The organism is Streptomyces sp. NPDC006393 (assembly GCF_040628575.1).
GTDB lineage: Bacteria > Actinomycetota > Actinomycetes > Streptomycetales > Streptomycetaceae > Streptomyces.
Genome location: NZ_JBEXZD010000066.1, coordinates 1 through 44,669 on the forward strand (window position 1 = coordinate 1; position 44,669 = coordinate 44,669).

At 69.8% G+C, this 44,669-nt stretch carries 43 protein-coding genes; 20 read left to right on the top strand and 23 right to left on the bottom strand.

The features are described from left to right. The 9 genes from ABZ484_RS24560 to ABZ484_RS24600 form a co-directional block, all read right to left on the bottom strand. On the bottom strand, nt 1–457 hold a 457-nt coding region (locus tag ABZ484_RS24560), incomplete at its 3' end, for a bifunctional DNA primase/polymerase (RefSeq protein WP_358868072.1). Then, the gene (locus ABZ484_RS24565; protein WP_358868073.1) at nt 454–1,143 is read right to left on the bottom strand and encodes an SAM-dependent methyltransferase; all 690 of its coding nucleotides are present in this window, start codon (nt 1,141–1,143) and stop codon (nt 454–456) included. The genes ABZ484_RS24565 and ABZ484_RS24560, both read right to left, overlap by 4 nt. A gap of 89 nt (nt 1,144–1,232) precedes the next feature. After that, complete coding sequence (locus ABZ484_RS24570; RefSeq protein WP_358868074.1) at nt 1,233–1,556, bottom strand: hypothetical protein; 324 nt, start codon at nt 1,554–1,556, stop codon at nt 1,233–1,235. A 14-nt stretch (nt 1,557–1,570) separates the two neighbouring features. Beyond that, nucleotides 1,571–2,035 (bottom strand): hypothetical protein, encoded by a 465-nt coding sequence (locus tag ABZ484_RS24575; RefSeq protein WP_358868075.1) that lies wholly within the window; start codon nt 2,033–2,035, stop codon nt 1,571–1,573. Between the two features lie 204 nt (nt 2,036–2,239). After that, complete coding sequence (locus tag ABZ484_RS24580; protein WP_358868076.1) at nt 2,240–4,354, bottom strand: ATP-binding protein; 2,115 nt, start codon at nt 4,352–4,354, stop codon at nt 2,240–2,242. A 141-nt stretch (nt 4,355–4,495) separates the two neighbouring features. After that, a complete protein-coding gene (locus tag ABZ484_RS24585; RefSeq protein ID WP_358868077.1) occupies nt 4,496–4,813 on the bottom strand; it encodes a hypothetical protein in 318 nt (105 codons plus the stop codon). A 2-nt stretch (nt 4,814–4,815) separates the two neighbouring features. Beyond that, entirely contained in the window at nt 4,816–5,178 is a 363-nt protein-coding gene (locus tag ABZ484_RS24590) for an RRQRL motif-containing zinc-binding protein (protein WP_358868078.1), read from the bottom strand. After that, nucleotides 5,178–6,038, bottom strand: coding sequence for a protein spdB (locus ABZ484_RS24595; protein WP_358868079.1), 861 nt, complete (start codon nt 6,036–6,038; stop codon nt 5,178–5,180). The genes ABZ484_RS24590 and ABZ484_RS24595 overlap by 1 nt, the downstream gene beginning before the upstream one ends. Beyond that, nucleotides 6,035–6,307, bottom strand: a complete 273-nt coding sequence (locus ABZ484_RS24600; RefSeq protein WP_358868080.1) for a DUF6284 family protein — start codon at nt 6,305–6,307, stop codon at nt 6,035–6,037. The genes ABZ484_RS24595 and ABZ484_RS24600 overlap by 4 nt, the downstream gene beginning before the upstream one ends. A 455-nt stretch (nt 6,308–6,762) precedes the next feature. On the opposite strand from ABZ484_RS24600, the gene ABZ484_RS24605 reads away from it, so the two are divergent. Next, the gene (locus ABZ484_RS24605) at nt 6,763–7,530 is read left to right on the top strand and encodes a GntR family transcriptional regulator (RefSeq protein ID WP_358868081.1); all 768 of its coding nucleotides are present in this window, start codon (nt 6,763–6,765) and stop codon (nt 7,528–7,530) included. Then, the gene (locus ABZ484_RS24610; protein ID WP_358868082.1) at nt 7,499–8,119 is read left to right on the top strand and encodes a GNAT family N-acetyltransferase; all 621 of its coding nucleotides are present in this window, start codon (nt 7,499–7,501) and stop codon (nt 8,117–8,119) included. The genes ABZ484_RS24605 and ABZ484_RS24610 overlap by 32 nt, the downstream gene beginning before the upstream one ends. 147 nt (nt 8,120–8,266) lie before the next feature. Here the strand turns inward: ABZ484_RS24610 and ABZ484_RS24615 are convergent, their stop codons facing one another. Then, complete coding sequence (locus ABZ484_RS24615; protein ID WP_358868083.1) at nt 8,267–9,292, bottom strand: HNH endonuclease; 1,026 nt, start codon at nt 9,290–9,292, stop codon at nt 8,267–8,269. Between the two features lie 547 nt (nt 9,293–9,839). Here ABZ484_RS24615 and ABZ484_RS24620 point away from each other — a divergent pair. Beyond that, nucleotides 9,840–11,300: a hypothetical protein gene (locus ABZ484_RS24620; protein ID WP_358868084.1), complete on the top strand. Its 1,461-nt coding sequence runs from the start codon at nt 9,840–9,842 to the stop codon at nt 11,298–11,300. Between the two features lie 423 nt (nt 11,301–11,723). Here ABZ484_RS24620 and ABZ484_RS24625 read toward each other — a convergent pair whose 3' ends face one another. The 4 genes from ABZ484_RS24625 to ABZ484_RS24640 form a co-directional block, all read right to left on the bottom strand. Beyond that, nucleotides 11,724–12,089 (bottom strand): hypothetical protein, encoded by a 366-nt coding sequence (locus ABZ484_RS24625; protein ID WP_358868085.1) that lies wholly within the window; start codon nt 12,087–12,089, stop codon nt 11,724–11,726. Further along, the gene (locus tag ABZ484_RS24630; RefSeq protein ID WP_358868086.1) at nt 12,089–14,071 is read right to left on the bottom strand and encodes a hypothetical protein; all 1,983 of its coding nucleotides are present in this window, start codon (nt 14,069–14,071) and stop codon (nt 12,089–12,091) included. The genes ABZ484_RS24625 and ABZ484_RS24630 overlap by 1 nt, the downstream gene beginning before the upstream one ends. Nucleotides 14,072–14,866: 795 nt before the next feature. Beyond that, complete coding sequence (locus ABZ484_RS24635; RefSeq protein ID WP_358868087.1) at nt 14,867–15,541, bottom strand: HNH endonuclease; 675 nt, start codon at nt 15,539–15,541, stop codon at nt 14,867–14,869. 656 nt (nt 15,542–16,197) lie between these two features. Further along, nucleotides 16,198–17,949 (bottom strand): phospholipid carrier-dependent glycosyltransferase, encoded by a 1,752-nt coding sequence (locus ABZ484_RS24640; protein ID WP_358868088.1) that lies wholly within the window; start codon nt 17,947–17,949, stop codon nt 16,198–16,200. 141 nt (nt 17,950–18,090) lie between these two features. On the opposite strand from ABZ484_RS24640, the gene rsmI reads away from it, so the two are divergent. From rsmI to ABZ484_RS24670, 6 genes are all read left to right on the top strand, one after another. Next, complete coding sequence (gene rsmI, locus ABZ484_RS24645) at nt 18,091–18,936, top strand: 16S rRNA (cytidine(1402)-2'-O)-methyltransferase (RefSeq protein WP_358868089.1); 846 nt, start codon at nt 18,091–18,093, stop codon at nt 18,934–18,936. 285 nt (nt 18,937–19,221) lie between these two features. Then, nucleotides 19,222–19,665 (top strand): hypothetical protein, encoded by a 444-nt coding sequence (locus ABZ484_RS24650; RefSeq protein WP_358868090.1) that lies wholly within the window; start codon nt 19,222–19,224, stop codon nt 19,663–19,665. Between the two features lie 388 nt (nt 19,666–20,053). Further along, nucleotides 20,054–20,932 (top strand): TatD family hydrolase, encoded by an 879-nt coding sequence (locus tag ABZ484_RS24655; protein ID WP_358868091.1) that lies wholly within the window; start codon nt 20,054–20,056, stop codon nt 20,930–20,932. A 112-nt stretch (nt 20,933–21,044) separates the two neighbouring features. Next, entirely contained in the window at nt 21,045–22,325 is a 1,281-nt protein-coding gene (locus ABZ484_RS24660; protein ID WP_358868092.1) for a ubiquitin-like domain-containing protein, read from the top strand. Nucleotides 22,326–22,465: 140 nt separating this feature from the next. Then, complete coding sequence (rsmA, locus tag ABZ484_RS24665) at nt 22,466–23,338, top strand: 16S rRNA (adenine(1518)-N(6)/adenine(1519)-N(6))-dimethyltransferase RsmA (RefSeq protein WP_358868093.1); 873 nt, start codon at nt 22,466–22,468, stop codon at nt 23,336–23,338. Next, nucleotides 23,335–24,228, top strand: a complete 894-nt coding sequence (locus tag ABZ484_RS24670; RefSeq protein ID WP_358868094.1) for a 4-(cytidine 5'-diphospho)-2-C-methyl-D-erythritol kinase — start codon at nt 23,335–23,337, stop codon at nt 24,226–24,228. Before rsmA ends, ABZ484_RS24670 begins: the two co-directional genes overlap by 4 nt. 14 nt (nt 24,229–24,242) lie before the next feature. Here the strand turns inward: ABZ484_RS24670 and ABZ484_RS24675 are convergent, their stop codons facing one another. Continuing rightward, a complete protein-coding gene (locus tag ABZ484_RS24675; protein WP_358868095.1) occupies nt 24,243–24,848 on the bottom strand; it encodes a Uma2 family endonuclease in 606 nt (201 codons plus the stop codon). 144 nt (nt 24,849–24,992) lie between these two features. Here ABZ484_RS24675 and ABZ484_RS24680 point away from each other — a divergent pair, with 144 nt between their 5' ends. The 4 genes from ABZ484_RS24680 (at nt 24,993) to ABZ484_RS24695 (ending at nt 32,086) form a co-directional block, all read left to right on the top strand. Continuing rightward, entirely contained in the window at nt 24,993–26,801 is a 1,809-nt protein-coding gene (locus ABZ484_RS24680) for an ABC-F family ATP-binding cassette domain-containing protein (RefSeq protein ID WP_358868096.1), read from the top strand. A gap of 289 nt (nt 26,802–27,090) precedes the next feature. After that, nucleotides 27,091–29,040, top strand: a complete 1,950-nt coding sequence (locus ABZ484_RS24685; protein ID WP_358868097.1) for a PQQ-binding-like beta-propeller repeat protein — start codon at nt 27,091–27,093, stop codon at nt 29,038–29,040. Nucleotides 29,041–29,119: 79 nt separating this feature from the next. After that, a complete protein-coding gene (locus ABZ484_RS24690) occupies nt 29,120–31,078 on the top strand; it encodes a PQQ-binding-like beta-propeller repeat protein (RefSeq protein ID WP_358868098.1) in 1,959 nt (652 codons plus the stop codon). Between the two features lie 336 nt (nt 31,079–31,414). Further along, nucleotides 31,415–32,086, top strand: coding sequence for a response regulator transcription factor (locus ABZ484_RS24695; RefSeq protein WP_358868099.1), 672 nt, complete (start codon nt 31,415–31,417; stop codon nt 32,084–32,086). 87 nt (nt 32,087–32,173) lie between these two features. Here ABZ484_RS24695 and ABZ484_RS24700 read toward each other — a convergent pair whose 3' ends face one another. Continuing rightward, complete coding sequence (locus ABZ484_RS24700; RefSeq protein WP_358868100.1) at nt 32,174–32,512, bottom strand: hypothetical protein; 339 nt, start codon at nt 32,510–32,512, stop codon at nt 32,174–32,176. 21 nt (nt 32,513–32,533) lie between these two features. Then, entirely contained in the window at nt 32,534–34,225 is a 1,692-nt protein-coding gene (locus ABZ484_RS24705) for a sodium:solute symporter family protein (protein WP_358868101.1), read from the bottom strand. 247 nt (nt 34,226–34,472) lie between these two features. Here ABZ484_RS24705 and galT point away from each other — a divergent pair, with 247 nt between their 5' ends. From galT to galK, 3 genes are read left to right on the top strand one after another with little or no spacing between them, the layout of a single operon-like run. Next, the gene (gene galT / locus ABZ484_RS24710; protein WP_358868102.1) at nt 34,473–35,534 is read left to right on the top strand and encodes a galactose-1-phosphate uridylyltransferase; all 1,062 of its coding nucleotides are present in this window, start codon (nt 34,473–34,475) and stop codon (nt 35,532–35,534) included. Beyond that, on the top strand, nt 35,531–36,499 hold the full coding sequence (gene galE / locus ABZ484_RS24715) for a UDP-glucose 4-epimerase GalE (protein WP_358868103.1): 969 nt from the start codon (nt 35,531–35,533) through the stop codon (nt 36,497–36,499). Before galT ends, galE begins: the two co-directional genes overlap by 4 nt. Before the next feature lie 38 nt (nt 36,500–36,537). Next, on the top strand, nt 36,538–37,680 hold the full coding sequence (gene galK, locus ABZ484_RS24720; RefSeq protein WP_358868113.1) for a galactokinase: 1,143 nt from the start codon (nt 36,538–36,540) through the stop codon (nt 37,678–37,680). Nucleotides 37,681–37,946: 266 nt separating this feature from the next. Here galK and ABZ484_RS24725 read toward each other — a convergent pair whose 3' ends face one another. Further along, on the bottom strand, nt 37,947–38,390 hold the full coding sequence (locus tag ABZ484_RS24725; protein WP_358868104.1) for a GNAT family N-acetyltransferase: 444 nt from the start codon (nt 38,388–38,390) through the stop codon (nt 37,947–37,949). 326 nt (nt 38,391–38,716) lie between these two features. Between ABZ484_RS24725 and ABZ484_RS24730 the strand changes: the two genes are divergently transcribed. Further along, nucleotides 38,717–39,499 (top strand): response regulator transcription factor, encoded by a 783-nt coding sequence (locus tag ABZ484_RS24730; protein ID WP_358868105.1) that lies wholly within the window; start codon nt 38,717–38,719, stop codon nt 39,497–39,499. Here the strand turns inward: ABZ484_RS24730 and tamR are convergent. Then, on the bottom strand, nt 39,458–39,955 hold the full coding sequence (gene tamR, locus ABZ484_RS24735; RefSeq protein ID WP_358868106.1) for a MarR family transcriptional regulator TamR: 498 nt from the start codon (nt 39,953–39,955) through the stop codon (nt 39,458–39,460). The genes ABZ484_RS24730 and tamR overlap by 42 nt on opposite strands. 79 nt (nt 39,956–40,034) lie before the next feature. On the opposite strand from tamR, the gene ABZ484_RS24740 reads away from it, so the two are divergent. Both ABZ484_RS24740 and ABZ484_RS24745 read left to right on the top strand, forming a co-directional pair. Further along, entirely contained in the window at nt 40,035–40,913 is an 879-nt protein-coding gene (locus tag ABZ484_RS24740; protein WP_358868107.1) for a trans-aconitate 2-methyltransferase, read from the top strand. A 3-nt stretch (nt 40,914–40,916) separates the two neighbouring features. Then, complete coding sequence (locus ABZ484_RS24745; protein WP_358868108.1) at nt 40,917–41,297, top strand: VOC family protein; 381 nt, start codon at nt 40,917–40,919, stop codon at nt 41,295–41,297. Here ABZ484_RS24745 and ABZ484_RS24750 read toward each other — a convergent pair. From ABZ484_RS24750 to ABZ484_RS24765, 4 genes are all read right to left on the bottom strand, one after another. Beyond that, nucleotides 41,272–41,520: a type II toxin-antitoxin system RelE/ParE family toxin gene (locus ABZ484_RS24750; protein ID WP_358868109.1), complete on the bottom strand. Its 249-nt coding sequence runs from the start codon at nt 41,518–41,520 to the stop codon at nt 41,272–41,274. The genes ABZ484_RS24745 and ABZ484_RS24750 overlap by 26 nt on opposite strands. Continuing rightward, nucleotides 41,517–41,768: a type II toxin-antitoxin system Phd/YefM family antitoxin gene (locus ABZ484_RS24755; RefSeq protein WP_306185893.1), complete on the bottom strand. Its 252-nt coding sequence runs from the start codon at nt 41,766–41,768 to the stop codon at nt 41,517–41,519. The genes ABZ484_RS24750 and ABZ484_RS24755 overlap by 4 nt, the downstream gene beginning before the upstream one ends. Nucleotides 41,769–41,829: 61 nt before the next feature. Continuing rightward, the gene (locus ABZ484_RS24760; RefSeq protein ID WP_358868110.1) at nt 41,830–42,504 is read right to left on the bottom strand and encodes a TetR/AcrR family transcriptional regulator; all 675 of its coding nucleotides are present in this window, start codon (nt 42,502–42,504) and stop codon (nt 41,830–41,832) included. Beyond that, entirely contained in the window at nt 42,501–43,511 is a 1,011-nt protein-coding gene (locus ABZ484_RS24765; RefSeq protein WP_358868111.1) for a fatty acid desaturase, read from the bottom strand. Before ABZ484_RS24765 ends, ABZ484_RS24760 begins: the two co-directional genes overlap by 4 nt. A gap of 309 nt (nt 43,512–43,820) precedes the next feature. Here ABZ484_RS24765 and ABZ484_RS24770 point away from each other — a divergent pair. Continuing rightward, nucleotides 43,821–44,669: phosphoenolpyruvate carboxylase (locus ABZ484_RS24770; RefSeq protein ID WP_358868112.1), on the top strand; the 849-nt coding region annotated here is incomplete at its 3' end.

Consider the following 44,669-nt stretch of genomic DNA (forward strand, 5'->3'; position numbering starts at 1 on the left):
TGTCGACCGCATCCGCCACGGTGCCCGCGGTGTTACCCAGCCGAACGCCATCCGGGGCGGTGAAGTACAGGTGCGTCCCGCCGCTGGGGGTCCGGGTCCGGTAGGTGGTGGGGACGGCGTGCCCGGCGCGCTCGCAGAGCGCCCCGAAGGTCGCCGCGCCGTCAGGCGCGCCCGAACTGCCCTTGTGCTCTGGCGTGTCCAGGTCGACGACCAGCAGCCCGGACGGGCCGGTGGCGATACCGACGTTGAACGGCGCCCGCGACCAGGCGGCTCGGATACGGTCCGGGTCGATGGTGGCGCGCTGTTCCCACTTCAGATGCCCGTCCGCGCACTCACCGGTGCCGGTGCAGCTCTTCTCCCCGTGCAGGGCAGGGACCTTGCTGCCGGGGCCCAGGGGGAAGACGTGCCAGCCGCGCTCCGCCGCCTCCAGGGCGGCGCGCATCAGGTGCTCGCTCATGCCGCCACCTCCAGCGCGGGGGCGAGGTGGGCGAGCGCGGCGCGGCCGATGTGCTGGGTGTAGGCGGGTGGGATGCACTCGCGGATGCCGTCGCGGTTCATCCACGGCACGCCCATCACCTTCCGGGCCAGGTCGACGCCGGAGAAGTTGCCGACGAACTGGCCGTAATGGCCGGGCGGGACGGGGCGGCCCATCTTGGCGACCGGTGCCGTGTGGACGGGGTGCGGCGGCGCGGTGAGGGTCCAGCCGCCCGCCTCGAAGTACCGGTGGCGGTAGGTCTCCAGAGCGAACATGGCGCCGCACAGCATCACTGGGTGGTGCAGGTGCGGGACCGCCCCGCGCACGTTCTCCATGACGTAGGGCCGTCCCGTGGCCTTAAGGGCGGCGCGGGTGGGAGCGATCAGGTCGGGGTGGTCGTTGCCCATGAGCCGCTGGGTGTCGCTGTAGAACTGGCACGGGCACGAGGCGTGGATGAAGTCGAACGCGGCCCCGTGCTCCCGCACGTAGGCGATAGCGTCCGCCTGGACGAACCGGTACGGGTAGCGCGGCTGCGGGGCGATGTCGACGCCGGTCACGTCGAACCCTGCGTCGGCGTAGCCCTTGGCGGCGCCGCCCTGGCAGCAGAACAGGTCCAGTAGGCGCGGCCGACGGGCGGGCACTCGCCGGATACGGGTGGGTTGAGTCATCCTGGATGTCTCCAGTTCCTTGAACGGATGCTGGCTGACAAGGGCGGCCCCGCGACTTTGGCGAGACGGAGGGGCCGCCCTTGGCGTAGCTAGTGGTCGGTGGTGCGCTGCCAGGGCTCGCGCTGGCTCGATCCCTGGGTGAGCCCGGCGGCGTGCAGGGCCTCGGTGCTCAGGCCAGTGCAGGCGCGCTGTTCCTGGCCTCCGTCGGGCAGGAACCACAGGGCCAGGCCGTCGCCGTCGCACCCGGGGCAGTCCTGATGCGGCTTGCGGTGGTCGGCGGTGATGTACAGGCGCGTCCGGTCGCCGTCGCGGGTGGGGAAGCGGCGCACGGACACCGCGTCGACGGAGCCGAGGACGGCCTGAGCGACGCGGGGAACGTCCTCGTTGGCGCAGATGATACGGATCTCAAACATGGCTTCCTTCCTGGTCAGCCGTGGAAGTGGTTGCGCTTGAAGGTCGCTTTGCGGATGTTGACCGTGGTCCCGCCCCCGTGGCTGCCGGTGCCGAAGACCTGCACGGCGATCCATCCGCCGAAGATGACGGCCGCGAGGATGATGAGCTGGGTGATCAGCGCGGTCAGTGCGGCGATGGACGTGGTCAGCAGCAGCAGACCGCCGCACACCGCGAGGAAACCGACGCCTCCAAGCGCGACGTTGACGGCCGCGCGGGAGACGGCCGACTTGGTCGTGACCGGTTCCGGCTTGGCCGGCTCGATGGCGTAGCCGGTGACGACACGGCCGTCCGGCAGGACGACGCTCGCCACCGCCGGGACCGTGCCCGGCTGGACGGGCACGAGCGGCGTCGCGACGGGTACGGCGGGGGTGATGGGGGTGGGGTGGTGGACTTCCACGGCCCGTTCGGCGGGCGCGCGGCCGGTGCTGTCGGGGTACATGCGGAATCCCTTCCGGCGCTTGGCCAGGGAGGCGGAACCACCCCCTGTAGGGGTGGCTGTGGAGGGGGTTTCGGGGGTGCTGACCTGCGAGCCTCCCTGACTCCCTGAACGATCATTTGCGCAGGTCAGGGCCAGGGAGGCGAGTCAGGGAGGCATTCAGGGAGTTCTCCCTGCCTCCCTGACCCGGGCGGGGTCGGCTCCCTGTCACTCGGCGGCGGAAGCGGAACCGTCGCCGTCGCGGTTGGCGAGAGCGGCGGCGACGCGGTCACGGGCGACGACCATGACGCCGTCGGACTTGTACGGCTCCGCGCCGGCCGCGTCCAGGACACGCTTGAGGTCGATGAACGACCACTTGCCGTAGGCGTCCTCGCTGAGCGTCGCCAGGCGCGCCAGGACGTCCTTGGTCCGCACCCGTGCAGCGGTGCCGATCACAGACGCGATGTCGGCGAGCGGGTCTCGCTCCTCGCCCTCGTCGACCACGTGCAGGGTGGTCACGCCGTCGCGCAGCGCCTTGGCGCGCTCCGCGATGGCCTCGGCTGCGTCGTCGTCGATGAAGTGCGTGCGCACCGTGATGGACGCCTGCCCGGCGGGGATGGCGATGCCGTCGGAGGCGACGACCAGGGTTCCCTTGTCCAGGCCCTGCCTCAGCAGGTGCGGGGCGGCGCCGCCGTTGACGGCCTTGTCCCCCAGAGCCATCCGCGACTGCTGCTCGGTGCCCAGCGCGAGGGAGGCGCGGGTGTGGGCGCCCTCGCGCACGAGCTTGGGAAGGTTCTGGTCGGTGGGGTCCTGCGTGCCCTGCCACATCAGCACGTCGACCGCACGACCCTGGTTGTGGATCTTGCGTACGGCCATGAAGTACCGCGAGGTGGCCTTGGAGCCGCCGTAGGGGCGGCCGTCCTCGTCCTTGGCCGGGCACATGAACGCCACCTGCGCCTCGTCGACCAGGACGATCAGCGGCGGGAACTTCGCGGCCGGGTCCTTCTGCCGGACATCCAGGCGGCGGTTCATCTCGGTGACCGCGTTCTCGGCCATCTCGGTGGCCTGGATGACGTGGTCATCGGTCGGCCCCTGGATGAGCACGGAGGCGATGCCGTCGAAGTGCCGCCAGTCGCCGGCGCCCTTGAGGTCGGCAAGCCAGAACTGCACCGAGCGGTCCAGGGACAGCCACAGCGCGAGCGCCCGCAGCGCGGCCGTCTTGCCCTGGTTGGACAGACCCGTCACCAGCAGGTGCCGCTGATACAGGCTCAGGGCGGCGGCATCTCCGCGCAGGTCCTGACCCCACGGCGCCTTGCCCTTGGCGTAGTCGGCGGTCAGGGTCTCGTCGGTGACCAGCGGAGACGGCCCGATCGGCTCATCGAGCGCTCCGGAGTCGGCGATCCACAGCCGGACCGTTCGGGCGGCGGTCGGGATGGTGATGAACACCTCGTGCTCGTGCCGGGTGAGGTTCTCGGCGAGCTTGCGGCGCCGGTTCTGCACCTCGATCGTCGACACCCCCGAGGGCAAGGTCACGTCGACCTCGACCCCGCATCCGGCGATCCGGATCGGGGACAGCATGGAGGCGCCGGCGTCGCCCATCTCCTTGATGGCGTTGCGCAGCGCCGGAATCCCCAGGTCACGCAGGGCCTTGACCACGATCGAGGGGGTGATGGGCTCGCCCTCGCCGTTGCGGATGTTCGCCGGGAGTGCCCAGTTCGGTGCGGCCTTCTGGTGGGCGCCGACCGACCACAGGGCGAGCAGCGCGAGGAATGGGCCGACCGAGATCGCGGGCCCCCAGACCACGCGCACGATCGTGATCATCAGGTTGATGAACTTGGTGACCGCCATCAGCGGCGTGACGACCTCGGTGGCGTCCTTGGTGGCGATGGCCATGGCGATGCCGAGCAGGACCAGGCCGCCGATGCCCATGCCGGCGCTGACGGCCGCGCCCTTGGCGGCGTCCAGCGGGGAGTGCAGCAGGTCCATACGGCGGCGGTGGCGGGCCTCGCGGAAGCGCTGCCCGCGCTCCTCCCACTCCGCCGCAGCCTCGAAGTTCCCGGCGGCCTCGGCCGCCCGGAGCATGCGTTCGTAGCGGGCGGCGGTGCGGCCGTCCCAGGTGCGCTTGGCGACGATCCTCGCCCCGCCGGCGACGTACAGGCTGTGCCGGGCCATCGCGCGGGCCGTCGTCTTGGTGGTCTCGTGGGTGATGGCCGTGCGGATCGCGCGTCCGGAGCGGATCCACAGCGGTACGGGCGGGACCGGTGCCGGGTCGGGGACCACGGTCAGAGTCGTCACGGTGGGCGGTTCGGTGTGCTTGTGCAGGTGAACGACGTTCTCGGACATGCGGAGGGCGCTCCTGACTGCCCCGATCGGGGCGGAAGTTGAGGGGGGCCGGGGCGGCCAGGCACGCGGAAGGGAGCGGCCACCCCGAACAGGCGAGCGGTGCAGGTGTGGGCCAGGCGGCGGCGCGGACGGGGCGCGCGGTCACCACCAGCCGGAGGACTTCTTGGCGGCCTTGGCGGCGGCGGCCTCGGTGACGATCCGCTGCCGCTCGCTCTGCAACGCGGTGATCTCCGCGATCAGCCGGGTCTCCGCCGCGCTCCACGCCGACTCAAGGCGGCGGTCGGCTCGGTCGGTGCTGCGGCCCCGCAGCACCCGGTAGGAGCCGCCGGCCATCGCCGCGATGATGGCGCGACGCTCGCGGCCGTCCAGCGGCCACATCTCCTTCTCGCGGACGGCGGCCAGCTTGCGGTTGGTCTCCCGGATCGCGCGGTCGATCCGGCGCGTGTCGGGCTTGCCCATGGTCAGCCCCTCCTCGGGGTGTCGTCGTCGAACGAGCTGGGGGTGTCGGGGAAGGCGCAGGGAACGCACATGCCGAGCGAGGGCGGGATGACGTATCCGGCATCCCGTCGGCACTCGGGGCAGGTGCGGCGGGCGGCGTTGGCCTTGTCCAGGGCCGCGCGCCTCGCCAGGGTCATCGGCCGGACCGGCTTGGCCAGGTCGACGCGGTACAGGTAGGCGACCAGCGGCGCCCGACGGCGGCGGGGCCGTTCGAGCTGCGCGGCCACGCCTTGACCGCCGGGCCGTAGCCCGCGGGCGCGGAGTTGGCGGCGGGTGGCGTAGCCGTCCGGGGCCAGGCGCCACCGGAACACCGGCAGCGTCCCCATCAGGCCACGCGCTTCCAGGCGGCCCGCAGGCGGACCTCAGAGGCGGAGTGGCCGGCTGCGCGGAACCGCGCGGCCATCTCCCGGTACGACAGCGCCGGATCCTCGCTGTGCCGGATCTCGTCCACCAGCGCGTCCAGCGCCGCGTCAGTGAGCGCCGGTGACGTCTCCAGGGAGAGCGCCGGAACCGGCTGGGTGGGGCCCCAGACGGGCAGTTCCCAAAGGGGCGTGACGCCGGGCGTGACGGGGGCCGTCACGCTGGTCAGCGCCCTGCCGGTGCCCTCACCGGCCCGTGCCGTCTCCAGCGTCGACCACGCCCGCGAGAGGGTCTGAGAGGTCTTGGCCTGTACGCGCGCGACGCGGGCCCCGGCCTGCGTCACGGCTGTCAGCCGGGTCTCCTCGGTTGTGGCCTCGGCTCGCAGCCGGGCACGGGCCACGGCCGCCTCGTCGCGGGCCTCCTGCTGGATACCTCGGATGGCGTCCAGTGCCGCCGGGGTGAGCGCCGTGCGCTCCCACAGCCCGTGCACCAGCCACAGGGCCTTGGCCGCGACGGGCAGCCAGGCGACGGCCAGCCAGGCTGCGGCGGAGCCGTCGGTGGTGAGGGCGTGGGCCACCAGGACGCAGGCCGCGACCAGGCCGAAGCACCAGCCGACGGTGGTCACCGCGTGGCTGTGATCACCTTGGGCGGCGAGGCGGCGTTCGTAGGCGAGGGTGGCCAGCCAGCCCCCGTCGATCCCGAGACCGACGACCAGCGCGACGGGCCACGGTACGGCCCTACCGAGCCACATCACGACCACGGCCAGCGTGAGGACCATGGACACCGCCGTCATCGCGACGGCGGGCAGCACAGTCTTGGTCTTCACGCGGCACCTCCCGGCTGGCTCGTGCTGGCGGCGGTGCGGTTGGTCAGCTCCCGCCGCGCAGCGAGCAGGCGGCGGCGAGCGCGGCGGATGCGCTGGGCGTCCAGCTCGGACGGCGTGCGGTCCAGCATGATGATCTGCGCGTCCAGCAGGTCTACGTCCGCGAGAATCACGGGCATCTCCCGCTCGATCGCGTTCAGCTCCGCGTCCGACGGCTCGATCCAGTCGGCGAACGCGGTAACAGCGTCCTGAACAGTGACGATGTCGTTCATGGGTCGTGGTTCTCCCTTGCAGGTGGCAACGGCCCGAACGCGGCTCCCGGGGTGCCACCCGGGAGCCGCTCGCCGTTGGGGTCGGAGATTCCGGCTCCCCTCAGCACTGCTCGTACGAGACGAGCAGCGGAGGCAACCGGCCGCAGCGTTGTGACGCTGCGGAGAGGCTGAGGTCGCGCTGTACCGCGCGCGGGTCAGGACCGCGCACGCCCGTCCTCTTCGTCGCTGAGGTGGGACGGGGTTCCCTCGGCACGCTGTTGAGTTCTCAACCAACGAGCGCTTCCTTCGTACTCACCCCTGCGGGCTTTCCTCCGGGCGCCATACAACGCAGATTGGTTCCTCTGGTCTTGCTGGTACCAACCAGTTGCCATGATGGTGCACCCTCTGGTGTGAGCCGTCAAGCACTTTGGTTCTGCTCGTACCAACCAGTGGGCTTAGTGGGGCATGATGGGGCTATGGCGACGCGCTCAGACCCCCTGTACATGCAGTTGGCGGCCAGCCTGCGGGCGAAGATCGAGAGCGGGGAGTACCCCCCGGGCAGCAAGCTGCCCAGTGAGCGGAGGCTGATGGAGATCTATGACGCCTCCCGAAACACCGTCCGTCTCGGACTTCAGCGCCTCGTTGCGGAAGGGCTCGTCTTCGCGAGTCAGGGCCGGGCGTACATGGTCCATCGGCAAGACGTCTTGGTTTACAACTCCTCCCGCTCGGAGGATCACAACAGGCGTCTGGCGGCCGGAGTCGATGCGTGGGTGCAGGACATTCGTGAACAAGGCCGCACGCCAAGCCAGAAAATCGCGGTGAGCATCGAAAAATCTGATCCCAACGTGGCTCAGCACCTTGAAATTCAACCAGGGGAACTTGTTCTCGTTCGGCGACGCCTGCGTTTCGTGGATGACCAACCGTGGTCGTCCGAAGATTCGTATTACCCTCACGAACTGGTGAAGAACACCCCGATTGCAGAGCCGGCGGACATTCCGGAGGGAGTTATTGCCTACATGGCGTCAATCGGCTATACGCAGACGCGCTATGTCGACGACGTCACGGCGGTGATGCCCAACCCGAAGCAAGCCGAAGAGCTGGCCGTAGAAGCAGGGATTCCCCTGCTGGTCAGGACGCGCGTCGGCTACACCGACGAGCGCCCCGTACGCGTCACGATCACAGCAATGCCGACAGACCGCAACGTCCTTCGCTATGAGCTGGGAGCAGGCAAACCCAATGCGTGATGATGTCACCATCCGGCCCGCTGCTCATAGTGAAGCGGAAGTGATCGGGGCCATGTGGACGGAGGCTGCCCGATGGCTGAAGTCTCAAGGCATCGACCAGTGGCAGTATGCGCCCAATATGGCGGCCATCATCCGCGATATCGAGCATGGTCACGCATACATGGCCGTTGACGGCAGTGAGTACTTGGGCACGATCACGGTAGACGATTTCGCAGATCCCGAGTTCTGGACCCCAGGTGATGCGCCGGGAAGTGCCCTATATGCGCACCGCATTATCGTGTGCCCTGCCGTCGGCGGTAACGCTCTAGGCGCAGCGATGCTCGATTGGGCCTCTGAAAAGGCAGCAAAGACTGGAAAAGAGTGGCTGCGTGTCGATGCTTGGAAAACCAACGCGAGGCTTGGGCGGTACTACGAGAGGCAGGGCTTCAAGCATCTAAGGACTGTTGACCTCCCCCACCGTCGGTCCGGCGCGCTCTACCAGCGCCCGGCCGGCACGACCACCGGTCAGGGTCCCCGCTACCTGGGACTGGAAGCGGAGCGGCGCGACGAGAATGGGAACCCTGACTGGGGTCGGACTTCAGCACTGTAGACAGCTGACTCGGGTGGAAGCTGTGGGGTATCTACCAATTTAGCGGTCTCTTCTGTCTCCCAGTCTTGCCGGTCGCGCTTGAAAGCTGACTGGCCGCCGGAATCCTCGTGGCTTCCCACTTGTAGGGAACAGCTGGGTTTGGGAGGGCTACGGCCGGTCAGTGGAGGGCTGGACGGCTTCCGCAGTCTGTTGGGCGGGGATGCGGGCCCCGGCGTTACGGCGGCTCTGGATGAGGCTCCGCAGTTCTGTCGGAGTTGGCCAGGGAGCGAGGCGGTGAATCATGCGGTGGCAGTTTGCGCAGATGAGTGCCAGATCACTGAGCCTGGTCTGGCTTTCGCCGGCCTCGTGCAGGGGGACGACGTGGTGGCACTCGATGTAGCCGCTTCCGCGGTCGCCGTAGACCTCCTCGAAGTCGAAGCCGCATGCCTCGCAGGCCAGCGTTCCGCCCTTCTTGAGAACCGCGGTGATCTTCTTCTTCCGCAGCCCCTGGTTCCGCTCACGGCGCATGTGTCGGCTCATCAGCAACCGGCCTTCGGGGGCGCTGTAGTCGTCCAGGTCCTCCTCTTCGTCCAGTGGCGGTGTCTGGAGGTCTCCCGCGGCGATGCCCTGGCGGATGAGCCGAGCCACTTCAGACATCTCGGTCGGCCTGGCGCGGAACTCGTTCAGTACCGCGACATCGAGAGCACCGCCGTTGGTGGGCTTGCCCCGGTAGTCCGGGTGGCGCGTGGCGATGTCGAACGTCTTGCGGGCCACCCCGTTGGGGTTGCGGAACTTCTCGTTGCGGTCGGCCTCAGCGTGGATCGGCATGACCTGCAGGAGGCTGGACAGTTCGATGACGCGCGGGTCGTTCGCGTCGAGTCCCTTCCATCCATTGGTCATCACGAGGTCGCAGGCCAGAATGATTTCATCGCGCGCCCAGTCGGGGTTCTTCACGGCCTTGACCTCGAATCCAGCCCGCTTGAGCCACGCCGCGGCGTGGTCCTTCCCGCCGCTGAACTCCTCCGGCAGCAACGCGCGGCCGTGGTCCCACTTGTGGGCCACGCCTGCGATGGCCTTCGAGTCGTACTCCCGCCCCTCATGGAGGAGGAGATATGAGCGGGACTCGCTGAAGCGGTACTTGGCCAGGAACGCGGTCCGGCCAAGCTCGTTGTGCTCTGTGATGGCCTTGAGCACAGCACCTCGTGTGATCGAACCTTTACGCATGGCGGAAGCGTAGAGGCGACCACTGACAGCGTGTGAGTCTTGGGGCAGCCGTGCTGCACCAGAGGGCTGTTGCTGGCAGGAACCGAGCGGGAGAGAGCTAGAAGGGGAACGCGGTAGAACTTGCTACCCCATCAAGACCCGTACGGCGCGAGCGCGCTCCGCCTCTGCGGCACGGCCTGCCTCCTGTCGTGTCCCGGCTGGCTGCGGGGCCGCGCACTACGTGCGGTGGGCAGACTAGGGAAACCCTCTGTGGCTGAGGCCGGTCAACTCCATGGCCTTAGCCACGTCCCGGGTCCGGGTCCCGCGTCGAGCAAACCAGGGCCACTCGGGCACATTGCCGGGCAGGTCCAAAGCCTGCCCGAGTTGCCCACCAGGGCACGGCACCCCTGATACTGCTCGACTACGGACCGGCAGGCCACCGGCCAAACCTGCTCTACCAATCTCCGATTCCTTGTGTTGCGGAGCAGTGACTCATGTCACAATACTCCCGACCTATCCTTCAGAGCGAGGAGATCAAGTGGGGAGCTCCAAGGAAGAATTTGCAGCTACCGTCGATATCGCCATCGACGATTTCGTCGACCGAATCGAAGCAGCTCGTGACATCATCAACTTGGCCACTCCTGTAATTCTCGCCGAAGATAGACCGGAATCGGTTGTGAAGAAATTTGTGAGCCAGCTCAAATATTTGACAGACGAAGAGCTGGACGACTTCTTTGAGCTATTCAAGACGGCAGGAGACGGTCCTGACGACCACCCATGGCAGCTCACACTCCTAAACTCAATCTGGGAAAAATTCAAGGGCAAGCCTTGGGCGCCAAAGCTGGCCACAGATGTACACTCCATGCTAAGGCGACCGCCAAGGATTGACTTCCTGCTCGAATCTACTGTTGTTTCAGCTGTAACTTCATTCGAAGTCCTATTCGCCTCGCTGATCTCTTCCTTCCTGAAGGTTTCCCCTCAAGCGCTGGAAGCTATGTCTAAAGAGAAGGAGAAAGAGTTCTCACTTCGAGACCTTAAAGGGCTCTCCAGTATCGAAGAGGCTGTCAATTTGGCAATCTCCAGGAGGGTCGATGATTTGATGTTTGGCAGCGTGGCGGATTGGCGTAAATTCTGCATCGACAAGTTGAATATTAAATTCGAAGATCTGTGCAGTGATTGGCCGGCAGTGCAGGAAATATTCCAGCGTCGCCACGTATTGGTGCACGCGGGGGGAATAGCGTCCCACAGGTATGTAGCGTCTGTATCCGCCACGACAAATGCCAGGGACATCAAGGTGGGAGACAGGCTCAAGACGAATGAAGTCTACGTTCATGCCACCCTGGATTCGATCCTGGCTTTCGGGGTGCTACTAGCAAGTTCGATCGGCATGAAGTTTGCCAGAGATCACGACAGTACCATCCTGAGTAATCTACACAGTCTTACATACAGTCGGCTCCAGGAGCGGGAGCAAGACCTGGTTAAGCATCTGTGCGCGGCTGGGGCGAAGATTGCTACGGGGTACGAAGACCAGCTGCTCTTCAAGGTCAACGGGTGGATTGCCCTAAAGAGAGATAACCGGAAGGCCGTCCAGCAAGAAGTGGAGCAATGGGACACCTCTGCCTTGGAGGACAGGTTTAAGCTGGCAAAGATGTGTCTGCTAGGAGAGGACGATGAGGCGTTTCAGCTGATGAAGAAAATGCATGGGAGTGGCGATCTTAGCTCGGAGGATGTGCTTGAATGGCCCCTCTTCGAGGATGTTCGCGCGACACCAGGATACGTCGAATGGAGTAAAACAATCTCCCTTCCCTTCGGGATATCGCAAATCCTGAGCGTGTCTTATTTTCTAAATACTCGAACCAAGACTCTCCACACAGAAGAGTGCAGGTTCAGGGAATCTGCCGTCAGGATTGACGGACTGGAAGAATATGATCCGCAGAAGCATAAACTTTGCACAGTCTGCAATCCATTCAGCCAACCAGCGAGCCAGACGGTCGACTGAGATCTGTCTGGATTCTCCGTCGAAGAGAACAGCGGTGCGCAGCTCTGCAAGCGCGGACCGGCATGCCTGGTGGGGCTGGGCCGACCGGGTCAGCCATTGGACGTCTTGCCCGGTGCATTAACGACCACGAACAGCGGTGACAACAGGCAGCCACGTGCGGCCCCCATGGCCGCGGCGGATTATGACCGCACCGGGGTGAGGCCGAACTTATAAGGCTGCGGTCGCCCGCCCATGGACTCGGTTCCCCCAGGCGTCCCCGACAGTGTCGGCTGTCAGGAGAAGCGCAGGTCGCAGGACGTGGGCGAACCCCGCTGTAAAGCTGCTGCTTTCGGTCCAGTGCAGCTTTCTCTAGATGCGCCGAACTGACATAGGGTGCTCGGCGGCGGCCAGAAGTTCAGCCGCCGCCGAGCGATCCTCCGCTCATTAGCCGGCTTGCGGCCAGCGTTCACGGTCGTATGGCAGGAGCCATCCGGCGATGTCCCCGCCGATGCGTCTTACTTCGGGCTCAGGCGTGTCAGGCCTGAGAGGGAGGACGTATACCCCAGCCCACTTCCCCGTCTTTGGCAGGTCGGTCAGGTACTCAGCGACGTGGCTGCCGAGTCCTTGCTCGTCGCTGGGCCTACACACGGAGCCGACATAGCAGACGGCGCTGCGGTCGTCGACCGCTACGTAGACCGCGCACGAGGCGGGCGGCATGGCCTCAGGATGGGGCATCAGCCTCTCCGGCATGAGGCACAGTAGGTAGGGATCGCACAGGTCCGCGAGTGCCATGTAGGTGGCCTTTTTCATCAGGCGGCCTCGTCCTCGTCGTCTTCCTCCTCGGCGGTGGCGGATGACGGGGAGGTGCTCTGGGCCTCCACTGCCTTCTCCCACCAGTCCTGGGCTTCGGCGGCAAGGTTCTGCAGCTTGTCCATGAGGAGCCGGGCGTGGGACCTTCCCTCCCGTTCAATCAGCGGCACGTCGTCGTCGTCCACCAGCCCAGCAAGGTTGCGCATCTCGGCCTCCAGGCTGCGGAGGGCGTCCTTGGTGGCAAGCACACCACGCTTATAGTGCTCGTGCACAGCCTTGTCGGGGCTCAGGGGAGGCGGAGTCTGACCGCCCTTGGGCGCGAGCTTGGTGCGCAGGAAGTCGTTGTCGATGGGGAGGTCATTGCCCTCGCCGTCCTTGCGCGGCTGGCCCTGGTCATCGACTTGGCGGGGCGGGAGCCCGGCCCGGTCGTCCTCGATCACCTGGCGCAGGTGGCGGAGTCCCTGCTCAGTGTCGGCCAGGGCCTCCATGACAGCGCCGGCGCTCCGGCGGTCACCGCCGGCTCCCACATCGTGGCGCGGCCCGCTAATGGCGTTGTGCTTAGCGAGGACATACGCCGCGCGCACCCACAGTTCGATGCCGGCAGGCCGTTCGTCCTTGGCTTCCTCGATCTCCTTGAGAGCCGCCTGGTACAGCTGCTCCGTGGAGCGTTTGGTGGGGTGCCACGGCGTCTTCTGCAGGTCGCTTGGAAGGGCCTCGGTGAGCACCTTGCGGAAGCGGGTCAGCTCGCCGTCGGACGAAGCTCCCCTCTTCTCTCTGACGATGAGCTCCACGGCTAGGGGCAGTTTGGTCTTGGTGGTGACACGGGTGCGCTTGCGGCCAGTCGGCTCGTTGGTGAGGACCAGGGCGATTGGCTGGCGCACAGCATTGTGGATCTGCGGGTCGTTGGTGGTGAACAGGTGAATGGCCCGGGCCGCGCGGTCATCCCCGAACGCAACGATTTTGCGTGCCTCGGCCTCCTTGGGAGTGAGGCGCCCGCCCAGCCAGTCCGCCTCGGCGTCGCTGGGAATGACGCCTGCGGCGCGGGCAGAGAGCAGGCACTCTTCGGCGAGTGCGGTGTGCTTGGCCGCGTCGGTCCAAGGCTCCTTGGTGTTGAGGTGGTCCTGGGCCACACGGGCCTTGATGGCCTGCGACAGGTCGACCGCTCCGGGCACATCCGGCACTACGCCGATGATGAGTTCGAAGTCCGTGACGGCGCAGCGGATCGCGCCCTTCTCGGTGCGCAGGATGTCCTCTGCGGGCTTGCTGACGTAACTGTTGATCTTGTCGATGTGGGCCTGCATCGAACTGGCGTTACGCGGGAGGGAGAAGAGAACCTCCTCAGCGGTCGCGCCCACGTTGTACAGGCCGTGGCTAGTGCGGCTGGACCCCTCGCGGACGAAAATGTGCGTGGTCGGGCTCTCGTCAGTGCCGTCGTAGAAGACGGTGGTAGCGACGCCGATCGGCGGGTCCATGATGCCCTGCTCGGAGATGTCCGGCTGCGGACTGTTGCGGTTGCGGGTCGTCTCGATCGCCCAGTCGACCTGTTCGATAAGCGCATCGCGGCTCTCCACGCGGATAGCCAGCTCGCCTTCCCCTTCCTGTACGGCCGGAACCAGGGTCGCCGGCGGCGCCCCAGCAGCCTGGGCGAGTGCGAACTGCACGTGGTCGGCGTTGCGAGGGTTGAGCGGGTCGGGCACGAGACGCGACGTGTAGACGGAGCCCGAGATCACAAGCAGGTAGGCGCCCGGGATCCGGCGACGCTGAGGGTTGGTCACCTGGGGCAGCACGGCAGCCGGGTCGGTCCAGATCGTGGAGATGGCACCGGCCACTCGGTCCGCCATGCCCCGCTTCTTCAGTGCGGCTCGCAGCTCCTTGTGCAGAGCGGGGTCAGGGATGGAAGGAACGCGACGCAGAGGCTTGGACAGCTCAGTCCGCTCGCCGTTGACGGTCGGCTCGCCGTTGTTCGAGGTGTTCGGCGACAAGAGAGGGCCTCCTTGCGGGCTCCCTGCACCGCAGAAGTCGGTCTCCCACGGTGTCACTGCACGCGGGAGCCCGGCACGCCGATCACCAGCCCTCGCACCCACGCTCCGCGGATCCGGCCCGCATCGGTGGGAGCGTCACGAATCACATCCAGACTGCGCTAGTCCGGCCTCGACGCTCATTCGGGAGCGGTGGGGGTGGGCCTCGCTGCACTCCATAGAAAGTCGGCGCTTCGTAGGAGGGCGCAGTCACGCGTGTCTCGCGTCACTGCGTAGGAGTCTCGGACAACCCGGAGGGGTCGCGCAAGCCAAATATCCTTATTCCTATGTAACTTGACGGAGCGACAGGTCGACCAGTACAAGCACCCGTGTCCGCCGCATTGGTTCAGGTCCGGCGTGTCCGCCTGTGTGAGCGCAGCCCGGCTAAAGGAGCCAGCTAGAACAGAGTGGGAGCCGGTTCGTGGGTCTCGGCGATTCCGGGTAGTGCGTCCTGCCAGAAGCGGGCCTCTGCGAATGCGATCTGGCGCATGCTGCCTTCACACAGGATGAGTGACCGGCGGTCCTTCTTATGATCATGGACCACGCCGTAGCCGGCGCGGCGCGTCGGCATGAGGGCTACTGAGCGGCCGCACGTGGGGCACTGGACTCTGGGTGCGTGCATGAGGGAAGTGTGCAGCAGGCTACCGACAGAGGCTGCTCCTGCCTGGTGAGGTGCTGGGGCAGGCCGCCATGACTGCTCTCTTGAGTGGCACCACTGGGCAGGCAGCCGGTCCTCGGCCGCCTGCCCAACGGGGCGGGCTATTCGTTTTCCAGGGCCTTGATGACCTGTTCAGCGAGAGCAGTCATGACCTGCATACGGTCGGAGTGGGGCAGCCGGGACCACTCCTGGAACACCTTCTCGATGTCGGAGGGGGTGCGCCGTCCAGCCTGCATCCAGCCGTAGAGGGTGCGCTTGTCCTTCAGGCTTCCGCGGGAAGCGTGGGTGAGCACCTGCTGGCCGGTGGGAGGGTCCACGGTGATATCACGGGACTCGTCGCCGCAACGCTGGCACTCGGCGCGGAGGTTGTCGTCGTTGTTCTGGCCGCCGCGGTTGACCGGGACGATGTGGCCGATGGTCAGGACCGCGGTGCGGCCGGGGGCGTCCGGGAATTCCTGCGTCGCGCGGATCCCGCAGACCTGGCACATGTGGCCGTCGCGCTCCAGGATGCGCCGCCGCTTCGGGCCGGTGATGTTCTTGCGGATGGTCTTCGGCGGCGTTTCGCCCAGGTCGACCCGCGTCCCCAGCTCCCGGACCAGGTACTCATCCGGCTTGAGGTTCGGGTTGACTTTGTAGTTGTCGATCTTCCAGCCCATCGGCCGGAGGTCCCGCATGCGGCGGTCGGCCTGGGAGACGTCCGGGACCGCCTCGAACAGCTCCAGCTTGCTGAACTTGCCGCCCACCCCCTTGGAAGCCACGAACTCCGCGACCTTCACCAGGGACGTCCTGCGTATAGGCGTGCTCATTTAATTCCTTCCTCCCCTGCCCGGCGTACTCCTGAGGTGTGCCGGTAAGTAGATATTTACATGCGGCGCAGCTGCTGTCAACGCTGGCGCAGTCTCCGGCGTTGTTCGGCGCAGCACTCAGGGTGGCCGGACGCTCGAGTAGGAGGATGGGGGGCCGACTCCGCGGTGAAAAGTCCTGGGCAATGAGCGATCGCGCTGCTCGGTCCGAGGTAAGTCGCGCTTCGCAGTCTGCTGTGCCGCCTCCGCAGATCGGCGCCGTCGGGGCATGCCGCTCACTGTGCAGCGCGCGGGCTAGGTCCAGGCTGCGCTGCTTCATGAGTGACGTAGGTGCAACGAAGCGCGCGTCCAGGGAGGGGGTAAACGATCAAGAACGTCGGCGCTTATAGAGGTGTGGCGAGCGGGCGAAGGCCCAGCAAGTCTGTCCCCTGTGGGGCAGGTGTGGGACGACTGAGCCTCCAGAGCGCCGGTTGGCCAGGGCGTACTGCTCGCGCAATCTGGTATCTGCGGTGGTGCCTTAGCCGGGCCGTCTCCGGGCCGTCCGAGGGCGGCCAGCAGCAACCACTAACGACCAACAACGGCCGGGAGGGCGCGGCCGATCGTCACGCCCTCCCGATGTGTCTTCCCAACTAGACCCAGGTATCCAGCCACATCCGCGACCGCCAGGAGTCGATCGGGATGGCGGTGCCCGTGTAGAGGGGCCAGAAGTAGATGAAGTTCCAGGCGATCAGGAGGACCAGGACGCCCGCGCCGGTGGTGCCGATGACGCGGCGGGTGTCCGTGGCGCCGGGTGGGCCGATGATCGCGCCGATCAGCATGGTGACGGCCAGGCACAGGAACGGCACGAAGACGATCGTGTAGAAGAAGAAGATCGTCCGTTCCTGGTAGTTGAACCAGGGCAGCCAGCCGGCCGCGACGCCGCAGGCGATCGCGCCGGCCCGCCAGTCGCGGCGGAAGAACCAGCGCCACAGGACGTACACGAGCGCGGCGCAGGCCGCCCACCACAGCACCGGCGTGCCGAGCGCGAGGACCTCGCGGGCGCACTTGTCGCCGGCGTCGGCCGGGCAGCCGGCCGTACCGGGCGAGGGGGACTCGTAGAAGTACGACACCGGGCGGGCGTCGACGATCCAGCTCCACGGGTTCGACTGGTAGGTGTGCGGCGAGGACAGGCCCACGTTGAACTTGTAGACCTCGTGCTCGTAGTGCCACAGGCTGCGCCACCAGTCGGGCATCAGCCAGCTCCAGTGGCTGCCCCTGCCGTCGGTCGCCGCCCAATTGCGGAAGTAGCCGCCGGTGCCGTCCGCCGGGGAGAGGATCCAGCCGGTCCACGACAGCAGGTAGGTGAGGAGCGCCACCGGCACCGTGGCCAGGAAGGCGAACCCCACGTCGTACTTGAGCACCGCCACGTACGGGCGGCGGGCCCCGGCGACCTTGCGGGCGCCGACGTCCCACAGCACGGTCATCACACCGAAGGCGATGAGGAAGAACAGGCCGTTCCACTTGGTGCCGATCGCCAGCCCCAGCAGCAGGCCCGCCAGCCAGCGCCAGGGGCGCCACATCATCCAGAACGTGTCGGCCGTGCGGGCGTCCGGGCGCACCCGGCCGTCCGCGTCGGCCGGGAGCGCGGCGGCGAGTCTCGCGCGCGCCCGGTCCCGGTCGATGAGCAGACAGGCGAACGCCGCCAGCACGAAGAACATCAGCACGCCGTCGAGCAGCGAGGTGCGGCTCATCACGAAGGCCAGCCCGTCCACCGCCATCAGCGTGCCCGCCAGGCAGCCGAGGAAGGTGGAGCGGAACAGGCGGCGCCCGACCCGGCACAGGATCAGCACGGAGAGCGTGCCGAGCAGCGCCGTCATGAAGCGCCAGCCGAACGGGTTGAACCCGAACATCAGCTCGCCCAGGCCGATCACGTACTTGCCGACCGGCGGGTGCACCACGTACGCCGCGTCGGACGGCAGGGTGACGTGGCCTCCGGAGTTCAGGATCAGGTCGTTGGCGTTCTTGTCCCAGTTGACCTCGAAGCCGCGGTGGACGATCGCCCACGCGTCCTTGGCGTAGTACGTCTCGTCGAATATCACCGCCTTCGGGCTGCCCAGGTGCCAGAACCGCAGCACGCCCGCCAGCAGCGTGACCAGCAGCGGCCCGCCCCAGCCCGACCACCGCTCGAGGCGGTCGGCGAGCGTGTGCGGCACCCCGAGGGCCGCCCACAGCCGCGTGCCCGGCCGGGTGTACGGCGGCACCAGCCGGTCGCGTACGTCACTGGCGGGGCCCGCCGGGGCCGCCGCGTAGCCGAAGCGGCGCAGCCGCCACTGCCACGACGGCCGCTGGTCGTGGGGGGCCAGGTCCTGCCGGGGGTCCGTGGAGGACGCGGTACTGGTCACCGCGCCATCGTAGGGAACCGGGCTGTGTGAGTCCCGTGCATGGGCGGTACCGGGGGGTATGCGTCTGCTTCCGGGCCCGTGAACGGCCTTGCGGGGACGCTCGGGGCGGGCCGTACGCGAGGGCTTGAGAGGATGGGTGGTGTGACTGGAACCCTTGTTTTGGCCGGCACCCCCATCGGCGACGTCCAGGACGCGCCGCCCCGGCTCGCCGAGGAACTGGCGGGCGCGGACGTGGTCGCCGCGGAGGACACCCGGCGGCTGCGCCGGCTCACGCAGGCGCTCGGCGTGACACCCCGCGGGCGGATCGTGTCGTACTTCGAGGGCAACGAGTCCGCCCGTACGCCCGAGCTGGTCGAGGAGCTGCTCGGCGGGGCGCGGGTGCTGCTGGTCACGGACGCGGGCATGCCGTCGGTGTCCGACCCCGGCTACCGGCTGGTGGCGGCGGCCGTGGAGAAGGACGTGCGGGTGACCGCCGTGCCGGGGCCGTCCGCCGTGCTCACCGCGCTGGCGCTGTCCGGGCTGCCGGTCGACCGGTTCTGCTTCGAGGGGTTCCTGCCGCGCAAGGCGGGCGAGCGGCGCTCCCGGCTGCGGGAGGTCGCGGACGAGCGGCGCACCCTGGTCTACTTCGAGGCCCCGCACCGGCTCGACGACACCCTGGCGGCGATGGCGGAGGTGTTCGGTCCCGGGCGTCGGGCAGCCGTGTGCCGCGAGCTGACCAAGACCTACGAGGAGGTCAGGCGCGGCGGGCTGGGCGAGCTGGCCGCGTGGGCCGCCGAGGGGGTGCGCGGCGAGATCACGGTGGTGGTCGAGGGGGCGCCGGAGAAGGGGGCGGAGGAGATCGGCGCCGAGGAGCTGGTGCGGCGGGTGCGGGTCCGCGAGGAGGCCGGCGAGCGGCGCAAGGAGGCGATCGCGGCGGTCGCCGCGGAGGCCGGTGTGCCCAAGCGCGAGGTGTTCGACGCGGTGGTCGCGGCGAAGCACGCGGATTGACGGGCGGGCGGCCGCGCTTGACGCGGGGAGGTCGCGCGCGGGTCTCGAGACGGCGCTCACACCCCCTGTGAGCAGGGCGTATCTCGCATGAGCGCGCGCCCCATGCGGGGGCAAAGGGCCGTCCCGGAAAGGCAAAGCGACACCTGCCGTTCAGGGGAGCCTTGGGCAAGCGCGGTCCAAATCGGCTCCAACACTCGACAGGCCTGCTGCGCGGACGCCGCCGGCGGCGTCCACTGGAGGCGGGGACGGATCCGTCCCTTCGCCCAGCGGACACGAGGAGCTGGCATGAGCGAGATCACAGGGCAGGCCGGCCACCGCGGCGCGGCTGCCGCCGTCGTCAACGAGTCGTACTCCTTCGCCTGCATGCGATGCGGGCACGGCTGGGAGCAGTCGTTCGAGATAGAGCACCACACGGACGCCGACGGCAACGAGTTCGTGCTGTACGTGGCGGACGGCCGGGTCGTGCCGTCGCCGCTGTCCAGGCCCAGCTGCCGCAACTGCGACGGCCACGTCGTGCGGATCATGCGGGCGGGCCGGGTGTCGTCCGCACAGAGCCACCTGCACGAACACGAGCACCGGCACCAGCACCAGCACCCGGCAGGTCCCGTGACGGAGGACCCGGCACCCGAGTCCGCGCCCGGGGAGGAGGCGGGGACCGACCGGCCGGAGCCCCATCACTGGCACCTGTCCGACCTGCTGCACCCGTTCCACCACCGCAAGGCGGGCTGACGGAGCGGCGGGCGGGCGGTCGGTGGTCGGCCTGGGCCCGGCGGTGAGGCGAGCGGTCGATGGGCCGGCGGACGGCTCGAGGGCGGGCGCCCGGGCGCCCGGGCTGACGGCCGGCCGGCCGCCCGCACGCGCTGTGCGGACGGCTGGTCGGTGGGCCGCCGGTCGGTGAGCGGTCGACGGATGTCCGAGGTCGGTGGTGGGCCTGCGCGCGGCTACGGCCGGGTCGGGCGATCGGCCTGTGGTCGGCCTGTGGTCGGCCTGTGGTCGGCCTGCGGTCGGCCAGTGGCCGGTCCGTGCGCGGCCACCGGCGGGCCGGCTGGGCTGCGGCCGGCCGGCGCGGTGGCGTCGGCGGGTCCGTGAGGGCATGTCCCTTTCGTAGGATCGGGGCATGCCTTCCGATGCCGACAAGAACGCGGCGCCCCCGCTTCCGGAGCCCCTCCGGATACCGGTCGCCGACTCCCACACCCACCTCGACATGCAGTCCGGCACGGTCGAGGAAGGCCTGGCCAAGGCCGCGTCGGTGGGGGTGACCACGGTCGTCCAGGTCGGCTGCGACATCAAGAGTTCGCGCTGGGCCGCCGAGACGGCCGCCGCGCACGAGAGCGTCCACGCGACGGTCGCCCTCCACCCGAACGAGGCGCCGCGCATCGTCCACGGCGACCCCGACGGATGGTCCCGGCAGGGCGCCCGGCAGCCCGGTGGTGACGCCGCGCTCGACGAGGCACTCGCCGAGATCGACCGGCTGGCCGCGCTGCCCCAGGTCAGGGGCGTCGGCGAGACGGGACTGGACTACTTCCGCACCGGGCCCGAGGGCAAGGAGGCGCAGGAGAGGTCCTTCCGCGCCCACATCGAGATCGCCAAGCGGCACGGCAAGGCCCTCGTCATCCACGACCGCGAGGCCCACGCCGACGTCCTGCGCGTCCTGAAGGAGGAGGGCGCCCCCGAGCGGACGGTGTTCCACTGCTACTCCGGCGACGCCGAGATGGCCGCTGTCTGCGCCCGCGCGGGCTGGTTCATGTCCTTCGCCGGCAACGTCACCTTCAAGAACGCCCAGAACCTGCGGGACGCCCTCGCCGTCGCCCCGCTGGAGCTGGTCCTGGTGGAGACCGACGCGCCCTTCCTCACCCCGGCGCCGTACCGGGGGCGGCCGAACGCGCCGTATCTGATCCCCGTCACGGTGCGCGCGATGGCCGCCGTGCGTGGCATCGACGAGGACGCGCTGGCGGCGGCCCTCGCCGCGAACACCGCCCGCGCCTTCGCCTACTGACCGTCACGCGATGTACTGTCCGTAGTCGCGCCGCTTTGGAGAGTGACGGCCGCTCCGCTAGGTTCTGGGGCTCCGATCCGACCCCGGACCCAGCCCTGTGGAGTGTGTCTGCGTGAGCAGCCCGCCGTACGAGACGTACCGCCCGCCGTATGAGCCCTGCGGCCCGTCGTACGAGGCGTATGACGAGACCGCCGGGGCCCGTGGGACCGGTGGGCCGGAGTCCTCGGTTCCCCGGCAGGCGCGGCGGGGCGGGGCGCGGCGGGGCGTCCGGCGGCGCAGGGCGCGCTCCCCGGAGCGTCCGGAGACGGGCGTACGGCGGCTGCTGCCGCAGGCGCTGGTCGTCGCGTTCCTGGCGGGCGGCACCACCGCGTTCGTCGCCCAGGACAAGGCGATCGAGCTGAGCGTCGACGGCCGGCCGCGCACCCTGCACACCTTCGCCGACGACGTCTCCGAACTGCTGGCCGAGCAGGGCGTGCGGCTCGGGGCGCACGACACCGTGGCACCCGACCCCCGCGCCGCCCTCACCAGCGGCGACGAGATCGCGGTCCGCCACGGGCACCCGGTCCGGCTCACCCTGGACGGACAGCGGCACGAGCTGTGGACGACGGCGCGGACCGTCGAGGGGGCGCTCACGCAGTGGGGCGTGCGCGCCGAGGGCGCGTATCTGTCGGTCCCGGGCTCCCGGCCGATCGGCCGCACCGGAATCACGCTCGACGTACGCACCGAACGCGCGGTCACGATCATGGCCGACGGCCGCGCCCGCACCATCCGCACCAACGCCCCGACCGTCGGGCAGGCTGTGGCGGAGGCCGGAGTCACCCTGCGCGGCCAGGACACCACCTCCGTGCCGCCCGGCAGCTTCCCGCGCGACGGGCAGACCGTCACCGTGCTGCGCATCACCGGCATGCGCGAGGTGCGCGAGGAACCCATCCCCTTCACCGTGCGCCGCACCGCCGATCCCACCCTGTTCCGGGGCACGGAGATCGTCGAACGGGCCGGCCGGCCGGGGGTGCTCCGGGTCACGTACACCCTGCGCACCGTCAACGGAGTGCGGCAGCGGCCGCGACGCGTGGAGTCGGAGGTGGTGCGCGCGCCGCGCCCGCAGATCGTCAAGGTCGGCACACGGCCCCATCCGCCGTCGGTACGGGGCACCGACCACCTGGACTGGCAGGGGCTCGCGCGGTGCGAGTCCGGGGGCCGGCCGGACGCGGTGGACTCGTCCGGCACCTACGGGGGCCTCTACCAGCTCGACGAGGGCACCTGGCACGGCCTCGGCGGCCGGGGCCGCCCGCAGGACGCGTCGGCGGAGGAACAGACGTACCGGGCCAAGAAGCTCTACGTCCGGCGCGGGGCGAGCCCCTGGCCGCAGTGCGGGGACAGACTGCACGGCTGAGCCTCCGGCCGCGGTGCGGGGACGGACCGCACGGCTGAGCCTCTGGCCGCGGTGCGGGGACGGACCGTACGGCCGGGGGTGTCTCGTCGATCGGGCCGGACCGGGGCGAGACCCGGTCCGCACCCCCGTACCCTTGTGCCGTGAGCAGCCCCACCCCCGACGCCCTCCTGGGCCCCGCCGACGTCCGTGAGCTGGCGGCCGCCCTCGGCGTGCGCCCCACCAAACAGCGCGGCCAGAACTTCGTGATCGACGCGAACACGGTCCGCCGTATCGTCCGCACCGCCGACGTCCACCCCGAGGACGTGGTCGTCGAGGTCGGCCCGGGGCTCGGCTCCCTCACCCTGGCGTTGCTCCAGGCCGCCGACCGGGTGACCGCCGTCGAGATCGACGACGTGCTCGCCGCCGCGCTGCCCTCGACCGTGGCCGCCCGCATGCCCGACCGCGCCGGCCGGTTCGCCCTGGTGCACTCCGACGCCATGCACGTCACCGAGCTGCCGGGCCCGGCCCCGACCGCCCTGGTGGCGAACCTGCCGTACAACGTCGCCGTCCCCGTGCTGCTGCACATGCTCGACACCTTCCCGAGCATCGAGCGCACCCTCGTGATGGTGCAGTCGGAGGTCGCCGACCGGCTCGCCGCCGACCCCGGCTCCAAGGTGTACGGCGTGCCGTCCGTCAAGGCGAACTGGTACGCCGAGGTCAAGCGGGCCGGCGCCATCGGCCGCAACGTCTTCTGGCCCGCGCCCAACGTCGACAGCGGGCTGGTGTCGCTGGTGCGGCGCACCGAGCCGATCAAGACCACGGCCACCAAGGACGAGGTGTTCGCCGTCGTCGACGCGGCCTTCGCCCAGCGCCGCAAGACCCTGCGGGCCGCGCTCGCCGGATGGGCCGGATCGGCGGCGGCGGCCGAGGCGGCCCTGGTGGCGGCCGGGGTGTCGCCGCAGGCGCGTGGCGAGGCGCTGACTGTGGAAGAGTTCGCGCGTATCGCCGAGCACAGGGAGTCCGACAATCAGTGAGCGTCACCGTCCGCGTCCCGGCCAAGGTCAACGTCCAGCTCGCCGTCGGCGCCGCCCGCCCGGACGGCTACCACGACCTGGCGAACGTCTTCCTCGCGGTCGGCCTGTACGACGAGGTCACCGTCACGCCCGCGGACGAACTCCGCGTCACCTGCGAGGGCCCGGACGCCGGCCAGGTCCCCCTGGACCGCACCAACCTCGCCGCCCGCGCGGCCGTCGCGCTCGCCGCGCGCCGGGGCATCGAGCCGGCCGTCCACATCCACATCGCCAAGGACATCCCGGTCGCCGGCGGCATGGCGGGCGGCAGCGCGGACGGCGCGGGCGCGCTGCTCGCCTGCAACACGCTGTGGGGTACGGGTGCCTCGCGCGCCGAACTCCTCGCCATCTGCGCCGAGCTGGGCAGCGACGTGCCGTTCAGCCTGGTCGGTGGGGCGGCGCTCGGGACCGGGCGCGGCGAGCAGCTCACGGCGCTGGAGGTCGGGGGCACCTTCCACTGGGTGTTCGCGGTCGCAGAGGGCGGGCTGTCGACGCCGGCGGTGTACGGCGAGTTCGACCGGCTCAACGAGGGGATCGCGGTTCCCGCACCGGTCGCCTCCGATGACCTGCTGGCCGCGCTGGCGAAGGGCGACGCGACCGCCCTGGCCGCCGCGCTCTCCAACGACCTCCAGCCCGCGGCGCTGTCCCTGCGGCCGTCGCTGGCGGACACCCTCGATGCGGGGCGTGCGGCGGGGGCGCTGGCGGGGCTGGTGTCGGGGTCGGGGCCTACGACGGCGTTCCTCGCGGCGGACGCCGAGTCGGCGGCTGCGGTGGCGGAGGCGCTGCGGGCGTCGGGGACGTGCCGCGCCGCCCGGGTCGCGGAGTCTCCGGCGGCCGGGGCGGCGGTGGTGTGAGAGGTGGCTGGGCGCTAGAACTCGTCGATCGCAGTGAGGTCGACGTCGATGTCGTACGGCTTGTCGATCTTGACCCGGTCGCGGTGCATGCCCATGTGCACGTAGGACTTCGTGAGTGGGTCGAGTTCGTAGACGTGGACAAGCGGGTAACCGCTGGTTCCGTCGCGCTCGACGCGCCAGAAGTTCGGGATGCCGGCGGCGGCGTACTTCTGCGGCTTGGTCGTACGGTCGCGGGACTCCGAGTCCGGTGACACGACCTCGACGGCCAGCAGCACGTCCTGCGGCTGGTAGCTCGTCTGGTCCGGTCCGCTGACCGCATCGGCCAGGACCACGCTCACATCGGGCTCAGGGCCGTTGCGCCGGTCGAGGACGATGGTCATCTCCCGCTTCACCCTGAACTTCTTCGGAACGCTTCGCCTCAGGCCACTGACCAGCAGGTCGATCACGTCTGCGTGGAAGTTGCGCTGCGGACTCACGATGACGAGGCTCCCGTCGATCAGCTCGGTGTGCGGCGGGAGATCAGGCAATGTGAAGAGGTCGTCCACGGTGTAGCCGTCCTGCGGCGGCACCGGCCACTCGACACGGTGCTCTACGGGCTCGGCGGTCATGGTTCCTCCCATGGACGGGATCCTGCTGCCTGCCTCCACGGTAGCGGCCGTTTCCCGATCACGTCATCACAAAGAGTGACCATCGCCTCGCGCGTCACCCCCCACCCCCGAGGGCCTACGCTTGAAGGCTGACCCGCCCCCGCGCACAGGAGTGAAATGGCCGTCAACCTGGTCAATGTCGAGAACGTCAGCAAGGTGTACGGCACGCGTGCCCTGCTCGACGGTGTGTCACTCGGCGTGTCCGAGGGGGACCGGATCGGGGTCGTCGGACGCAACGGCGACGGCAAGACCACACTCATCCGGATGCTCGCCAAACTGGAGGAGGCCGACTCCGGGCGGGTCACACACTCCGGCGGGCTGCGGCTCGGGGTGCTCACGCAGCACGACTCCCTCGACCCCGAGGCGACCGTCCGGCACGAGGTCGTCCGGGACATGGCCGACCACGAGTGGGCGGGCAACGCGAAGGTCAGGGACGTGCTGACGGGACTGTTCGGCGGGCTCGACCTGCCCGGCTTCCCCAAGGGGCTGGACACCGTCATCGGACCGCTGTCCGGCGGTGAGCGTCGGCGCATCGCGCTGGCCAAGCTGCTCATCGAGGAGCAGGACCTGATCGTCCTGGACGAGCCCACCAACCACCTCGACGTCGAGGGCATCTCCTGGCTGGCCGGTCACCTGCGCGAGCGCCGCTCCGCGCTCGTGTGCGTCACCCACGACCGGTGGTTCCTCGACCAGGTCTGCACCCGCATGTGGGACGTGCAGCGCGGCGCGGTCCACGAGTACGACGGCGGCTACTCCGACTACGTCTTCGCGCGCGCCGAACGCGAGCGCATCGCCGCCTCCGAGGAGGCCAAGCGGCAGAACCTGATCCGCAAGGAGCTGGCCTGGCTGCGGCGCGGCGCCCCCGCCCGGACGTCCAAGCCGCGCTTCCGCGTCGAGGCCGCCAACGAGCTGATCAAGGACGTGCCGCCGCCGCGGGACCGCAGCGAGCTGATGAAGTTCGCCTCCTCGCGGCTCGGCAAGACCGTCTTCGACCTGGAGGACGTGACCGTCCAGGCCGGGCCCAAGGTGCTGCTCAAGCACGTCACCTGGCAGCTCGGCCCCGGCGACCGCATCGGTCTCGTCGGTGTCAACGGCGCCGGCAAGACCTCCCTGCTGCGCGCCATGCAGCAGGCCGCCCGGACCGAGGGCGAGGCACAGCCCGCGGGCGGCCGGATCGCCGTCGGCAGGACGGTGAAGCTGGCGTACCTGTCCCAGGAGGTCGCCGAACTCGACCCCACCTGGCGGGTCCTGGAGGCCGTGCAGCAGGTGCGCGAGCGCGTGGACCTCGGCAAGGGACGGGAGATGACCGCCGGCCAGCTGTGCGAGACGTTCGGCTTCACCAAGGAGAAGCAGTGGACGCCGGTGGGCGACCTGTCCGGCGGTGAGCGGCGCCGGCTCCAGCTGCTGCGCCTGCTCATGGACGAGCCCAACGTCCTCTTCCTCGACGAGCCCACCAACGACCTCGACATCGAGACGCTCACCCAGCTGGAGGACGTCCTCGACGGCTGGCCCGGCTCGATGATCGTCATCTCCCACGACCGGTTCTTCGTCGAGCGCACCACCGACACGGTGCACGCCCTGCTCGGCGACGGCACGCTGCGCATGCTGCCGCGCGGCATCGACGAGTACCTGGAGCGGCGCCGGCGCATGGAGGAGTCGGTCGCCGCGCAGGCCTCCGCCGCCGCGCCCAAGCCGGCGACGACGGAGAAGAGCGCCGCCGAACAGCGCGCCGCGAAGAAGGAACTCCAGAAGATCGAGCGGCAGTTGGACCGGATCTCCGAGAAGGAGTCCACGCTGCACGCCCAGATCGCCGAGAACGCCACGGACTTCGCGAAGGTGGCCGAACTCGACGCCCAGCTACGCGACCTGACGGGGGAGCGCGAGGAACTGGAGCTGCGCTGGCTCGAACTGGCCGAGGACGCATAGGCGGTGAAGGCCGGCGTGTGAAGACCGGCGTGTGAAGACCGGCGCGGGACGACCGGCGTGTGAAGACCGGCGCGCGCGCCGCGTGAAGGGGTCGTGAAGGCGCGTAACGGGGGCATCACAGGCCGGTTCTCCCTTGGGAACAGGGGCGGACGCGGCCCGGTGGCGTGTCGGCGCCGGGTGATAAGAAGGAGCGGCCGGAGAAGTGTCCGGCCTGTGTGAGTGCGACTCTGGGGCCTTCGCGAATCTCAGGGCGTGGCTAAAAATCAGTCGATGAGGGGGAAACGCGCTGATGACTCAGCCGCCCAACCAGCCGCCGCAGGGCGGATTCGGACCACCGGAACCGCAGGACCCACGGCAGGCCACACCTCCGCCTCTGGCGCAGCCGCCGCAGGGCGCCCCGCAGACCCCGCCGCCTCCGGCGCAGCCGCCGTCCGGTCCGCCCCAGCCCCAGCCCGGCTACGGCTACCCGCAGCAGCCCGGCCCCTACGCCCAGCCCGGACAGCCGGGCCAGCCCGGTCAGCCGGGGCCGACGGGACCGTACGCCCAGCCGGGCCCCTACGGCGCGCCCGCCGCACCCGGTACCCCCGCGCCCGGTGCCCCCGCGCCCGGCCCCTACGACCGACCGCCGCAGCCGGGGCAGCAGCCGGGGCAGCAGTCCGGTCCGTACGGCTACCCGCAGCAGCCCGGTCCGTACGGTCAGCCGGGCCAGCCTGGTCCGTACGGGCAGCAGCCCGGTTACGGCTACCCGCAGGCCCAGTTCCCGGGCGCGCCCGGCACCCCGCCGCCCGGCGGCGGCTCCCGCAACCCGTTCAAGGGCAAGCCCGCGGTCCTGATCGGCGCCGCGGTGGCCGCGCTGCTCGTCGTCGGCGGCACCGTGTGGGCCGTCACCGGCGGCGACGACGGCGGCAAGAAGAAGCCGGTCGCGCAGAAGAGCGGCGACTCCAAGCCCTCGGGGCCGGCCGCGTCCGGCGATCCGGTCAACCCCGGCGACGGCAGCGGCGACGGCGGCGACGACCCTGAGGACCTCAACTCGGGCCGCAAGGACGGCGAGGCGAAGGTGCTCTGGTACAAGGAGGCGCCCGACGCGCCCGGTTCCGGCGCCGACGCCCCCGGCATGTGGATCACCGACAAGGCGGCGGTGAAGGCGGCGTACAAGCAGGTCCTCGCCTACAACGTCGGCGACGGCAAGCCCACATGGGAGCCGATCACCTTCCCGCAGAAGATCTGTGCGGTGACCCCGCAGAAGTCCGCCGACGACAAGGTGGTCGTGGCGTACGAGAGCGGCTCCAGCGACCGCGCCACGTGCAACCAGCTCCAGCAGATCGACCTGAACACCGGCAAGAAGGGCTGGAGCACCAAGCTCTCCGAGGGCCAGCTGTTCGACAGCACGATCACCATCGAGCTGACCGTCACCGGCAAGACGCTGATGGTGGGCCGTTCCCAGTCGGGTGTCGCGTACGACATCGACAGCGGCCGCAAGCTCTACGACAAGAAGCGGTACGGCGAGGCCTGCTTCCCGAGCGCGTTCGCGGGCGGCACCCGGCTGATCTCGGTCTCGTCCTGCGGTGCGGGCAGCTCCAACGAGCACGACGAGGTGCAGGAACTCGACCCGGCCACCGGCAAGGTCAAGTGGACCAGGAAGATCCCCAAGGGCTGGACGGTCCAGCGGACCTTCTCCGTCGACCCCGTGGTGCTGTACTCGACCGACGAGAACAAGAAGCACTACAACATCTCGACCCTGAACAACAACGGGTCCGTCCGCTCCCAGGTCGACTCCAAGGCCACCTTCGACCCGCAGTGCGGCTGGGCCATCCTGGAGCGCGACCTCCAGGGCTGCCAGGCCGTCGCCTCCGACGCCACCACGCTCTACCTGCCCACGCGGGCGACCACCGGCGCCAACGAGGTCGTGGCCCTCAACCTCGCGACCGGCAAGGAGAAGTGGCGGGTGAAGTCCCCGCAGGACACCTCGATGCTGCCGATCAAGGTGGAGAACGGGAATCTCATCGCGTACGTCGAGCCGTCGTACGACGCGGGCGGCCAGGTCGTGTCCGTGGCGACCGCCGGGTCGAGCCACACCCCCGCCAAGCTGCTGCAGAACCCGCAGAGCACCGCGGAGATCGAGAACGGGTTCTTCTCCAAGGACGTCGACTGGGCCGACGGACGCTTCTACATCTCCACCACCCGGCTGAGCGGCAACGACGAGTCGAGGGAGAAGCTGATGCTCGCCTTCGGCAAGTGAGGCGAGGCCGGCCGCCCGAGCGCGGCCGGCGCCGTTGCGTACTCCTCCCGACCCCGTCCCGTTCATCCGAGGTACCGTCATGACCCAGCCGCCGCCCCCGCCGCCCAACCAGCCGCCGCAGCAGGGGGGTTTCGGCCCGCCGCAGGACCAGCGGCCCGAGCAGCCGCCGCAGGCCCCGCCCGCGCCGGGCGGCCCGGACCTCGCCAAGCCCCCGCAGCAGCCCGCCCCCGGCTACGGCTACCCGCAGGGCCCCCAGCCGCCCCAGGGCGCCCCGCAGACCCCGCCGCCTCCGGCCCCGCCGTCCGGCCCGCCGCAGCCCCAGCCCGGCTACGGCTACCCGCAGGCGCCCCAGCCCCCGCAGCAGCCCGCGGGCTACGGCTACCCCGGCGGGCCGGGCACGCCTGCCCCGGCGCCGAGCCCGTACGCCCAGCAGCCCGGCGGGTACGGCACCCCGCAGCCCGGCGTGTACAGCACCCCGCAGCCTGGCTACGGATACCCCGGACAGCCCGGGCATCCGGGTCAGCAGCCCACCGTGCCCGCGCAGGCACAGGCGGGCCCGTCGGGCGACGCGGAGAAGAAGAAGCAGCTGATGATCATCGTCGCGGCCGTCGTCGCGATCGCGCTGATCATCGGCGGCGGCGTCCTGTACTCGAGCTCGTCCGGCGACGGCGGCGGCAAGAAGGACACCGCCGGCACCAGCGGCGGCACCGGGGGCAAGGGCGGCGACAAGGACGGCGACAAGGACGGCGACAAGGACGGCACCGGCGGCACGCCGACCCGCGGCGACGAGAAGGTGCCGGCCGACACCAACGCCAAGGTGCTCTTCCAGGTGCCGATGCCGAAGGTGGACGACACCACCACCGTCTCCGGCTCCTGGCTCACCGACACGGTGTACGCCAAGAGCGGTGTCGCCGAGATCGTCGGCTACGACCCGGGCAAGGGCACCAAGCTGTGGACGATCAAGCTGCCCGGCCCGGTCTGCCAGGTCACCCGGCACGTCACGCCGGACCACAAGACGGTGGTCGCCTACGAGCCCGCCATGCCGACCAAGGACAAGCGCTACCACGGCTGCTCCCAGGTCTCGGCGATCGACCTCGACGCCGGAACGAAGCTGTGGACGCGGACGGTCAAGTCCGGCGACCAGTCGATCAACCTCGACAACGTCACCATCGGCGGGGGCACGGTCGCCCTGGGCAGCACCAGCGGCGGGGCCGCCTTCGACCTCGCCACGGGGAAGGCCCTGTGGACGCCGAAGCCGGGCGACACCTGCTACGACGCCGGCTACGCGGGCGGCGACAAGCTGGTGGCGGTGCGCAAGTGCGGTGACTACGACAACCCCCAGCTGCACATCCAGACCATCGACCCGAAGTCCGGGAAGGTGATCTCCGAGTACAAGATGGCGACGGGCGTCGAGTACGCGAGCGTGGTGTCGACGAATCCGCTGGTGGTCGCGGCGGACATCGGCGACTCCGCCAAGGGCCGCGGCATCTCCGACATCTTCAGCCTCGACAACAGGACGGGTGCCCTGCGCAACAAGATCTCGGTGCCCGCCGACCGGTACGCGGCCAAGTGCGACGGGATCACCCGGATCGAGGGCTGCTCCGGCATCGTGATCGGCAACGACCGGGCCTACCTGGCCACCGCCGAACACGACGGCAGCTCGGACAGCTTCCGCGACACCAACGAGGTCGTCGCCTTCGACCTCGGCAGCGGCAAGCAGACCGGCCAGCGCGCGGACGCGGGAGACGGCTACACCATCACCCCGCTACGCATGGACGGCGGCAACATCATCGCGTACAAGGAGCCGCCCTACGACAAGGGCGGTCAGATCGTGAGCATCGACGGCGCCTCGTTCAAGGAGACCAAGCTCCTGGAGAACCCGTCGGACCAGGCGGTCCGTGACGCGGAGACCAGCTTCTCGACGGACTACGCCGAGATCCTTTACCACAACGGGCGCCTGTTCATGTCCCAGGTCTACGCCTCGGACTTCTCCAGTTCGAGCGACCGTTATCTGGCCATCGCCTTCGGCACGGCCTGACGACGTACCGGTGAGACGGCCCGACGACGTGCGGGCGGCGCGGACGGCCTCGTCCCCGATCCGGGGGCGGGGCCGTCGCCGTACCCGCTCGTCACCTCTCGTGCCCCGTCGTCACCCGCGCGTGCGCCCCCGCACGTCACCGTCGTGCGCGCGGCGGGCCAAAAAGTCCGCCGATCCGGGGTGCTTCTCGCCGGTAGGGGCAGCGCGACGTCGAACTAGCGTGTAGCTTCCGGGGGCATGCGGGGCGGGACTGCCGGGGGGCTTCCCGCCCGTTCGAGCCTGTCGGAGCGTGGACGGCCCGATTGGGCATCCGTTGGGGGACTGGGGGGTTGCTCGATGGGAGTGCGGCTCATGGTGGTCGACGACCACCGACTGCTCGCCGAGGCGCTGGCCTCGGCGCTGAAGCTGCGGGGGCACCGCGTGCTGGCCGCCGCGGCACCGGCAGCGGGCGCGGCGGACCTGGTGATCAGCCGCGCGCCGGAGGTGTGCCTGCTGGGCACGGCGGCACCGGCCGAGCCGGGGGCGTTCGACCCGGTGGCGAAGATCAAGCGGGAACGCCCGCAGGTGGCGGTGGTCGTCCTCGGCCCCGTGCCCTCCCCGCGCGGCATCGCGGCGGCCTTCGCCGCGGGCGCCTCCGGCTACGTACGGCACGACGAGCGCATAGAGGGTGTGGAGCGCGCGATCATGAAGGCGCGTGCGGGGGAGGCGGCGGTGGCCCCGCAGTTGCTGCAGGGTGCCTTCGGCGAGCTGCTGAACCCGGCCGCCCAGCCGGACGACGAGGGACAGCGTCTGCTGCGGATGCTCACCCCGCGGGAGGTGGAGGTCCTGGTCCGGGTCGCCGAGGGCGAGGACACCCGGCTGATCGCGGCCGGCATGGGCATCGCCCCCAGCACCGCCCGCACCCACGTCCAACGCGTCCTGATGAAACTGGGCGTCGGCTCCCGCCTCGAAGCGGCGGCCCTGGCCGCCCGCACGGGCCTGCTGGACCGTGCGAGCAGGCCCACATGACCTCGGGCGGTCGTCCCGCCCACCTGGCCGCGGGCGGTCGTCCCGCCCACCTGGCCGCGGGCGGTCGTCCCGCCCGCGGCCGGGTCGTCACTCGGAGTCGGTCCCCTGGGGCGGAGCCATGGGCCGCAGCTTCAGCCACACCAGGAAGAACACCCCCAGCACCAGCATCCCGATCCCGGTCCACAGGTTGATGTTCACCCCCTGCGCCTTGTCGATCGCCGCCTGCGAGTCCGTGATCCCGGTGACCGTCACGATGATCCCGTACAGCACGAACAGCCCGCCGATGATCCGCCGCAGATCGAAGATCCGCGCGGCGGTCGCGGACTTGCCCTCCAGTTCGGTGACTTCCCGCTGCACATCCTGCTCGGAGTACCCGGAGGGCTCGGAGTGCCCGGAGCGGCGTGCGGAGTTCCCGGAGTCTGACATGGTCTTCCAATCCTCCCGCGATCAGAACGAGAACGGGATGTAGCAGAGGGCGGCGAGGACGACGGCGCCCCACCCGAGCAGCGCGGGCCTGCGGTACCAGGCCTCGTCACCGGGCGCGGCGGGCTCGGCCATGCCCGGCGAGCGGGTGCCGTAGACCAGGCCGCGCAGTTCCTCCTGCGGCCGGGGGCTGGTGAACAGCGACACCGCCACCATGACCACCGCGCCGGCGACGAATCCGGCGATCGCGGAGACGAAGTTGGCGCCCTGGTCGGTGGGGATGTCGATGACGCCGTGCTTGTAGAGGACGAAGTAGTTCACCATCGCCGCGGTCGTACCGGCGAGCAGCCCCCAGAAGCCGGATTTCTTCGACGCGCGCTTCCAGAACATGCCGACGATGAACACCACGAACATCGGCACGTTGAAGAAGGAGAACAGCGTCTGGAGGTAGCTCATGATGTTCGAGAACGACGACGCCAGGAACGCCGTGCCGATCGAGGCGAGCACGCCGATCGCGGTGATCAGCCGCCCGAACCGCACGTAGTAGGTGTCCTCGCGGTCCTTGACGACGTACTTGGCCCAGATGTCGTTGGTGAACACGGTGTTGAACGACGAGACGTTCGCCGCCATGCCGGCCATGAAGGCGGCGAGCAGACCGGTCACCGCGATGCCGAGCACGCCGTTGGGCAGCAGCTCCTGCATCAGGTACGGGATGGCGTCGTTGTACTGCAACCCGGAGCCGGAGGTGCCGATCTTCGGCACCAGGGCGGCGGCGACCAGGCCGGGGATCATCACCAGGAAGACGATGAAGATCTTCGGGAACGCGGCGATCAGCGGGGTGCGCTGGGCGGCGGAGAGGTTCTTCGCGGACAGCGCGCGCTGCACCTCGGCGAAGTTGGTCGTCCAGTAGCCGAAGGACAGCACGAAGCCGAGGCCGAGGACGATGGTGAGCCAGTTGGCGCCGAGCGGGTTGGCGTGGCCGATCCCGGTGCCGCCCCAGGCGGTGGTGAAGTTCTCGCCGTGGGCGGCGGTGAGCTTGTGGGTCAGGCCGTCCCAGCCGCCCACCTTCTTCAGGCTGAGCACCACGATCGGGATGAGGGCCGCGAGGATCACGAAGAACTGCAGCACCTCGTTGTAGATCGCGGAGGACAGGCCGCCGAGGGTGATGTAGGCGAGGACGAAGAAGCCGGCGACGACGATCGCCACCCACTGCGGCCAGCCCAGCAGCGCCTCCACGACGATCGCGAGGGCGTAGAGGTTCACTCCGGCGATCAGGATCGCGGCGAAGGCGAACAGGATCGAACTGAGCAGATGTGCGCCCCGGTCGAAGCGCAGCAGCAGGAACTCGGGCACCGAGCGCACTTTGCTGCCGTAGTAGAAGGGCATCATCACCAGGCCGAGGAAGACCATGGCCGGGATGGCGCCGATCCAGTACCAGTGCACGGTGTAGGCGCCGTACTGGGCGCTGTTGGCGGCCATGCCGAGGATCTCGGTGGCGGCCAGGTTGGCGGAGATGAACGCCAGTCCGGTGATCCACGCGGGCAGGGAGCGGCCGGAGAGGAAGAAGTCGAGGCTGGTCTTGACCGAGCGGCGCGCCGCGAAGCCGATGCCGAGGACGACCACGAAGTAGATGCCGAGGATCGTGTAGTCCAGGCCGTTGGTGGGGAGTCGTAGCTCCGCCGCCAGGTAGGCGGGTGCGTATGTGGGGGTTTGCATAAGAACTCGCTTCGTTGCGCGAACTGATCCAGCGGGGAACCTACGCCTTCGCGTTCAGAAATTGAACACTTTTGTTGGTGGTCTTTGTTTGATTGTGATGTGCAAGGGTGCCGAAGGGTTGTCGAAGGGCCGTCCAAGGGGTGCCGAAGGGTTGACGTCACAGGGGTGGTGGGTTGTGATGTGTTATGTTTGATTGTGTTGGGTGATGGAGTGCGGAGCGGACCTGGATCCGGTAGGGAGTCCGACAGTGAAGAAGACCTCGACCCGACTGGCCGACGGTCGTGAGCTCATCTACTACGACCTGCGGGACGACACCGTGCGCGACGCGGTCGACCGCCGGCCCCTGGAGCGGACCGTCACCACCTCCGAGATCCGCCGGGACGAGTTGCTCGGCGACGCGGTGGCCGTGGCCTCCCACCGCCAGGGCCGCACCTACCACCCGCCGGCCGACGAGTGCCCCCTGTGCCCCACCGAGGGCGAGCGGCTGACCGAGATCCCGGATTCCGCCTACGACGTGGTGGTGTTCGAGAACCGCTTCCCGTCGCTGGCCGGCGACTCCGGCCGCTGCGAGGTCGTCTGCTTCACCTCCGACCACGACTCCTCCTTCGCCGACCTGACCGAGGAGCAGGCGCGACTGGTGCTGGACGCCTGGACCGACCGTACGTCCGAACTGTCGCATCTGCCCTCCGTCCAGCAGGTGTTCTGCTTCGAGAACCGGGGCGCCGAGATCGGTGTCACGCTGGGACACCCGCACGGCCAGATCTACGCCTACCCCTTCACCACCCCGCGCACCGCGCTGATGCTCCGGTCGCTGGCCGCCCACAAGGAGGCGACCGGCGGGCAGAACCTCTTCGACGCCGTCCTGGCCCGCGAACTCGCCGACGAGCGGATCGTCCTGGAGAGCGACCACTGGGTGGCCTTCGTGCCGTACGCCGCGCACTGGCCCTACGAGGTCCACCTCTACCCCAGGCGCCGCGTCCCGGACCTGCTCGCCCTGGACGAGCCGACCCGCTCGGAGTTCCCACAGGTCTATCTGGAACTGTTGAGGCGCTTCGACCGGCTGTTCGGCGAAGGTGAGCCCCCGACGCCGTACATCGCGGCCTGGCACCAGGCCCCGTTCGGCGCGCTGGAGGAGTTCGAGGGTGTCGTCCGCGAGGACTTCGCGCTCCACCTCGAGCTTTTCACCATCCGCCGCACTTCCGGCAAGCTGAAGTTCCTTGCGGGCTCCGAGTCCGGCATGAGCGTCTTCATCAACGACGTGCCGCCGGAGCGCGCGGCCGAGCGACTGCGGGAGGTAGCGAGTTCATGAGCGGGAAGTACCTGGTGACGGGTGGCGCGGGCTACGTGGGGAGCGTGGTCGCCCAGCACCTGCTGGAGGCCGGGCACGAGGTCGTCGTGCTCGACAACCTCTCGACGGGCTTCCGCGAGGGTGTGCCCGCGGGCGCCGCCTTCATCGAGGGCGACATCCGGGACGCCGCCAAGTGGCTGCACCCCTCCTTCGACGCGGTGCTGCACTTCGCGGCGTTCTCGCAGGTCGGCGAGTCGGTGGTGAAACCGGAGAAGTACTGGGACAACAACGTCGGCGGCACCATGGCCCTGCTCGGCGCCATGCGCGAGGCCGGCGTGAAGAAGCTCGTCTTCTCCTCCACGGCCGCGACCTACGGCGAGCCGGTGAACACCCCGATCACCGAGACCGACCCGGCGGCCCCGACCTCGCCCTACGGCGCCTCCAAGCTCGCCGTCGACCACATGATCACCGGCGAGGCGGCGGCCCACGGCCTGGGCGCGGTCTCGCTGCGCTACTTCAACGTGGCCGGCGCCTACGGCACGTACGGCGAGCGCCACGACCCCGAGTCGCACCTGATCCCCCTGGTCCTTCAGGTCGCCCAGGGCCGTCGCGACGCCATCTCGATCTACGGCGACGACTACGCCACCCCCGACGGCACCTGCGTCCGCGACTACATCCACGTGGCGGACCTGGCCGACGCCCACCTGCTCGCCGTGCGGGCCGCCGTCCCGGGCGAGCACCTGATCTGCAACCTCGGCAACGGCAACGGCTTCTCGGTCCGCGAGGTGATCGAGACGGTCCGGCAGGTCACCGGCCACCCGATCCCGGAGGTCGTGGCCCCGCGCCGGGCCGGCGACCCGGCGGTCCTGGTCGCCTCGGCCGCCGCCGCCCGCGAGACGCTCGGCTGGAACCCGTCCCGCGCGGACCTCGCGGGCATCGTCGCGGACGCCTGGGAGTTCGCGCAGTACATCGCGAGGGAGCAGTAGTGGCGGCGCAAGAGACGGAAGAGACCCGGCGGGCCCGGGTGACGGCAGAAGCCTTCACGGCTCTCTACGGTGCCGAACCGGACGGAGTCTGGGCGGCGCCGGGCCGCGTCAACCTGATCGGCGAGCACACCGACTACAACGACGGCTTCGTGATGCCCTTCGCGCTGCCGCACGTCACGATCGCCGCGGTGGCGCGGCGCGAGGACGGCGTGCTGCGCCTGCACTCGGCGGACGTGCCCGGCGGCCCCGTCGAGCTGCGCGTCGACGACCTGGCGCCCGGTTCCGACAAGGACTGGACGGCGTACCCGGCGGGCGTGGTCTGGGCCCTGCGGGAGGCCGGCCACGCGGTGACGGGCGCGGACGTGCACCTGACGTCGACGGTCCCCTCCGGCGCGGGCCTGTCCTCCTCGGCGGCGCTGGAGGTCGTGGTCGCCCTCGCCCTGAACGACCTCTGTGCCCTGGGCCTGAAGGGCTGGCAGCTGGCCCGCCTGTGCCAGCGCGCCGAGAACGTCTATGTCGGCGCCCCGACCGGCATCATGGACCAGACGGCCGCGGCCTGCTGCGAGGCCGGCCACGCCCTGTTCCTGGACACCCGCGACCTGTCCCAGCGCCAGATCCCCTTCGACCTGGCGGGCCGGGGGCTGCGCCTGCTGGTGGTCGACACCCGGGTCAAGCACGCCCACAGCGACGGCGAGTACGGCAAGCGCCGCGCCGGCTGCGAGAAGGGCGCGGCCCTGCTGGGCGTGGACGCCCTGCGGGACGTCCCCTACGACGGCCTGGACGCGGCCCTGCGACAGCTGGGCGACGAGGAGGAGGTCCGCCGCCTGGTCCGCCACATCGTCACCGAGAACCAGCGCGTCGAACGGGTCGTCTCCCTCCTGGAGTCCGGCGACCCCCGCGCCATCGGCCCCGTCCTCACCGCGGGCCACGCCTCCCTGCGCGACGACTTCCGCATCTCCTGCCCGGAACTCGACCTGATCGTCGACACGGCCCTGAGCGCGGGCGCACTGGGTGCTCGTATGACCGGCGGCGGCTTCGGCGGCTCCGCGATCGTCCTCACGGAGGAGGCCGACGTCCCGACCCTGACCAAGGCCATCGAGGAGGCCTTCGCCGGCGCCGGCTTCACACCCCCCCGGATCTTCGAGGCAGTCCCCTCGGCGGGGGCCCGACGACTGGCCTGACGCCCCCAGACCAAGCGGCGGCGCCGACCACGACCCGGCGCCGCCCGCGAGATCCGGCCAGGAACCACGAAGTGCCCGGCGTCGTCAGGCACTTGGCAAGCCTCGGTAATGTCGTGCCCGCCTGCCGTCTTCAGAGGGCTGACGGCGCGCCAGGAGATACGGGGGACCTCAGTACACCGCGAAATCACTGTTTCTCTGCGTTGTCGGCTTCTGTCTTGCGGGGCCTTGCGGTCTGGTTCGGGTATGTGCGGTTCATGGGGGACCCGTCAGCGCAGTGGCTTGATCAAGGTGTACTCCGTGATGCCCGGCGGGTAGTCGGGGATCGCGCAGACCACCTTGTAGCCGTGTCGGCGGTAGAACTGCGGGGCCTGGAAGTCCCAGGTCTCCAGGCGGGCGCCGTGGCAGCCGCGTTCGTCGTGGGCGATGCGTTCGGCGCGGGTGAGGAGGCGGGAGCCGAGGCCCTCGCCCCGGTGCGGTGCGTCGACCCAGAGGTAGGTCACGTGCAGCCAGGTCGTCCAGGTGTGGCCGACCAGGCCGCCGGCCAGGCCGCCCGACTCGTCCAGGGCCCAGACGTGCAGGGGGATGTCACGTGCGGCGGGGGTTCCGCGCAGGGCGGCCAGGACCGGGGACGCGGCCGTGTTCGTGTCGCGGAGGCGGGAGCGGAGCAGATCACGGCGCTGCTTGTCGACTTCTGCCTCAATACGAAACATGCGGCACACCTTAAACGCGCCGGACGGTCAGTTCTGCGAATTGCCTTCCCCTTCCGGCCCCCGGCCGTACTCTGAGGAGCGGTACCGGTGGGGGCCGGTGCCGATCAGGGGGCGAGACAGCCGGGTACGACGCCCGAAGTGGGGGTAACTGTTCCGCATGGCGGCGGCCGTGCGGCGGTGGCGCCCACCCCGGGCGTCGTACCCGCGCCGGTGAGAGCGGTCAGCGCTGCCGGCGGTGTCAGCCGTGCCGGCGGTGTCGGTGGTGCCGACGTCTCGGACAATGGGAATCCCCTGCTCCGCCGAGGAGCTCGGGGAAGGGGGTTTCAGTGGTGCGTATCCGCGTTCTGGTCGTCGACGACCACCGCATCTTCGCCGAGTCGCTCGCCGCCGCGCTGGCCGCGGAGCCGGACGTCGACGTCTCCGCCGCCGGGTCCGGGCCGACGGCGCTGCGCTGCCTGGAGCGGGCCGGTGCCGAGGGCCGCCGCTTCGACGTGCTGCTCGTCGACGCCGATCTCGGTGGGAACGTGCCCGGGGGCCGGGCCGCCGTGCCCGTCCAGGAGGGCAACGCCGACGGGCTGGTGGACGGGATCTCCCTGGTCACCGGCGTACGCGGCGCACACCCCGGGGTGCGGACCGTCGTCCTCGCCGAGAAGGACGACCCGCGCCGGGCCGCGCTCGCCCTCCAGGCCGGCGCCTGCGGCTGGGTGGCCAAGGACTGCTCGCTGTCGCGGCTGCTCACCGTCATCCGCGGGGTGCTGCGCGACGAGACGCATCTGCCGCCGGCCCTGCTCACCGGCGTCCTGCGGGAGTTGACAGCCGCGCGCAAGCACCGCACCGAGAGCGAACGGCTGGTGGAGTCCCTGACGCCGCGCGAGCGTGAGGTGCTGCGCTGCATGGTCGCCGGACTGGGGCGCAAGGCCGTCGCCGAGCGCCTGTACCTGTCCCCGCACACCGTGCGCACGCACATGCAGAACGTCCTGGGCAAGCTCGGCGTGCACTCCACGCTCGCGGCCGTCGCCCTGGCCCGCCGGGCCGGGGTCGGGCCCGTCGACCTGGCCGGGGACGACCTAGCCGGGGATGTTGTCGAACGGGGCGGTCAGCTGGCGTAGCAGACCGGCGAGTTCGGCGCGCTGGGCGGAGGACAGTTCGGCCAGGATCGCGCGCTCCTGCTCCAGCAGGCCCGCGAGGGACTGGTCCGCGCGGTCGCGGCCCTCCTCGGTGAGGCGGACCAGCACACCGCGCCGGTCGCTGGGGTCGGGCAGCCGCTCCACCAGGCCCTTCTTCGCCAGCCGGTCGATGCGGTTGGTCATGGTGCCCGAGGTGACCAGGGTCTGGGTCAGAAGCTGTCCCGGGGAGAGCTGGTACGGCGCTCCCGCGCGCCTGAGCGCGGTCAGCACGTCGAACTCCCAGGGCTCCAGGCTGTGCTCGGCGAAGGCCAGCCGGCGTGCGCGGTCCAGATGCCGGGCCAGCCTGCTCACCCGACTGAGCACCTCGAGCGGTTCCACGTCGAGGTCCGGGCGCTCCCGCCGCCACGCCGCGACCAGCCGATCGACCTCGTCCTCCATGCGATCAGTGTAGTGGTTGTGTCGATGTGAAGTCTCTTGATATCAACTATCTTGGAGTCGAGATAATAGGGAGGCCGCCATGTCCGCCGAAAGTCCCGAAAGCCCCGAAAGTTCTGAAAGCACCCGCCGTGCCCGCCGCGCCGACAGTCCCGTCTGGGACCCCGCCCAGTACCTGCGCCACGCCGGCCACCGGGCCCGCCCCTTCACCGACCTCCTCGCCCACGTCCCGGACCTGCCCGCGGACCCGCACCAGCCCCGCATCGCCGACCTCGGCTGCGGCCCCGGCAATGTCACCGTCCTCCTCGCGGACCGCTGGCCCACCGCGCACATCACCGGCTACGACAACTCGCCCGAGATGCTCGACAAGGCCGTGGTGGATCACGAGGGCCCCACCCCCGGCGGCGGCCGCCTCGACTTCACCGCCGCCGACGCCCGCACCTGGACGCCCACCGAGCCGTACGACCTGATCGTCAGCAACGCCACCCTCCAGTGGGTGCCGGGGCACGTGGAGCGCTTCGCCGACTGGGTGGCGGCCCTCGAGCCGGGCGGCGCCTTCGCCTTCCAGGTGCCCGGCAACTTCTCCGCCCCCAGCCACCGGCTGATGCGCGACCTCGCCGGTTCCGCCCGCTGGCGCGACCGCCTCGGCGACGTCCTGCGGCACGAGGACGCGGTGCTCGCCCCCGAGGCGTACCTGGAGCGGCTGACCGGGCTGGGCTGCGCGGCCGATGTGTGGGAGACGACGTACATCCACCTGCTGACCGGCCAGGACCCCGTCCTGGACTGGGTGAAGGGCACGGGCCTGCGCCCGGTCCTCACGGCGCTCGCCGACGACCCGGAGGCCCGCGACGCGTTCCTCGCCGAGTACCGGGCCGCGCTGCGCGAGGCGTACCCGGCCGGTCCGCACGGCACCCCGTTCCCGTTCCGCCGCCTCTTCGCGGTCGCGGTCAAGGAGGCGTGACCCATGCTCACGGCCATCGACCATGTCCAGCTCGCCGCCCCGCCCGGCTCCGAGGACGAGCTGAGGGCGTACTACGCCGGCGTCCTCGGCATGACGGAGATCCCCAAGCCGCCGGTCCTGGCCGCGCGCGGGGGCTGCTGGTTCCAGGCCGGGTCCGTCCAGCTCCACCTGGGCATCGAGAACGACTTCCGGCCCGCGAAGAAGGCCCACCCCGGGCTGAGGGTGACGGGCATCGAGGCGTACGCGACCCGGCTGGCCGAGCGCGGCGCGCGGGTGACCTGGGACGACGACCTCCCCGGCCACCGGCGCTTCTACTCGCAGGACCCGGTGGGCAACCGGCTGGAGTTCCTGGAGCCGGTCAGGCTGTCCGGCCCAGATGCGTGATCAGGATGCGGACCACATCGTCTTCGATGACGTAGAAGACGCGGTAATCGCCGACGCGCAGGCGGCGGATATGGGGTCCATAAGGGGTGGAGTTGGCTGGGCGCGGTGTCTCGGCCAGCCCGTCGACGGCTTCGTAGACGGCCGCGAGCCCGGTCGGATCGTCCTTGAGGAACCGTACGGCCTCGTCCGTGGCACCCGGCTCCCAGATGATGCGGTAGGTCACGGACGCAGCCCCAGGATGCGGCCCACTTCCTCGTGCGGGATGCCCTCGCCCAGCGTCCCCTCGGCCTTGCGCCGCAGATAGTCGGAGACGGCCAAGGCGTCTTCGAGATCCTCTATCACCTGCGGCGAGACGAGGAGCGCGGCCACGTGTCCGTGATCGGTGAGAGCGATGGTCTCGCGGCTGTGCGCTGCACGTCGGACGAGGTCGCCGAGCTGGGAGCGGGCTGCGCTGATCGCGATCTGAGTCATGCGGCCATGTTTCCACAAGGTCGATCTAACTGCCCACTAGTGTCACCTTTTCCGGTGAGCCTCAGCTCTTCCGGTGCCCCATCAGCCGCGGCTTCGGTTCCAGGCCGTCCAGGCCGTGCCAGGCCAGGTTGACCAGATGGGCGGCCACCTCCGCCTTCTTCGGGCGGCGCACGTCCAGCCACCACTGGCCGGTCAGGGCGACCATGCCGACCAGCGCCTGGGCGTAGAGCGGGGCCAGCTTCGGGTCGAAGCCGCGGGACTTGAACTCGCGGCCCAGGATGTCCTCCACCTGGGTGGCGATGTCGGAGATCAGCGACGCGAAGGAGCCCGTGGACTGGGGGATCGGGGAGTCGCGGACCAGGATGCGGAAGCCGTCCGTGTACTCCTCGATGTAGTCCAGGAGTGCGAAGGCCGCCTGTTCGCACAGCTCCCGCGGATGGCCGGCGGTCAGCGAGCTGGTCACCATGTCCAGCAGGCGCCGCATCTCGCGGTCCACCACCACCGCGTACAGGCCCTCCTTGCCGCCGAAGTGCTCGTACACCACCGGCTTGGACACCCCGGCCTTCGCCGCGATCTCCTCCACCGACGTGGCCTCGAAACCCTTCGCCGCGAACAGGGTGCGACCGATCTCCAGCAGCTGCTGGCGGCGCTCGGCACCGGTCATACGGGTGCGGCGGGTGCGCCGCGGCTTGTCGCTGCTGGGAGTGCTGGAGTCGGTCGCCACGGCGTCAATCATGCCGCCTCGGCGCTCTCCTTCCGGTGCCGGGAGCCGCGTTCGTCGGTGTTCCGGCGGGAATCGATACGCGAGCGTGACGGCCAGCGCACGTCGTACGCCCAGCCGAGCTGCTCGAACCAGCGGATGATCCGGGCGGACGAATCCAGCTGGCCGCGCTCCACACCGTGCCGGGCGGAGGTCGGGTCGGCGTGGTGCAGGTTGTGCCAGGACTCGCCGCAGGACAGGATCGCCAGCCACCACACGTTGCCCGAGCGGTCCCGCGACTTGAACGGGCGCTTGCCCACCGCGTGGCAGATGGAGTTGATCGACCAGGTCACGTGGTGCAGCAACGCCACCCGGACGAGCGAACCCCAGAAGAACGCCGTGACCGCACCCCACCACGACATCGTCACCAGGCCGCCGATCAGCGCCGGCAGCACCAGCGACACGGTCGTCCACAGCACGAACTGCCGGGAGATCCGCCGCATCGCCGGGTCCTTGATCAGATCCGGCGCGTACTTGTCCTGCGGGGTCTGCTCCTCGTCGAACATCCAGCCGACATGCGCCCAGTACAGGCCCTTGACCAGGGCGGGAATCGTCTCACCGTACTTCCACGGCGAGTGCGGGTCGCCGTCCGCGTCCGAGAACTTGTGGTGCTTGCGGTGGTCGGCCACCCAGCGCACCAGCGGGCCCTCGACCGCCATCGACCCCGCGATGGCGAGCGCCACCTTCAAGGGCCGCTTGGCCTTGAAGGAACCGTGCGTGAAGTGGCGGTGGAAGCCGATCGTGATGCCGTGGCAGCCGAGGAAGTAGAAGAAGACCAGCAGACCGAGGTCCAGCCAGCTCACCCCCCACCCCCAGGCCAGCGGCACCGCGGCGAGCAGCGCCAGGAACGGAACGGTGATGAACAGCAGCAGCGTGATCTGCTCGATCGAACGCTTCCGCTCGCCGCCCAGAGTGGCGGAGGGCATCACGCCGACGGCGGCCTCCGGGGCGTCGTCGAGCACATCGGAGGAGCTTGTGGTCATGGGCGTCCCCTGTGGGGTCGAGGGTCGTGACAGATGCCGGTGGTGCCGGTGGTGCCGGTGGGTTTCGGAAACGACCAGCTCCCTACGGTTCCGTAACCTACGGCGACGTAAGTATGGCAGTGCGTCGCCGCGCGGCAAGAGCCCCTGGCCTGCGCGTCCCGGCCGACACCTAGACTTGGAGTCGGTCGGACAGCGCGGTCCGCTCTGAAGATTCCTTCCCGGATGCCCGGTCCGTATGCGGCAGCCGCCGCGCGGCACCCATCCGGGTCCCCTCCCAGACGAGCTTCAACACTGCAAGGAGCCGCACCTGTGAGCAGTGCCGACGACCAGACCACGACCAGCAGCGAGCTGCGCGCCGACATCCGCCGACTGGGTGACCTCCTGGGGGAGACCCTGGTGAGGCAGGAGGGCCCCGAGCTCCTCGACCTGGTCGAGAAGGTACGCCGCCTCACCCGCGAGGACGGTGAGGCCGCCGCCGAGCTGCTGCGCGGCACCGAACTGGAGACCGCGGCCAAGCTGGTCCGCGCCTTCTCCACCTACTTCCACCTCGCCAACGTCACCGAGCAGGTCCACCGCGGACGCGAACTGCGCGCCCGCCGCGCCGCCGAGGGCGGCCTCATCTCCCGCACCGCCGACCGGCTCAAGGACGCCGACCCCGAACACCTGCGCCAGACCGTCCAGCACCTCAACGTCCGCCCGGTGTTCACCGCGCACCCCACCGAGGCCGCGCGCCGCTCCGTCCTCAACAAGCTCCGGCGCATCGCCGCGCTCCTGGAGACCCCGGTCCTCGAATCCGACCGCCGGCGCCTGGACACCCGGCTGGCCGAGAACATCGACCTCGTCTGGCAGACCGACGAACTCCGTGTCGTCCGCCCCGAACCCACCGACGAGGCCCGCAACGCCATCTACTACCTCGACGAACTCCATGCCGGCGCCGTCGGCGACGTCCTCGAGGACCTCACCGCCGAACTGGAGCGCGTCGGCGTCAAGCTCCCCGACGACACCCGCCCCCTCACCTTCGGCACCTGGATCGGCGGCGACCGCGACGGCAACCCCAACGTCACCCCCGACGTCACCTGGGACGTGCTGATCCTCCAGCACGAACACGGCATCAACGACGCCCTCGACATGATCGACGAGCTGCGCGGATTCCTCTCC

Bases quoted from the DNA above. Each gene is read 5' to 3' on its own strand.
- ABZ484_RS24605 (WP_358868081.1), top strand. From the start codon at position 6,763: ATGGCGACGCGCTCAGACCCCCTGTACATGCAGTTGGCGGCCAGCCTG.
- ABZ484_RS24590 (WP_358868078.1), bottom strand. From the start codon at position 5,178: ATGGGGACGCTGCCGGTGTTCCGGTGGCGCCTGGCCCCGGACGGCTAC.
- ABZ484_RS24570 (WP_358868074.1), bottom strand. From the start codon at position 1,556: ATGTTTGAGATCCGTATCATCTGCGCCAACGAGGACGTTCCCCGCGTC.
- ABZ484_RS24765 (WP_358868111.1), bottom strand. From the start codon at position 43,511: ATGACCACAAGCTCCTCCGATGTGCTCGACGACGCCCCGGAGGCCGCC.
- ABZ484_RS24745 (WP_358868108.1), top strand. From the start codon at position 40,917: ATGCTCACGGCCATCGACCATGTCCAGCTCGCCGCCCCGCCCGGCTCC.
- ABZ484_RS24610 (WP_358868082.1), top strand. From the start codon at position 7,499: ATGAGCTGGGAGCAGGCAAACCCAATGCGTGATGATGTCACCATCCGG.
- ABZ484_RS24700 (WP_358868100.1), bottom strand. From the start codon at position 32,512: ATGTCAGACTCCGGGAACTCCGCACGCCGCTCCGGGCACTCCGAGCCC.
- ABZ484_RS24690 (WP_358868098.1), top strand. From the start codon at position 29,120: ATGACCCAGCCGCCGCCCCCGCCGCCCAACCAGCCGCCGCAGCAGGGG.
- ABZ484_RS24650 (WP_358868090.1), top strand. From the start codon at position 19,222: ATGAGCGAGATCACAGGGCAGGCCGGCCACCGCGGCGCGGCTGCCGCC.
- ABZ484_RS24680 (WP_358868096.1), top strand. From the start codon at position 24,993: ATGGCCGTCAACCTGGTCAATGTCGAGAACGTCAGCAAGGTGTACGGC.
- ABZ484_RS24625 (WP_358868085.1), bottom strand. From the start codon at position 12,089: ATGAAAAAGGCCACCTACATGGCACTCGCGGACCTGTGCGATCCCTAC.
- tamR (WP_358868106.1), bottom strand. From the start codon at position 39,955: ATGGAGGACGAGGTCGATCGGCTGGTCGCGGCGTGGCGGCGGGAGCGC.
- ABZ484_RS24655 (WP_358868091.1), top strand. From the start codon at position 20,054: ATGCCTTCCGATGCCGACAAGAACGCGGCGCCCCCGCTTCCGGAGCCC.
- ABZ484_RS24565 (WP_358868073.1), bottom strand. From the start codon at position 1,143: ATGACTCAACCCACCCGTATCCGGCGAGTGCCCGCCCGTCGGCCGCGC.
- ABZ484_RS24575 (WP_358868075.1), bottom strand. From the start codon at position 2,035: ATGTACCCCGACAGCACCGGCCGCGCGCCCGCCGAACGGGCCGTGGAA.
- ABZ484_RS24740 (WP_358868107.1), top strand. From the start codon at position 40,035: ATGTCCGCCGAAAGTCCCGAAAGCCCCGAAAGTTCTGAAAGCACCCGC.
- ABZ484_RS24695 (WP_358868099.1), top strand. From the start codon at position 31,415: ATGGGAGTGCGGCTCATGGTGGTCGACGACCACCGACTGCTCGCCGAG.
- ABZ484_RS24600 (WP_358868080.1), bottom strand. From the start codon at position 6,307: ATGAACGACATCGTCACTGTTCAGGACGCTGTTACCGCGTTCGCCGAC.
- ABZ484_RS24760 (WP_358868110.1), bottom strand. From the start codon at position 42,504: ATGATTGACGCCGTGGCGACCGACTCCAGCACTCCCAGCAGCGACAAG.
- ABZ484_RS24685 (WP_358868097.1), top strand. From the start codon at position 27,091: ATGACTCAGCCGCCCAACCAGCCGCCGCAGGGCGGATTCGGACCACCG.
- ABZ484_RS24580 (WP_358868076.1), bottom strand. From the start codon at position 4,354: ATGTCCGAGAACGTCGTTCACCTGCACAAGCACACCGAACCGCCCACC.
- galE (WP_358868103.1), top strand. From the start codon at position 35,531: ATGAGCGGGAAGTACCTGGTGACGGGTGGCGCGGGCTACGTGGGGAGC.
- ABZ484_RS24705 (WP_358868101.1), bottom strand. From the start codon at position 34,225: ATGCAAACCCCCACATACGCACCCGCCTACCTGGCGGCGGAGCTACGA.
- ABZ484_RS24755 (WP_306185893.1), bottom strand. From the start codon at position 41,768: ATGACTCAGATCGCGATCAGCGCAGCCCGCTCCCAGCTCGGCGACCTC.
- ABZ484_RS24675 (WP_358868095.1), bottom strand. From the start codon at position 24,848: ATGGGAGGAACCATGACCGCCGAGCCCGTAGAGCACCGTGTCGAGTGG.
- ABZ484_RS24585 (WP_358868077.1), bottom strand. From the start codon at position 4,813: ATGGGCAAGCCCGACACGCGCCGGATCGACCGCGCGATCCGGGAGACC.
- ABZ484_RS24725 (WP_358868104.1), bottom strand. From the start codon at position 38,390: ATGTTTCGTATTGAGGCAGAAGTCGACAAGCAGCGCCGTGATCTGCTC.